General features: G+C 65.5%; 45 protein-coding genes and 2 tRNA genes (1 of these 47 cut by a window edge). 29 read left to right on the plus strand and 18 right to left on the minus strand.

Annotated elements, in window-relative coordinates:
• Window positions 1–62, minus strand: partial view of a hypothetical protein gene (locus ON44_RS47200; protein WP_051182712.1) — the 5' end (the start) only. 469 nt of this gene lie to the left of the window's left edge; the window shows 62 of its 531 coding nt (coding positions 1–62); it begins with the start codon at window positions 60–62; its stop codon lies off the left edge, out of view.
• A 77-nt stretch (window positions 63–139) separates the two neighbouring features.
• Between ON44_RS47200 and ON44_RS33215 the strand changes: the two genes are divergently transcribed.
• The 4 genes from ON44_RS33215 (at window position 140) to ON44_RS33230 (ending at window position 7390) form a co-directional block, all read left to right on the plus strand.
• The gene (locus ON44_RS33215; protein ID WP_040697762.1) at window positions 140–1771 is read left to right on the plus strand and encodes a glycoside hydrolase family 183 protein; all 1632 of its coding nucleotides are present in this window, start codon (window positions 140–142) and stop codon (window positions 1769–1771) included.
• An 85-nt stretch (window positions 1772–1856) separates the two neighbouring features.
• Window positions 1857–5441 (plus strand): hydantoinase B/oxoprolinase family protein, encoded by a 3585-nt coding sequence (locus ON44_RS33220; protein WP_040697847.1) that lies wholly within the window; start codon window positions 1857–1859, stop codon window positions 5439–5441.
• A gap of 87 nt (window positions 5442–5528) precedes the next feature.
• A complete protein-coding gene (locus tag ON44_RS33225) occupies window positions 5529–6449 on the plus strand; it encodes an NAD-dependent epimerase/dehydratase family protein (protein ID WP_040697765.1) in 921 nt (306 codons plus the stop codon).
• Between the two features lie 125 nt (window positions 6450–6574).
• The gene (locus tag ON44_RS33230; RefSeq protein WP_040697767.1) at window positions 6575–7390 is read left to right on the plus strand and encodes a hypothetical protein; all 816 of its coding nucleotides are present in this window, start codon (window positions 6575–6577) and stop codon (window positions 7388–7390) included.
• Between the two features lie 19 nt (window positions 7391–7409).
• Here the strand turns inward: ON44_RS33230 and ON44_RS33235 are convergent, their stop codons facing one another.
• A complete protein-coding gene (locus tag ON44_RS33235) occupies window positions 7410–8996 on the minus strand; it encodes a CCA tRNA nucleotidyltransferase (protein WP_444543897.1) in 1587 nt (528 codons plus the stop codon).
• A 237-nt stretch (window positions 8997–9233) separates the two neighbouring features.
• Here ON44_RS33235 and ON44_RS33240 point away from each other — a divergent pair, with 237 nt between their 5' ends.
• The 8 genes from ON44_RS33240 (at window position 9234) to ON44_RS33275 (ending at window position 21769) form a co-directional block, all read left to right on the plus strand.
• Window positions 9234–9770 (plus strand): NUDIX hydrolase, encoded by a 537-nt coding sequence (locus ON44_RS33240; RefSeq protein ID WP_040697769.1) that lies wholly within the window; start codon window positions 9234–9236, stop codon window positions 9768–9770.
• Complete coding sequence (locus ON44_RS33245; protein ID WP_245567435.1) at window positions 9767–12451, plus strand: DUF6049 family protein; 2685 nt, start codon at window positions 9767–9769, stop codon at window positions 12449–12451. The genes ON44_RS33240 and ON44_RS33245 overlap by 4 nt, the downstream gene beginning before the upstream one ends.
• A gap of 151 nt (window positions 12452–12602) precedes the next feature.
• Window positions 12603–17036, plus strand: coding sequence for a murein biosynthesis integral membrane protein MurJ (locus ON44_RS33250; RefSeq protein WP_245567436.1), 4434 nt, complete (start codon window positions 12603–12605; stop codon window positions 17034–17036).
• Between the two features lie 376 nt (window positions 17037–17412).
• The gene (gene sigM, locus ON44_RS33255; protein ID WP_040697856.1) at window positions 17413–17946 is read left to right on the plus strand and encodes an RNA polymerase sigma factor SigM; all 534 of its coding nucleotides are present in this window, start codon (window positions 17413–17415) and stop codon (window positions 17944–17946) included.
• Between the two features lie 99 nt (window positions 17947–18045).
• Window positions 18046–18861: an RsmA family anti-sigma factor gene (locus tag ON44_RS33260; protein ID WP_040697770.1), complete on the plus strand. Its 816-nt coding sequence runs from the start codon at window positions 18046–18048 to the stop codon at window positions 18859–18861.
• A 190-nt stretch (window positions 18862–19051) separates the two neighbouring features.
• Window positions 19052–20038 (plus strand): thioredoxin-disulfide reductase, encoded by a 987-nt coding sequence (trxB, locus tag ON44_RS33265; protein WP_040697774.1) that lies wholly within the window; start codon window positions 19052–19054, stop codon window positions 20036–20038.
• Window positions 20039–20072: 34 nt separating this feature from the next.
• Window positions 20073–20399, plus strand: coding sequence for a thioredoxin (gene trxA, locus ON44_RS33270; RefSeq protein ID WP_040697776.1), 327 nt, complete (start codon window positions 20073–20075; stop codon window positions 20397–20399).
• 173 nt (window positions 20400–20572) lie between these two features.
• Window positions 20573–21769 carry an N-acetylmuramoyl-L-alanine amidase gene (locus ON44_RS33275; protein ID WP_040697778.1) on the plus strand — a complete coding sequence of 399 codons (1197 nt, stop codon included), beginning with the start codon at window positions 20573–20575 and terminating at the stop codon, window positions 21767–21769.
• A gap of 106 nt (window positions 21770–21875) precedes the next feature.
• Here the strand turns inward: ON44_RS33275 and ON44_RS33280 are convergent, their stop codons facing one another.
• From ON44_RS33280 to rpmH, 9 genes are all read right to left on the minus strand, one after another.
• On the minus strand, window positions 21876–22607 hold the full coding sequence (locus ON44_RS33280) for a hypothetical protein (protein WP_040697780.1): 732 nt from the start codon (window positions 22605–22607) through the stop codon (window positions 21876–21878).
• 215 nt (window positions 22608–22822) lie between these two features.
• On the minus strand, window positions 22823–23851 hold the full coding sequence (locus ON44_RS33285; RefSeq protein ID WP_040697783.1) for a ParB/RepB/Spo0J family partition protein: 1029 nt from the start codon (window positions 23849–23851) through the stop codon (window positions 22823–22825).
• Between the two features lie 25 nt (window positions 23852–23876).
• Entirely contained in the window at window positions 23877–24830 is a 954-nt protein-coding gene (locus ON44_RS33290; protein ID WP_245567439.1) for a ParA family protein, read from the minus strand.
• Between the two features lie 898 nt (window positions 24831–25728).
• Window positions 25729–26457: a 16S rRNA (guanine(527)-N(7))-methyltransferase RsmG gene (rsmG, locus tag ON44_RS33295; protein ID WP_040697789.1), complete on the minus strand. Its 729-nt coding sequence runs from the start codon at window positions 26455–26457 to the stop codon at window positions 25729–25731.
• 110 nt (window positions 26458–26567) lie between these two features.
• Window positions 26568–27086, minus strand: a complete 519-nt coding sequence (locus ON44_RS33300; protein ID WP_040697793.1) for a Jag family protein — start codon at window positions 27084–27086, stop codon at window positions 26568–26570.
• 146 nt (window positions 27087–27232) lie between these two features.
• Window positions 27233–28330: a membrane protein insertase YidC gene (gene yidC / locus ON44_RS33305; RefSeq protein ID WP_040697797.1), complete on the minus strand. Its 1098-nt coding sequence runs from the start codon at window positions 28328–28330 to the stop codon at window positions 27233–27235.
• 4 nt (window positions 28331–28334) lie between these two features.
• Entirely contained in the window at window positions 28335–28688 is a 354-nt protein-coding gene (yidD, locus tag ON44_RS33310) for a membrane protein insertion efficiency factor YidD (RefSeq protein WP_040697799.1), read from the minus strand.
• The gene (gene rnpA / locus ON44_RS48730; RefSeq protein WP_040697802.1) at window positions 28685–29116 is read right to left on the minus strand and encodes a ribonuclease P protein component; all 432 of its coding nucleotides are present in this window, start codon (window positions 29114–29116) and stop codon (window positions 28685–28687) included. Before rnpA ends, yidD begins: the two co-directional genes overlap by 4 nt.
• A 21-nt stretch (window positions 29117–29137) precedes the next feature.
• A complete protein-coding gene (gene rpmH / locus ON44_RS48735) occupies window positions 29138–29281 on the minus strand; it encodes a 50S ribosomal protein L34 (protein WP_083898281.1) in 144 nt (47 codons plus the stop codon).
• A 618-nt stretch (window positions 29282–29899) separates the two neighbouring features.
• Between rpmH and dnaA the strand changes: the two genes are divergently transcribed.
• The 10 genes from dnaA to ON44_RS33360 all read left to right on the plus strand — a co-directional run bounded on the left by dnaA (window position 29900) and on the right by ON44_RS33360 (window position 42574).
• Complete coding sequence (dnaA, locus tag ON44_RS33320; protein ID WP_040697805.1) at window positions 29900–31879, plus strand: chromosomal replication initiator protein DnaA; 1980 nt, start codon at window positions 29900–29902, stop codon at window positions 31877–31879.
• An 828-nt stretch (window positions 31880–32707) separates the two neighbouring features.
• A complete protein-coding gene (gene dnaN, locus ON44_RS33325; protein WP_040697806.1) occupies window positions 32708–33883 on the plus strand; it encodes a DNA polymerase III subunit beta in 1176 nt (391 codons plus the stop codon).
• Between the two features lie 136 nt (window positions 33884–34019).
• Window positions 34020–35207: a DNA replication/repair protein RecF gene (recF, locus tag ON44_RS33330; protein ID WP_040697807.1), complete on the plus strand. Its 1188-nt coding sequence runs from the start codon at window positions 34020–34022 to the stop codon at window positions 35205–35207.
• A gap of 174 nt (window positions 35208–35381) precedes the next feature.
• Window positions 35382–35942 (plus strand): DUF721 family protein, encoded by a 561-nt coding sequence (locus ON44_RS33335; RefSeq protein ID WP_040697809.1) that lies wholly within the window; start codon window positions 35382–35384, stop codon window positions 35940–35942.
• Between the two features lie 442 nt (window positions 35943–36384).
• Window positions 36385–38424 (plus strand): DNA topoisomerase (ATP-hydrolyzing) subunit B, encoded by a 2040-nt coding sequence (gyrB, locus tag ON44_RS33340; protein WP_040697811.1) that lies wholly within the window; start codon window positions 36385–36387, stop codon window positions 38422–38424.
• A gap of 47 nt (window positions 38425–38471) precedes the next feature.
• Window positions 38472–40994 carry a DNA gyrase subunit A gene (gene gyrA, locus ON44_RS33345; protein ID WP_040697812.1) on the plus strand — a complete coding sequence of 841 codons (2523 nt, stop codon included), beginning with the start codon at window positions 38472–38474 and terminating at the stop codon, window positions 40992–40994.
• Between the two features lie 198 nt (window positions 40995–41192).
• A complete protein-coding gene (locus ON44_RS33350) occupies window positions 41193–42131 on the plus strand; it encodes a DUF3566 domain-containing protein (protein ID WP_245567440.1) in 939 nt (312 codons plus the stop codon).
• 135 nt (window positions 42132–42266) lie between these two features.
• Window positions 42267–42340, plus strand: a tRNA-Ile gene (locus ON44_RS33355).
• 29 nt (window positions 42341–42369) lie between these two features.
• Entirely contained in the window at window positions 42370–42477 is a 108-nt protein-coding gene (locus ON44_RS52050) for a DLW-39 family protein (RefSeq protein WP_218007666.1), read from the plus strand.
• A gap of 24 nt (window positions 42478–42501) precedes the next feature.
• A tRNA-Ala gene (locus ON44_RS33360) sits at window positions 42502–42574 on the plus strand.
• Between the two features lie 673 nt (window positions 42575–43247).
• On the opposite strand, the gene ON44_RS33365 is transcribed toward ON44_RS33360, so the two are convergent.
• The 3 genes from ON44_RS33365 to ON44_RS33375 form a co-directional block, all read right to left on the minus strand.
• Window positions 43248–44561 carry a cytochrome P450 family protein gene (locus ON44_RS33365; RefSeq protein ID WP_157187381.1) on the minus strand — a complete coding sequence of 438 codons (1314 nt, stop codon included), beginning with the start codon at window positions 44559–44561 and terminating at the stop codon, window positions 43248–43250.
• Between the two features lie 276 nt (window positions 44562–44837).
• Window positions 44838–45881 (minus strand): DUF1444 domain-containing protein, encoded by a 1044-nt coding sequence (locus ON44_RS47210; protein ID WP_051182713.1) that lies wholly within the window; start codon window positions 45879–45881, stop codon window positions 44838–44840.
• A 40-nt stretch (window positions 45882–45921) separates the two neighbouring features.
• Complete coding sequence (locus ON44_RS33375; RefSeq protein ID WP_245567437.1) at window positions 45922–46632, minus strand: YoaK family protein; 711 nt, start codon at window positions 46630–46632, stop codon at window positions 45922–45924.
• Window positions 46633–46786: 154 nt separating this feature from the next.
• Here ON44_RS33375 and ON44_RS33380 point away from each other — a divergent pair, with 154 nt between their 5' ends.
• From ON44_RS33380 to ON44_RS33395, 3 genes are all read left to right on the plus strand, one after another.
• Window positions 46787–47728 carry an acyl-CoA dehydrogenase family protein gene (locus ON44_RS33380; RefSeq protein WP_040697815.1) on the plus strand — a complete coding sequence of 314 codons (942 nt, stop codon included), beginning with the start codon at window positions 46787–46789 and terminating at the stop codon, window positions 47726–47728.
• Between the two features lie 714 nt (window positions 47729–48442).
• Window positions 48443–49450: a daunorubicin resistance protein DrrA family ABC transporter ATP-binding protein gene (locus tag ON44_RS33390; protein WP_040697818.1), complete on the plus strand. Its 1008-nt coding sequence runs from the start codon at window positions 48443–48445 to the stop codon at window positions 49448–49450.
• 29 nt (window positions 49451–49479) lie between these two features.
• A complete protein-coding gene (locus tag ON44_RS33395; protein ID WP_040697862.1) occupies window positions 49480–50298 on the plus strand; it encodes an ABC transporter permease in 819 nt (272 codons plus the stop codon).
• Between the two features lie 19 nt (window positions 50299–50317).
• Here ON44_RS33395 and ON44_RS33400 read toward each other — a convergent pair whose 3' ends face one another.
• Window positions 50318–50530, minus strand: coding sequence for a hypothetical protein (locus ON44_RS33400; protein ID WP_040697820.1), 213 nt, complete (start codon window positions 50528–50530; stop codon window positions 50318–50320).
• Between the two features lie 105 nt (window positions 50531–50635).
• Between ON44_RS33400 and ON44_RS33405 the strand changes: the two genes are divergently transcribed.
• Together ON44_RS33405 and ON44_RS33410 are read left to right on the plus strand one after the other, a co-directional pair.
• Complete coding sequence (locus ON44_RS33405) at window positions 50636–51163, plus strand: peptidylprolyl isomerase (RefSeq protein ID WP_040697863.1); 528 nt, start codon at window positions 50636–50638, stop codon at window positions 51161–51163.
• A 4-nt stretch (window positions 51164–51167) separates the two neighbouring features.
• The gene (locus ON44_RS33410) at window positions 51168–52037 is read left to right on the plus strand and encodes a rhomboid family intramembrane serine protease (protein WP_040697821.1); all 870 of its coding nucleotides are present in this window, start codon (window positions 51168–51170) and stop codon (window positions 52035–52037) included.
• 218 nt (window positions 52038–52255) lie between these two features.
• On the opposite strand, the gene ON44_RS33415 is transcribed toward ON44_RS33410, so the two are convergent.
• Window positions 52256–52720 carry a PH domain-containing protein gene (locus ON44_RS33415; RefSeq protein WP_373283239.1) on the minus strand — a complete coding sequence of 155 codons (465 nt, stop codon included), beginning with the start codon at window positions 52718–52720 and terminating at the stop codon, window positions 52256–52258.
• 131 nt (window positions 52721–52851) lie between these two features.
• Window positions 52852–53115 (minus strand): cell division protein CrgA, encoded by a 264-nt coding sequence (gene crgA / locus ON44_RS33420; protein WP_040697865.1) that lies wholly within the window; start codon window positions 53113–53115, stop codon window positions 52852–52854.
• A 205-nt stretch (window positions 53116–53320) separates the two neighbouring features.
• On the opposite strand from crgA, the gene ON44_RS33425 reads away from it, so the two are divergent.
• On the plus strand, window positions 53321–53965 hold the full coding sequence (locus ON44_RS33425; RefSeq protein ID WP_040697823.1) for an aminodeoxychorismate/anthranilate synthase component II: 645 nt from the start codon (window positions 53321–53323) through the stop codon (window positions 53963–53965).
• Window positions 53962–55080, plus strand: coding sequence for a dihydrofolate reductase family protein (locus ON44_RS33430; RefSeq protein WP_040697825.1), 1119 nt, complete (start codon window positions 53962–53964; stop codon window positions 55078–55080). The genes ON44_RS33425 and ON44_RS33430 overlap by 4 nt, the downstream gene beginning before the upstream one ends.
• An 84-nt stretch (window positions 55081–55164) precedes the next feature.
• Here the strand turns inward: ON44_RS33430 and pknB are convergent.
• Window positions 55165–56910: Stk1 family PASTA domain-containing Ser/Thr kinase (pknB, locus tag ON44_RS33435; RefSeq protein WP_040697826.1), on the minus strand; the 1746-nt coding region annotated here is incomplete at its 5' end.

A 56910-nucleotide genomic window follows, 5' to 3' on the forward strand; every position in this document is an offset into this window, starting at 1 on the left:
TCACCGGTTCCGAACACGTACTCGATCTCGTTCATATCTGGTTGGACGCGAATGCGCCCCATCCGGTTCCACCCTTCGCGCGATTCGGTCGGGTAAGTTGATCTCCCATCGACCCGAACCGACAGGGAGTCAACAACGGATGGGATTTCGGCCGAGCAGTGCGCGTGTGTTCGCGTCGTCGGCCAATTATCCCTGTGCGCCCGTAATCCTGGGCGTGCTGCTCGCCGGAGCGCTGACCGTACCGACGCCCGTCGCGCAGGCCGCACAGCATCCGTGGGCGCCGCCGCCGGTGAACAGTTGTGGCGAGATCGGATTCGACCCGTTGAACCGGGCGCCGGACCCGAACGCACCGCCGCCTCCGCCGCTGCCTCCCCTGCCCCCGCAGATCGATATCCCGGTACCGGTTCCCGAGATCACGCCGGTTCCGGTCCCTGATCCGCCGCCGGACAACACCCGGATCGATCCGGAACCGCTGCCCGCCGACCCGTGCCGCAATCCGTGCCCAGACATTCGGGATACACCGAAGCCGTCGGACCCCGCCACCGATCCGGAACCCGAAGGCGCACCCGACACCGGGTCCAGCTCCGGTTCCGGATCCGGCTCGAGCTCCGGTTCGACTTCGGGTTCCGGCTCGATCCGCCTGCCGCGCATAGAGTTCCGCCCGGAGATCGAACCCATTCCGATCCCGGTGCCCGGCCCCGACGGAATCGAACCGCAACCCGCACCACCGCCGATCGTGCACCCGGCCGAACCCGGACCACTGACAGCCGCCATCGCCCCGCCGCTGGTCGAGTCGGTTGACCTGGTCGGTCAGGTGACCGGGCACGGGTCAGCCAACCGCACCGATATGCGCTGGCAGGTCGACGGCACCGACCTCGGCATCACGTGGGAGACCAAACCGGGCGAGGTCGCCGTGGCCTTCGGCGACACCTTCGGCGACGGCTGGACCAGTGGCGGCGTGGGCGGACCCGACTGGCGCAGCAATGTACTCGGCTACAGCACCGACCACGATCTCGCCGACGGACTCAGCATCGACACCATGGTGCAGGACAGCCGTTGTCACGCAACCGAACTGCTGTCCAGCCGCAAGATCAAGAACTGGGAGACGACCACCATCCCGACCTCCGGGTTCGCGATCGGGCAGCGCCAGTTCATGAGCTATATGTCGGTGAACCACTGGAGCCGCATCCCCGGCATGTGGTCGACCAATTACGGCGGGCTCGCGTACTCCGACGACAACGGCCGCACCTGGGTCAAGGATCAGCATGCCCGGTGGGACAACTTCTTCGGGCTCGGCCGGTTCCAGGTGGCGGCCATGGTCCCGCAGGGCAATTACGTCTATATGTTCGGCACGCCCAACGGCCGGGTCGGCGTGATCGGCCTGGCCAGGGTGCCGAGGACCGAGGTGCTGAACAAATCGGCCTACCAGTACTGGGTGGGTGGAACCTGGGCACCTGCGGCCGAAAATCAGGCCACGCCTTTGGTTCTCGGTATGGCAAGCGAGCTGTCGGTGCGCTTCGACAAGGACACCGAACAGTGGCAGATGGTCTATCTGGATTCGGCGCGCGGTGCGATCGTGATGCGCACCGCGGCGAGCCCGCAGGGCGTCTGGACCGACGGTGTCCAACTGGTCTCCACCGACGACTACCCGAAGGCCTACGGCGGCTTCATCCATCCGTGGTCGACGAGCGAGGATCTGTACTTCACCATCTCGGCGTGGGATAGCTACAACGTGTATCTCATGCACGCGAAGCTCGATCCGCCGCACTGAGCGCGCTCGGATCCGCGCCGGCGCCGATTCGGTATGGTGCGCATGTGATCGACCAGCGCATACGTACTCCGCACGGGCGGCGCCGGTGACGAGCGAGACACCGGGCTGGCAGTTCTGGATCGATCGGGGCGGCACATTTACCGATGTGGTGGCCCGTCGACCCGACGGCAAGCTCGTCACGCACAAGCTGCTCTCGGAGAACCCTGCGCGCTATGCCGACTCCGCGGTGGCAGGCATTCGCGAAATCCTCGCCGACGCGGGCGGCACCGCCGATATCGATGCCGTCCGGATGGGCACGACGGTCGCGACCAACGCACTGCTCGAGCGCAAAGGCGAACGCACCGTGCTGGTAATTACGCGCGGCTTCCGCGACGCACTGCGCATCGCCTATCAGAATCGGCCGCAGATCTTCGCGCGAGAGATCGTGCTGCCGGAGTTGTTGCACGAGGACGTGATCGAGGTGGACGAGCGCGTCACGGCGGATGGCACGGTGCTGACCTCGCCGAATCTCGACGCACTTGCGGCCGAACTGAAGCCGTTGTACGACAGCGGTATCCGCGCCGTCGCCGTCGTCTGCATGCATTCGCATCTATATCCCGAACACGAAAAGGCGATCGGCCGGGTCGCCCGCGAGATCGGATTTCCGCAGATCTCGCTGTCCAGCGAGGTGAGCCCGCTGATGAAGCTGGTGCCGCGCGGGGACACCACGGTGGTGGACGCCTATCTCTCACCGGTGCTGCGCCGCTACGTCCAGCAGGTCGCCGACCAGCTCACCGGTGTACGGCTGATGTTCATGCAGTCCAATGGCGGACTCACCGAGGCCGGACAGTTCCGCGGTAAGGACGCCGTCCTGTCCGGTCCAGCGGGCGGCATCGTCGGTATGGTGCGGATGTCCGAACTCGCCGGATTCGACCGCGTCATCGGCTTCGATATGGGTGGAACCTCCACGGACGTATCGCATTTCGCGGGCGAGTACGAGCGGGTGTTCATCACGCAGATCGCCGGTGTCCGGTTGCGCGCGCCGATGCTCGATATCCATACCGTCGCGGCGGGTGGCGGTTCGATCCTGCATTTCGACGGCAGCCGCTACCGTGTCGGACCCGATTCCGCGGGCGCGGCACCCGGACCGGCCTGTTATCGCGGCGGCGGACCGCTGACGGTCACCGATGCCAACGTGATGCTCGGCCGCATCCAATCGGCACATTTTCCAAGGGTTTTCGGACCGGACGGCAATGCGCCGCTCGATGATGCGCTGGTACGCAACCGATTCGCGGAACTGGCCGCCGAAATCGCGGCGAGCACCGGTGACGATCGCACACCGGAACAGGTCGCCGAGGGCTATCTCGAAATCGCGGTCGCCAATATCGCCGCCGCCATCAAACGGATCTCGGTGCAGAAGGGCCACGATGTGACCCGGTACGCGCTGACCACCTTCGGCGGCGCGGGCGGCCAGCTCGCCTGCAAGGTGGCCGATTCCCTCGGTATTCGCACCGTTGTGGTGCCGCCCATGGCCGGTGTGCTCTCGGCCCTCGGTATCGGTCTCGCCGATACCACCGCCATGCGCGAGCGTTCGGTGGAGTTGCCGCTGCACGAGGAGTCGATGGACCATGTCGGCGAGATCGCCGATGATCTGGAGGCCATCGCTCGCGCCGAACTACTCGGTGAGGACGTGCCCGTGCACCGAGTGCGTGTCGTGCGGCGCGCCCAGCTGCGCTACGACGGCACCGACACCACACTCACCGTCGAACTCACCGAACCGGCGGAGATGGCAACGGATTTCGTCGAACGACACCGCAGCACCTACTCCTTCGTGCTGGACCGCCCGATCGTGATCGAGGCGCTTTCGGTCGAGGCGACCGGGCTCACCGAACCACCCGATCTCGCCGACCTGGCCGGGCCGCGCGCGCCATCAGGCGAGCCGGAGTCGGTGCGACTGCATACCGGTGGCGTGCTGCGCGAGGTATTCCTTTACCGGCGCGCGGAATTGGTGCCGACGAAAGCGGTGCGCGGGCCCGCGATCATCACCGAGGCCAACTCCACCACGGTCGTCGACGACGGTTGGCAGGCCGTGGTGAACGACATCGGACATCTGATCATGGAACGGGTCGAAGCGGTGGCCGGACCAGAGGCGGGTACCGAAGCGGATCCCGTGCTGCTGGAGGTCTTCAACAATCTGTTCATGTCCATCGCCGAGCAGATGGGCGCGCGGCTGGAGTCGACCGCGCAGTCGGTCAATATCAAAGAGCGCCTGGACTTCTCGTGTGCGCTCTTCGATCCCGACGGCAATCTCGTCGCCAATGCGCCGCATATTCCGGTCCATCTCGGATCGATGGGGACCAGCGTCAAGGAGGTCATCCGGCGCAGGCAGGCCGCGGGCATGCGCCCCGGTGACACCTACGCCGTCAACGATCCTTACCACGGCGGCACCCATCTGCCCGATGTCACGGTGATCACGCCGGTATTCGACACCGCGGGCGCCGAGATCCTCTTCTATGTCGCATCCCGCGGCCATCACGCCGAAATCGGCGGTATCGCGCCCGGTTCGATGCCTGCGAACAGCCGTCGCATCGAGGAAGAGGGCGTCATCTTCGACAACTGGCTGCTCGTCGAGGACGGCCGGTTCCGCGAGGACGAGACGCTGCGCTTGCTCACCGAAGCGCCGTACCCGTCCCGCAATCCGGCCACCAACCTCGCCGATCTGCGCGCCCAGATCGCCGCGAATGCCAAGGGCGTCGAAGAAGTCCGGAAGATGATCGAGCACTTCGGGCTCGATGTCGTCGAGGCGTATATGCGGCATGTGCAGGACAATGCGGAGGAATCGGTGCGGCGCGTCATCGATGCGCTCGACGACGGCGAATACGCCTATGAGACCGACCTGGGTGCGACCATTCGCGTTCGGATCACGGTGGATCGGGAAAACCGCAGCGCCACCATCGATTTCAGTGGCACCTCCGGGCAGCTCGACGGTAACTTCAACGCCCCCTATGCCGTTGCGAACGCGGCGGTCCTGTATGTCTTCCGCACGCTGGTCGCCGACGATATTCCACTCAACGACGGCTGCCTGCGACCACTGCGGATCATCGTGCCGCCCGGTTCGATGCTCGCGCCCGAACCACCCGCCGCGGTCGTCGCGGGCAATGTCGAGACCTCCCAGGCGATTACCGGCGCGCTGTACGCGGCGCTCGGGGTGCAGGCCGAGGGCTCGGGCACGATGAACAACATCACCTTCGGCAATGAGCGCAGCCAGTATTACGAGACGATCGGATCCGGATCGGGTGCAGGCGACGGTTTCGACGGCGCTCCGGTGGTCCAGACCCATATGACCAACTCCCGGCTCACCGATCCGGAGGTGCTGGAGTGGCGGCTGCCGGTGCTGCTCGAGGAGTTCTCGGTACGCGCGGGGAGCGGAGGTACCGGTCGATGGCGTGGTGGTGACGGTGCGGTGCGTCGGCTGCGATTCACCGAGCCGGTGACGGTCTCGACGCTGTCGAGTCATCGCCGGGTGCCGCCGTACGGCATGGCGGGCGGCGCGCCGGGCGCCCTCGGCCGAAACCGGATCGAGCGTGCCGATGGCACGGTGCAGGACCTGAGCGGGGCGGATTCGGCCCACCTCGAACCCGGGGATGTGCTGGTCATCGAGACGCCCGGCGGGGGCGGGTACGGGAACTGATCACGTTCGACGCCGTGCCCGGCATGCTTTCGAGAGTGAGGTAGCTCACATTCGACTGTGTCACGTCGGAAGGAGGTCAGCTGTCTGATGGTCATGAACGACAACAAGAACGTATTGCTGGCCGGGGCGAGCGGAGTGCTGGGCGGCCACATCACCACCGCTCTCCGGCAGTCCGGCTACACCGTGATTTCGCTGTCCCGCGGCGCCGGGGCCGATGTCCAGGCCGATCTGATGAATCGCGACCAGCTGCTGCGCGCGGTCGAGGGCCGCACGATCGACACCGTCGTGCATGCCGCGACGGCTCTGCGCAAGGCGCCGATGCGGCACAAGGATATGTACGCGACCAACGAGCTGCGGATCACCGGCACCGCCAACCTGCTGGAGGCCGCACGCGTCGTCGGCGCCCGGCGGATCATCGCCGAATCCGTTGTCCTCGGTTACGGCTACGGCGATTTCGGCGATCACCAGTTCACCGAGGACGACCCCTTCGCCTCGACCGGCGACAAAGCGGTGGAACCCCACCTCGAAGGCATGCGGGTCAAGGAAGAGCTGACGCTGAATGCCGATGGAATCGAAGGGATCTCATTGCGCTACGGCATGTTCTATGGCGCGGGCGGCACAGAGACCATTATCGAGATGCTGCGCAAGCGACAGCTGCCGACGGTGAACGATCACGGACGGGTGCTGCCGTGGGTCGATCTGGTCGATGCGGGTGCGGCGGTGGCGCTGGCCGTCGAGGGCGGAAAGCCCGGTGCCGCATACAACATCGTGGACGACACCCCGCTCGGCTTCGGTGCATACGTCAAGCTGGTAGCCGAAACCTTCGGCACACCAAAGCCATTGACCGTACCCGCCTGGATGATGCGGCCCATGTCGTACGCCTACCGCATGACGCAGGCAAGTATGCGAGTGTCCAATGCCAAAGCGAAGACGGAGCTCGGTTGGACACCGCGCTATCCGTCCTGCGCCGATGGCATGCGCGCTTTGGCCGCCGCGCAGTACAGCTAGCCGATCAGCGCGTAGAGCCGCGAGCACGCCGAGGCGCGTCATTCCGTGGATACGCACAATTGCCCGCATCGTCACAGCCGCGAACGTGGTCGGGTGCGCCGCCGCCAAGTACGCTCGGAGCAATCATGGCCACGTACTTCGATCCGACGTCATGGTCACCGATGCGGGCCGTCGACATGGGTAAACGCCTCTTCGATCAATCACTGCTCGAACAATGGCTCGCCTACACGACCGCCTGGGTGGATCCATTGGCCGACTTCGGCGCGGGCACTGTGACCGCGCTCATGCCGGACGTGCTGATGACCGTGCTCAGCGAGGGCATTCTCAGCCGGTTCGGCGGCCAGGAGGTCACCGCCACCCTGCTCGGCCACGATCTGCACGCGACCCTGCAGGTGCTCAAGGTGCGCAGACGCGGCGCGCATTTCCAGACCAAGACGGTGCTGTCCCGGCTGCGCTGGGACGATCACCCGATCGAGCAGGTCACCGTGATCGCGCACGGCGTCCGGCTGGTGCCCGGCGTGCCGACGAAGGCGCGGGTGCAGCAGCTGGATCTGAACGGGACCGTCACCGCCGAGGCGCTCGTAGGCTGGCTCGATACCCAGCAGCCCGATTGGAAACTCGAAGTCGACGCGAGCGGATTGATCCGGGCGAAGCATCGCAAACGCCGGATCAGCGCGTTGGTGGAGGCGCAGGTGCGCGACAACCTGCTGACCGTCGATATTCACCGGGCGAACTGGCTGGGCATCCGGATCCCGCGGAAGCTGGTGACCGCGCCGGCGATCCTGCTGGATCGGCTACCGAACGACGCGCGCATCGTGCACGCCACCCGCGAGGGTGATCTGGTCCGGTTCCGGGTGGAGCTGCCGGGGATCACCGGATCGTTCGATCTGGCGCAGATCCGCTCGGCCATCGTGGCGGGCACCACGCTGATCATTTTCTGATCGACCAGCGAGGTCCCGCTCAGACCTGGGCTTTCCACCATTCCAGCAGCGCGGCCTCGGCCTCGTCCCTGGTGAGCGGTCCACGATCCAGGCGCAACTCCTTCAGGAACCGCCAGGCCTTGCCGACCTCCGGACCCGCGGGAATGCCGAGCAGTTCCATGATCGCGTTACCGTCCAGGTCCGGACGCACCCGATCCAGATCCTCCTGCTCCTGCAGTCTGGCGATCCGCGTCTCCAGCTCGTCATAGGTGGCACGCAGCGCGGCGGCACGACGCTTATTGCGAGTGGTGCAGTCGGCGCGGACCAGTTTGTGCAGCCGAGGTAGCAGGTCATCGGCGTCGGTGACGTACCGGCGCACCGCTGAATCGGTCCACTGTCCTTTGCCGTAGCCGTGAAAACGCAAGTGCAGGAACACCAGTCGCGCCACGTCCTCGGTGAACTGCTTGGGGTACTTGAGCGCGCGCATCCGCTTGCGCACCATCTTCGCGCCGACCACCTCATGGTGATGGAAGCTGACACCGCCGCCCGGTTCATTGCGCTTGGTATCGGGCTTGCCGATGTCGTGCAGCAGCGCGGCCCAGCGCAGCACCAGATCCGGGTCGCCCTCTTCCAGGTCGATGGCCTGCTGCAACACGGTCAGCGAATGCCAGTAGACATCCTTGTGCTGGTGGTGCTCGTCGATCTCCAGCTTCATCGCGGGCACCTCGGGCAGCACCAGCTGGGCCAAGCCCGTCTCGCACATGACATTGATGCCGTCGATCGGATGCGCGGAGGCGATGAGCTTATCCAGTTCGGTGCGCACCCGCTCCGCGGTGATCCGCTCGATCTCACCCGCCATCGCGACGATCGCGACCCGCACCCGCGGCTCCAGTTCGAAGCCGAGCTGCGCGACGAAACGCGCCGCCCGCAGCATGCGCAACGGATCGTCGTTGAACGAATCCTCCGGCGCCGCAGGCGTATCCAGCACTCCGGTGAGCAGCGCGTCCATCCCGCCGAGCGGATCGACGAACTCCAGCGACCCGTCGGCCCCGATCTTCACCGCCATCGCGTTGACGGTGAAATCGCGTCGCACCAGGTCGCCCTCGAGCGAATCGCCGAAGGTGACCTCGGGATTGCGCGACACCCGGTCATAGGTATCGCTACGGAAGGTGGTGATCTCCAACTGCTGATCGGCCTTCGACGCACTCACGGTGCCGAACGCCAACCCGCCGGTATCCCACAGATGATCGGCCCACCCGCGCAACAACTCCTGCACCTGCTCGGGTCTGGCATCGGTGGTGAAATCCAGATCCGTCCCCAACCGTCCGAGCACCGCATCGCGCACACTGCCCCCGACCAGGTACAACTCATACCCCCGCGCGGCGAACAACTCGCCCAACGGCGTCAACACATCGGACAACCGTCCCAGCGTGACCGCGGCCGCGGCCAGCAATCGGGTACGTCGATCCAACGCTGCATCCTCGGACTTGGGCGAAACCACGAAGTAGCAGCTTACCGAGCCCGCACAACCGATATTCCAGCGCGACCTCCGCAGCGCGTACAGATATATAAGGCCGAGCACATGCGTGGGGGTGGAGGTGCCGAGATTCAGTCCGAATTCGAACATCCAGCACCGCTCTCGGATACAAACACTCAGGTCGCGACCTCGGCTCCCAACGCAACCCCGACAGAGCGAGTCTTACGAGCGACCGTTGGCGGCCCGTCTCGCGTCCATCGAGCACAGCCGAGTCGTCGAAGCGCATGCGACGTAGTCGCGAGTCTCGACGGCTCGGACGCGAGACAGAAGGGGGCCGCCAACACGCCGCGCCGAAGGCGCGGCAATTCAGCACAGTAGGATTGCGTGGTGTCTCCGGCCGATCGCGCGAACAGTCGACGCCGCCAGCCCCGGCGCCGCGGTTCGGCCGCCAACGCGGCGAAACCGCGCATGCGCACGGTACGGGAAACCTCGGCGGGTGGACTCGTCGTCGACGGGTTGGACGGCCCGAGCGATAAACGCAGTGCGGCGCTCATCGGGCGGACCGATCGACGTGGCAGACTGCTGTGGTCGCTGCCCAAGGGACATATCGAAGAGGGGGAGACACCCGAGCAGACCGCGATCCGGGAGGTCGCCGAGGAGACCGGAATCAATGGGATAGTGGTCGCCGAACTCGGCAGCATCGATTACTGGTTCGTCACCGAGGGTCGCCGGGTACACAAGACCGTGCATCATTATCTGCTGCGCTCCATCGGTGGTGAGCTGTCCGATGCCGACGTCGAGGTCACGCAGGTGGCGTGGGTTCCGTTGGGCGAATTGGATTCTCGGCTCGCCTATGCCGATGAACGGCGCCTCGCCGAAGTGGCGAACCGGATGATCGACCGGATGGAGACCGGCAAGAGATGACCCAGACTTTCCGGCATCGCGCAGCGATTCCGTGGGGGATGGTGGTCGGGCGACGGGTGGACCTGTTCCGGATCATCGCGGCGGTCCTGACCATTCTCGGCTCGGCGACGGCGGTTCCGGTATTGCTCGCCCAGCCCGCCGCCGCCCAGCCGGCGACGCCGAATAGTTCGTCGTCGCCGAAATTCCTGAAGCTGACCCTGGATTCGGTGAATCCGTCCGCGGTGACGACCACCAGCGATCCGACACTGACGGTCGCGGGCACCGTCACCAATATCGGCGATCGGGTGGTGGAGGACATCAGTGTCCGCATCCAACGCGCCGCCGCGGTGTCGGCACCGAGCGCGCTGCGCTCGACCCTGCGCTTGGACCAGGTCAACTACGACGTGACCGGTCCGTTCGAAGATGTCGCCGACCGCTTGAGTCCCGGCCAACGCAAACAGTTCACGATCAGCATCGCGTTGCGCTCCGGTGGCGGTACGGCCGCGCTCGATATCACCAAGCCCGGCGTTTATCCGCTGCTGCTGAATGTCAACGGGGAACCGGCCTACGGCACCCAGGCCCGCCTCGACGACGCACGGTTCCTGCTCCCGGTGCTGGGCGTACCGCCTGCGGTCGATATCAGCTCGCCGGTGCCCGCCGCGCCCGATACGCCGGTGGCGACGACACTGCTGTGGCCGCTGGCCGACCGCCCTCGGCTGGTCGCCGGTGTCACCGGCCCGCTCAATGGGAAGGCCGAGCTCACCGATGACGAACTGGCCGCATCGCTGGGCAAGGGCGGGCGTCTGGACCAATTGCTCGGAGCCTTGGAATCGGTGCTTGGCACCAACCCGACCAGTCGCGATCGCACGCTGAACTCGGCGGTCTGCATCGCGATCGATCCCGATCTGCTGATCACCGCGCAGGTGATGACCAAGGGTTATCGCGTGCTGGCCAGCCCTTCCGATCCGGACGGTGCGACCAGGGCGGGCACCGGCGCCGATCAGGCCCAGACCTGGCTGGACCGGTTGCGCGCGGTCGCCGCATCGACCTGTACGGTCGCGCTGCCGTTCGCGCAGGTCGATATCACGGCACTGGCCGCGGTCGACGATCCCGAACTGTCCACACGAGCATTGAACGACCCCGCCGATATCGTCGATTCGATCCTGGCCACCAAATCGGTGCGCGGTGTCAGCGTGCCGGATTCCGGCAGTATCGATGAGAGCGCGGGAATGTTGTTGCGCGGCCACGGTTTCGGGACCGCCGTACTCGCCGATAACGCCGCCGTCCCGCTCGGCACCGCCGGTACCTCGACGGATTCGCAGCCGATCACCACCGGACGCGGCGGCGCGGGCAATCAGAGCACCACCAACCAGACCACCTCGAGTCAGCCGCTTCCGGAGACGAGCACGCCGGATGTGGTCCGGCTCGCCGAGATCGCCCCGATGCCGGTCACGCCGGAGTCGACACCGGAACCGCAGACCAGCGCGACACCGAGCACATCCGCCTCGAGCACATCCGCCCCGACGACGAGTGCTGCCCCCTCCGGCACCCAGGCCCCGCCCGCCGATCCGGCATTGCACGCGGCGACCTTCGATATCTGGTCCGCGACCGCCCTCGCAGCCGTCGGCTCCAACCCGCCCACCCCGTCGTTCACGCCCGCACGCGTCCGCTACGACGTCACCAACGACTCCCGGATGGCCCGCCTGCAGGATGCGCTCGGCGCCATCACCTGGTCCGCGCTGAACCCGGACCCGAGCCGCCCGCGCTCACTGCTGCTGGTGCCGCCGCAGCAGTGGAGCGCGAACCGGGACGAGGCCACCGCGATCCTGAAGCAGGTCGACCTGCTGCTGCACAACAACCTCGCGACCACGCGCACGCTCGCCGAGCTGGTCGCCGAATCGCCCGACGCGCAGCCCCACGAACCCGACTATCTGCCGCAGGCGGCCCATGATGCGGTTCCGGACCGCTTCATGCTCCCGATCCGCGACCAGGGCCGCCGGATCACCGATCTCATGCGTTCGCTCGTCGAGGTGCCCGAGAACGAGCCGACGCCGAACCAATATCTGACCCCGCTGCGCGACGATCTGCTGCGCGTCCTGACCCTCTCGGACCGGCGCTCCGGCGATTCCGCACAGCCGGACACCTATGCCCAGCGCCGACTCGACCAGACGACACGCACACTGGACCGGCTCTACGGTTCGGTCACCGTGCTGCCGCCCGGCGGGGTGTACACCTTGGCCTCCGAACAGAGCCCATTGCTATTGGTCGCACGAAACGATCTGCCGGTCGCCATCCGGGTCCGGTTCCGGATCGAGGCGCCGACGGAGACGAAGATCACCGATCCCGGCGAGGAGACGCTGCCGCCCACCGGAAGCCGGTCGTTCCAGATCCCGACCGAGGTCACCGATAGCCGTAATCTGGTCATTCCGATCTCCCTTACCACGTCCGACGGCGTCCCACTCGGCAATCCCACCTCGGTCTCGGTGCGTTCGAACGCTTACGGTCAGACCTTGGCAATAATTACGGCGTGTGCCGGAATACTGCTGTTTCTGTTGGCCGGGCGCCGGTTGTGGCGTCGGTTCCGCGGACAGCCGGATCCGGCCGACGAGGGTTTCGATCCGGGCACCCGACGCCGGGTGAACAGGTACCGACGGGCGCGCAGGCGCGTATTACAGCAGCAGGAGCAGCAGGAGGCGGGATGAGGACGAGGACACCTCGCTCGTGCTCGGCTGCCGTCGAAACCTCTGATCGGTACCGACCCCCGCACTACTCATGGCATCGTGGAGGACAATCGCGTAACACCCTGGGCGTCATCGGCCCGTCGGCGGGGGATGGCATGGCGCAGGAGGCACGATGAGCGACGATGATCTATCCGCTCATCGGCAACCACCTGTTGATCGGCCCGACGGACCCCAGGCCCGCCGGGCGCCTTCGGCACCCTGGGAACGGCAACTGGCGCAGCCACCGGCAGAACCGGAGGACGCCGAGATGACTCCCGATGAGCGTTTCGGCGGTTCGCCGCACGTCCCGCAGGTGAGTCGTCCGGGTCAGCCGCAGCGCCCGGTGCCGCCGCCGCGCCCGACACCCCGTGTCTCGCAGCCACCGACCGGACCGATGGCACCGCCCTCCGGCGCATTGCCCAGGCAACCCCGGCCGCAGCAGCGGCCGGTACCCCGTCCTCCGCAATATCCGGAACCGCAGCAATACCCCGAACCCCGGCCGCATCCGGGGCAGCAGTCACATCCGGGGCAGCGGCAATACCCGGCGCCGCCACAGCAGCCCGGTCCGGGTCGGCCGCGTCCGATGCCGCCCGGTCAACAGATGCCGCCCGGTCAACCGGTACCGGGACCGCCGGGCGCACCTCCTCGGGTCCCGCCCCAGCGTTTCGCGCCGCCGCCGAACTACCAGGCGCCGCGACCGAGCTATCAGACACCGCCGCCACAGCCCCCGGCGACGCGGCAGCCGCCGATCGAACAACAGCGACCGATCGATCGCCAGCAGCCTGTCGAACGGCGGCAACCGGTGGAGCAGCCGCAACGTCCCGCTCCCAGGGAAGCGGCCAGGCCACGGACCCAGGAATGGCCCGCCGCACCCGCATCGGGCCCGGTCGCCACCGAAACCAAACAGAACGCGAGCTCGCGTCTGCTGCGTGACTCCGGATCGATCGCGATCGCCACCCTGATCAGCCGCGTCACCGGCTTCGGCAAACAGCTGTTGCTGCTGACCGCGCTCGGCCCGGCCGTCGCGAGTGCCTACACCTCGGCCAACCTGATCCCGAACATGATCACCGAGCTCGTCCTCGGCGCGGTCTTGACCGCGATGGTGGTGCCGACGCTGGTGCGAGCCGAACAGGAGGACGACGACGGGGGCGTCGCATTCGTCCGCAGGCTGGTCACCGCCGCCTTCGCGGTGCTCGCCGCGGCCACGCTCTTCGCCGCGGCGGCGACGCCGTTGCTGGCGACCCGGGTCTTCGTCTCCTCGGACGGCAAGGTCAATACGGAACTGACCACGGCGCTGACCTATCTATTGGTGCCGGCCATCCTGTTCTACGGCATGTCGGCGCTGTTGACGGCAATCCTGAATACCCGCCAGAACTTCAAACCCGGGGCCTGGGCGCCGGTATTGAACAACCTCGTCGTGCTGGTCGTGCTCGGTCTCTACGCCCTGACGCCGGGCGAGATCACCCTGGATCCGGTCCGGATGAGCGATCCGAAACTGCTGGTTCTCGGCGGCGGCATCACCCTCGGTGTGGCCACCCAGGCGCTGAGCCTGCTGCCCGCGATCAAGCGCAATCAGATCGATCTCCGGCCGCTGTGGGGTATCGACGCGCGACTCAGGCAGTTCGGCAAGATGGGTTCGGCCATCATCCTGTACGTGGTGATCAGCCAGATCGGTCTGATCGTCTCGAACCACATCGCCTCGACGGCCGATGAGGCAGGCCCGGCGATCTATACCAATGCCTGGCTGCTGCTCCAGCTGCCCTACGGCGTACTCGGTGTCACACTGCTCACCGCGATCATGCCGCGGCTGAGCCGCAACGCGGCCGCCGATGACACTCCCGCCGTCGTGGACGATCTGTCCGTCGCGACCCGTTTGACGATGATCGCCCTCGTTCCGGTGGTCACCTTCCTGACGCTGGCCGGCCCGCAGGTCGGCGAGGCGCTGTTCGGCTATGCGCGATTCACCGGCGACGCCGCGCGCCTCGGCGAGGCGGTGAGCTGGTCGGCCTTCACGCTGATTCCGTACTCCCTGGTGCTCATCCATCTGCGCGTCTTCTACGCGAGGGAGCAGGCGTGGACGCCGACCTGGATCATCCTCGCCATCACGACGATCAAGATCCTGTTCTCGGCACTCGCGCCCGCGCTGGCGAGCGACAGCGGTCAGGTCGTGAAAATCCTTGGTGTCGCGACCGGACTCGGCTTCCTGGCCGGCGCCGTCATCGGCGGCTATCTGCTGCACCAGAGCCTCGGCGATCTGCGCATGGTCAATGTCGGACGCACGGTTACCCGCGTACTGCTGTCCTCGATCGCGGGTGGCGCGGTCATGCTCATCGTCGACAAGGTGCTCGGACTCGACCGCCTCTCCGGCGGACCCGGCTCGCTGATCCGGGTGATCGTATCGGCCATCGTGATGTTCGCGGTCGCCTTCGGGCTGATGCGCCTGGCCGGTATCCCGGAGATCGTTGCGATCACCGTCGCCGTCTCCCGGCGCCTCGGCTTCACCCCGCCCGCCCCCGATCTCGATCTCGAGGGTCCGGTCGAGGACGAGTACGCGACACAGGTATTCCGGCGGCCCGAGCCGTATGTGGCATACCCTGGTTTCGACCCGTACATGGATGCCCAAACCATGGTGCTACCCGTGATCCGAGCTCATACCGTTGACAGCACCGGTATGGGTGAGTTCCCGTACCCTGTTCGGCAGAGAAGCACAAGTGGCGAGTTCGCCGGAACTTCGACATATCAGGGCGAAGGAGGAACGAGGGTGAGCGACGACGCGGCGCTGGGCGGCGTCCCAGCCGCCGAATCTGCTGCGACCAAGGCAGGCGGGCTCTCCACAGATGTTCCGCCCACCGGGGAGACCTCTGATCCCGCATACGCGAGTCAGGGTGCCGATAACGGTCCGCCGGAGCACGATTCGGCGGCCGGATCCGGTGAGCAACCGCGGGAGGCCCCGCAGCGCGATCCGATGTACGACACCGGGATGATCCCGATCCCGCCGCAGCTACCGCCGATGGAGGACGCGGGTCGAAGAACGCCGCGCGGCCCCAAGCTGATTCCGGGCGCTTCCGTAGCGGGCGGCCGCTACCGGCTGCTCGCGAGTCACGGTGGATCCCGCGGACTCAAGTTCTGGCAGGCGCTCGATATCAAGCTCGACCGCGAGGTCGCGCTCACCTTCGTCGACGCCGATCAGAAGGCGACCGACAACTCCGGTCACGACGGTCCGCAGGCCATCCTGTCGCGCACGCTGCGCCTGGGCCGGATCAACTCGCCGGGCCTGGCTCGCGTGCTCGACGTGGTGCGTGGCAGCTCCGGCGGCATCGTGGTGGCCGAATGGACTCCGGGCCGTTCGCTGCGCGAAATGGCCGAGACGGTGCCGTCGCCGATCGGTGCCGCCCGTGCCATCCGGGCTTTGGCCTCGGCCGCCGAACTGGCTCATCGCGGCGGCGGCTCGCTGTCCATCGACCATCCGGACCGGGTCCGGATCAGTGCCACCGGTGATGCGGTGCTCGCGTTCCCGGGCACGCTGTCCGATTCCGACGCGCAATCCGATGTGCGCGGCCTCGGCGCCATGCTCTACGCCCTGATCACCGCACGCTGGCCGATCCGTGCCGGTGGCATGACCGGCACGGCAGCGACGGTTGGCGGTTTGCGGCTGGCCGATTTCGGTTCCGACGGCACCCCCGTCGAACCGCGGCAGATCCGGCCCGAGGTGCCGTTCGAGATCTCGGCGGTCGCGGTCCGTTCGCTGGAATCGAATAAGGGCGTGCGCACCGCCGCGACCGTGCAGCATGTGCTCGAACAGGCCTCGGTGGTCGATCAGAAGACCGATTTCATCCCGGTACTCCGCCTCGGTCAGCGTCCGCCGACCGGCGCCGAGGAATCGCTGGCCGATCCGGAATTGCTTGCGGCGGAACGGGAACGCTCGCAGCGGATGATGTGGATCATGGTCGGGCTCGGCATTCTGGCCGCACTCGTGGTCGGCATCATCATCTGGTGGATGGTCAGCGTCTTCGCGCCGACCGCCTCGGACGCACCGCTCAACGAGCAGCGCAATATCGGCCTCACCACGAACAGTTCACCCGCGCCCGCGCCCACCTCCGGTGGTACGACGGGGACGGCCGCGGGCGGGGTGCCGGTTCCGGTGACGAGTGTGTCGGTGTTCTCCCCGGAGGGCACACCGGACAATGTCAGCGGAACCGGTGCGGTGCTCGATCACGATCCGGGCACCGTCTGGCGCACCGATCAGTACTTCCAGCAGTTCCCGGCGCTCAAGAAGGGCGTCGGGCTGCTGGCCACCCTGCCGAGTCCGGCCAAGCTGACGAGCGTCTCGATCGAATCACCGAGTGCGGGCACCGCGGTCGAGATCCGCACCTCCCCGACGGCCTCGCCCACGCTGGACCAGACCCAGCTGATCGGCTCGGCGCGACTAGAGAACGGCATCACCGAAATCCCGGTCCGCAGCGATCAGGCGGCCCGCTATGTGCTCGTATGGATCACCGGACTCGGCAACTCCGGTGGCCAGTTCCAGACCTCGATCGCCGACCTGCGCTTCGACGCCGCGCCGTAAGCGCCGCTCAGCTCTGCCCTCGCCGCACGTGTCCGCCCCGTGCCGTCGCTGGACTTCGCTCGCTCCGCCCGCCGGTGTCGATTTCCCCGGGCGCACCGCACAATTCGGCCCCGACTGGTCTGGTTGCTGCCAATTCTTTACTGACGATATGATCTAGCCGCGCTCTCACTCAGGGGGAGCTCCCCGGGTTCTGGTTGTTCGATCCTGGATGCTGCGAAATTTCGATGATGGTCGCTCGTGTCCGTCATCGCCGTGAGAGCTGTCCAAGGGGTTGGTTTTGCCGTCCGAACTGAACGAGGATTCCCACGGGGGAAAGTCGCGGCCCGTTGCGTTCCGCGAGCGTTCGTTCGTCCCCGACGAGCTCACCGATGTCGAACTGCTGCAAGCCCACGTGCGCGGTCAGCGGCATGCCTTCGCCGAACTGCTGCGCCGCCACAACGACCACCTCTGGCAGACCGCCCTGCGCACCTCCTATACCCGCGAGGACGCGGCGGATTCGCTGCAGGACGCTCTGCTCTCGGCACACCGCACCGCTGCCACCTTCCGCGCCGAGGCCGAGGTGCGCAGCTGGCTGCACGCCATCGTGGTGAACGCCTGCCTGGACCGGATCCGGCGCAATAAGACCCGTCGCGCGGTATCGCTGTCGCCGGAGACCATGCCGGAACCCAAGGACACCCGCGACAATATCGCCGAACTGGAAATGTCACTCGTCATCGATCGTGCGCTGTTCACGCTGCCGGAGGAGCAGCGGGCGGCGCTAGTCGCGGTGGAGCTGGAGGGGCGTAGTGTCGCGGAAACCGCGGCACTGCTCGGCGTTCCGGAGGGCACTATCAAGAGCCGATGCGCACGCGGCCGACAGCGGCTCCAAGAACGTTTGGAATTTCTGCGTGATCCGGGGAACCGGAAGTAGTCGAGATGCGTCATTAATAGTGACGGACAACAAGACGATGTACAGGCAGCGCCGCCCGCGACGTGCGGGCGGGCATCTACTCGAGAATCCGGAGGTGCGATGGCGACCCGATCCGATCCGCAGCCTCCGTTCTCACCCGAACTGCTAGCGGATCTACACGCCGACAATGTGGCGCCGGAGCTGAGCGAGCAGCTGTGGCCGGTGGTCCGCAATGATCCGGACGCCCTACGGTTCCTGAACTCGCTCGACGATGTCAGCGCCGAATTGCGCGCACTAGGCCGGGACGAGCGCGTCATCCACGCCATGCCCGCCGATATCGCGGCCCGGCTGGAGGAGTTCGTCGAAGGCCTCGATGTGGCGGAGGAGCCCACCGAGCAGGTCGCAACCGTCCATCGGCTGCCCTCGGCCACCACACGGCCGGAATCTTCGGTTGCGGTGTGGCCCGAATCCGCCGATGACGCAAAGGATTCCGGGCGCGAGGTTGCCATCCCGCTGACGCGACGCGGCACACGCGCACTCCGCTGGCTCGCCGCCGCGGCCGCTGTGATCGCGGTCGTGGCCTGCGTCGCGGTCGCGGCGGACGCATTGCGTGGGCACGAGGTGGCCCCGAGCGCCCAACCGACCACCAGCAACGTCCAACTCGGTGACGAACTCGACGCCACCATCGCACTGAGCGCCCTAGGTCGCAATGACGTCACCGGCGCACTCGGCACCGCGGCGGCCCTGAACCGCTGCGTCCACGCCAACGGCCTGGACCGCACCGTCCTCGGTTCGACCGACACCACCTTCCAGGGCAGGGACGCCGTGCTGATACTGCTCGCCGGCCCACGTCCGCACAAGATCACCGCACTGGTCGTCGGAATCGGTTGCGGCACCGACGATCCGCAACAGTTGGCTCGCACCGACATCGGTTGACGAGTGGGCGACGTCACGTCGTGCGGTTGTCCCACATCACGTCGGGAACAACACCGTTTACCCTGTTGTTGACCGACACGTCTAATGAATCTCCCTCGGAAGGGTCACCCGTGAGCGAGCGCAGCGAGCGAACAATCAACACAGCCAACCTGTTGGTCATGGTGGAGCCGAGCGCCAGCGAGGCGGAGGCATGAGCAACGCAGTTCGCGACTTGATCATCGTCGGCTCCGGACCCGCCGGCTATACCGCCGCCGTCTACGCAGCCCGCGCCGAACTCCAGCCCCTGCTGTTCGAGGGCACCCAGTTCGGCGGCGCACTGATGACCACCACCGAGGTCGAAAACTTCCCCGGCTTCCGCGCCGGCATCATGGGTCCGGATCTGATGGAGGAGATGCGCGAACAGGCCAAGCGGTTCGGCGCCGATATCCGGACCGAGGATGTGGACGCCATCGACCTGACCGGCCCGATCAAGACGGTCACCGTCGGCGATGAGACGTACCAGGCCTATGCCGTAATCCTCGCCATGGGCTCAGCCGCGCGCTATCTGAACGTCCCCGGTGAGCAGAAGCTGCTCGGCCGCGGTGTCAGCGCCTGCGCTACCTGCGACGGCTTCTTCTTCAAGGGCCAAGACATCGTCGTGGTCGGCGGTGGCGACTCGGCGATGGAGGAAGCGACCTTCCTCACCAAGTTCGCCAGCACCGTGACCATCGTGCACCGCCGTGAGGAATTCCGCGCCTCGCGCATCATGCTGGAGCGCGCCAAGGCCAACGAGAAGATCAAGTTCGTGCTCAACGCCGAGGTCACCGCGGTCAACGGCGATACCAGCGTGACCAGCCTGACACTGCGCGATACCCGCACCGGCGAGACCTCCGAACTGGCCGCGACCGGCCTGTTCGTGGCGATCGGTCACGACCCGCGCAGCGAGCTGGTCAAGGATCAGGTGGAGCTGGACGACGAGGGCTACGTGCAGGTGCTGCATCCGTCGACCGCTACCGAGGTGCCCGGTGTCTTCGCCGCGGGCGATCTGGTCGACCACACTTACCGCCAGGCCATCACGGCCGCGGGGACCGGCTGCCGCGCCGCGATCGACGCCGAGCGCTGGCTGGCCGACCAGGGTGACATCACCTCGAACACCCTGGATCACGCCGGCAACTCAGTTGCCGTGCCCGCCAACTGATCTCATCACTTTTTGCACTACAAGGAGATACCCCATGTCCGAGAACACGGTCACCGTGACCGATGCGTCCTTCGCCGACGATGTGCTGCTCAGTGAGAAGCCGGTACTCGTCGATTTCTGGGCCGACTGGTGCGGTCCGTGCAAAATGGTCGCCCCGGTGCTGGAGGAGATCGCGGGCGCGCACGCGGATAAGCTGACCGTGGCCAAGCTGGATGTGGATGCCAATCCGGGCGTCGCCCGCGATTATCAGATCCTCTCGCTGCCAACTATGATGCTGTTCTCCGGTGGCAAGCCGGTCAAGCAGATCGTCGGCGCGAAGGGCAAAGCCGCCCTGCTGCGTGAACTCGACGGCATCATCTGACGTATTCGTCAAAGAACGCCGTCGATCGACGACGCGCCGTAGGATGCCTGGACGCCGGGAATTGTCGTATTCCGGTCCGGGTCTGAGACAATCGACCGACCTCCGGTCGTGCGAGGGTGTGAGCCATCGCATGAGTGGGTACCCGGGTTGACGGAAGGAAAGGGCTCTCACGCATGCACCGACTTCGTCACGGCGATACCGGTCCAGCCGTCGCCGAGGTTCGGAGCACCCTGGCAAGTCTCGGGTTTCTGCATACGCACTCCGCCGCAACAGGACACGCTGATGCGCGAGAGTACTGGATGGACACCGACGCTTCCTTCGATCGCCAGCTCGACTCGGCGGTTCGCGCCTTCCAACAGCATCGCGGACTGCTGGTCGACGGGGTCGTCGGACCGGCTACCTACCGCGCGCTCAAGGAAGCCTCCTATCGCCTGGGTGCCCGCACACTGATCTACCAGCTCTCCGCGCCGCTCTACGGCGACGATGTGGCAACCCTGCAGCGCCGGCTACAGGACCTCGGTTTCTACGTGCACCGTGTCGACGGCTACTTCGGCCCGCACACCCATGAGGCGCTCACCGCATTCCAGCGGGAGATCGGCTTGGCGGCCGACGGTATCTGCGGTCCGGATACGCTGCGCTCGCTCGAGCTGCTCGGCGCACGCGTCACCGGCGGCAATCCGCATCGGATCGCCGAGGAAGAGGTCGTGCACCGGGCCGGGCCGCAGTTGACCGGGAAGCGGATCGTCATCGATCCGGGCCTCGGGGGCCCGGACAAGGGCTTCGCGGTGCCGACCGAATACGGCGATGTCTACGAGTCGGAGATCCTCTGGGATCTGGCCAGCAGGCTGGAGGGCCGAATGGCCGCCACCGGCATGGAAACCTTCCTGTCGCGGCCGTGGGGCGCCAATCCGACCGACGCCGAGCGCGCGGATACCTCCAATGCCTTCGACGCCGATCTCATGATCTCGCTACGCTGCGCGACCAATCCGAGCCCGTCCGCCAACGGTGTCGCGGGCTTCCACTTCGGCAATTCGCACGGCTCGGTATCGATGATCGGCCAGGTACTCGCCGGCTTCATCCAGCGTGAGGTGGTCGCTCGAACCTCATTGCAGGACTGCCGAACTCACGCGCGCACCTGGGATCTATTGCGGCTCACCAAGATGCCGACCGTCCAGGTCGATATCGGTTATCTCACAAACGAATACGATGCGACGGTACTCACCAACCCGCGGATGCGCGATGTGATCGCCGAGGCCATCCTCATTTCGGTGAAGCGGCTTTATCTGCTCGGCCAGGACGATCAGCCAACAGGCACATACACTTTCGCCGAATTGCTGGCGGAGGAATTGGCCGCAGCCGACCGGATGTAGTGAATTACCTTCTGGCTCACTAGATTACGAACAACAAAAATACTTCCGATACAAGTGCGCCCCTGCCGACCGGCGGCAGGGGCGCACTGTTGCCGAATGCGGAGTCTCAGGGGGCTCCGACGCGGAAGGGGACCGTCAGGGAGGCGGCGGCGAGCAGCTGATCGAGCGCGCGCTCCACATCTTCCTTCCAACCGTGATCGGAGTCGAGTTCCAAGCGCAGCCGGGGGAAGCGGTGGTGCGGCGCCACCACTTCGAAACCGACGTCCTCCAGGAAGTCCGCCTCGATCATGCAGGTCTCCGGCGAACATCCGGTCGCCTTACCGGCCGAGGCCGCATCCCGGACCGGTGAACCGATCCGCTCCATCAACCGCATCGATCCGAGCGAACGATCCGACATCGCGGTGGCCGGGGGCTCGGTGCGAATCCCGAATGCCTCCAACGCGCGTACACCACGACGCACCAGATCGGCCACCACGGCCGTCATGAGGCGGTGGGCTATGTCGGCGTCCTGATACGGGAATTCGGCCCGCAGCGTGGTCAGCAGGACCGCATCCGGGCTAACCGGCGATGTGGGGAACAGGCCGGCACGCGGTACGGCGCTCGGCGGCGAGTACAGCGCACACCCCGCTATGTTGCCGTCCACGTTCGCGACCTGACCGCACGAACCCCACTCCAGCATGACCGTGGACAGCCAGGCCTCCTTCTCGAAGACCGGATCACTGAACTCACGGGAGGTCGCGGCCACCGCCGGATCGATCTCCCAGAACACGCAACGCCGCGCATGGGCGGGTAGCCTGTCGAGTCCACCCAGGGTTAGTGCTGTGACGCTGGTCGACACCGCTCTGCTCAGCCTCCAGCTATCCGATTCATCCACACTCACGCTGCATTCACTCGCCAGCAAGAATATGCGATCAAAGCGAACCCGCCTCATTCCACGTCGCTGTGCTGTTGGTAAGGAGCCCCTCCGTAGGCCGATTTTCTGCGCCGTCACAGTGACGTTTCGACGCCGAATACGTGCCTACCGGAAACACACGGCTATTTTTGCCACTTCTGTCACTTGCCGAGCTGCTGCTGCTCCATCATGCCTACGATGCGTTCGAGGTCTTCGACCGAACCGAATTCGACGACGATCTTGCCCTTCCGCTTGCCGAGGCTCACGGTGACGCGAGTGTCGAAGGATTCCGACAGTCGCTCGGCCACATCCTGCAGACCCGGCATATGAATCGGCTTGCGCCGGGGGGCAGGGGGAGCGGCCATATCCGGATCCCGGTTCGCCAGGGTGACGGCTTCCTCGGTGGCCCGGACCGACAATCCCTCGGCAACGATGCGGGCGGCGAGTACCTCTTGGGAGTCGGCGCCTGCCTCGAGACCGAGCAGCGCCCGAGCGTGTCCGGCGGACAGTACGCCGGCCGCGACCCGGCGCTGCACCGGAATCGGCAGTTTCAACAGGCGAATCATATTCGTCACCACCGGTCGGGATCGACCGATTCGGGTGGCCAATTCCTCATGGGTGACATCGAATTCCTCGAGCAGCTGCTGATAGGCCGCCGCCTCTTCGAGCGGGTTCAGCTGTACCCGATGGATGTTCTCCAGGAGCGCGTCCCGCAGCATCGCGTCGTCCGCGGTCTCGCGGACAATGGCTGGAATCGCCGCGAGCCCGGCCTCTTGGCAAGCGCGCCAACGACGCTCACCCATGACGATCTGATACTTGTCCACCCCCGGCTCCAGCCGACGCACCACGATGGGCTGCATCAGGCCGAATTCCTTGATGGAGTGCACCAGCTCGGCGAGCGCCTCTTCCTCGAAGACGTGGCGCGGCTGCTTGGGATTCGGTTCGATCTGCTCCGGCGGAATCTCGCGATAGGACGCACCGCCATCCGACAGCTGCTCATCGCTGGGGTCGGGGACCCGGTGCAGGAAGGCGGAAGCCGGTTGCGGTCCGATCGGATCGATGCCGATGACGACATTGGCTGCGGCGCTGCCGAGTCCAGGTGCGGCACCGAGTCCCGGTGTGGCCGTCGGCCCCGTCGGAATCAACGCGGCAAGTCCGCGGCCTAGCCCGCCCTTCTTCGCCTGAGTCATCGGTTACCGACCCTTTCCTCGTTCGTCATTGCGCGCGCTCTGCCGCACCCGGCCGGATCACCGACCGGGAGGCCATCTCGCGACCGGCGTCCAGATAACTCATCGCACCCCGGGAGCCTGGATCATAATCGAGCACCGTCATGCCGTAGCCCGGTGCCTCGGAGACCTTCACACTGCGGGGGATAACCGACTTCAGCACCACATCGCCGAAGTGCCCGCGCACCTCCTCGGCGACCTGGTCGGCCAGCTTGGTCCGACCGTCGTACATCGTGAGAAGCACCGTCGACACGTGTAGTTCGGGATTCAGGTGCGCCTGCACCAGACCGATATTCCGGAGCAATTGCCCCACACCCTCCAGCGCGTAGTACTCGCACTGGATCGGGATCAGCACTTCCTTGGCAGCAACCATCGCGTTGACGGTGAGCAGACCGAGCGACGGCGGGCAGTCGATCATGACGTAATCGATGTCGTACCCGGCGATATTGGCCTCCTGGATGGCGGCCTTGAGTCGCCCTTCCCGCGCCACCATGGAAACCAGTTCGATCTCGGCGCCGGCCAGATCGATGGTCGCCGGAATGCACAGCAGGCGCTCGCTGTGCGGGCTCTGCTGAATCGCATCCTTCACCGACACCTCGCCGATGAGAAGTTCATAGCTCGACGGGACACCCGAGTGATGTTCGATGCCCAGGGCGGTGCTGGCATTGCCCTGGGGATCGAGGTCGATCACGAGAACCGTCATCCCGGTGTGCGCCAGGGCGGCCGCGAGATTCACGGCGGTTGTCGTCTTACCGACGCCCCCCTTCTGATTGGCGATGGTGATGATCCGTTGCTCGTGCGGTTTCGGCACTGTCACCTTTCCTGGATGCAATATTTGGCTTGCACGTTGGGCTTCGGCTGCTATCGGGGTCTCACTGGGGGAGATGTGCCCGAACGGTGTGCTTCCGAATGCCTCCGCATCCAAGGTGCTGGAGTCCAGCATCCCCGGCACGCGCGACGTTGTTTCCCGTGAAACATTCGCCGGACCGCTCGACATAGACAGCTCCTAACGCGAGAACCTCAGATCACATGCGCCCGACCGAATTCGGCGCCGTGTCATCACTAGCTGTGTCGGATCGAACTTGATGCTCAATCGGGACCGCGGCGCCCGATCGACGAGCGGAGCTCTCGCCGCTGCGACAAACCCACATCCCTCCGTGGCACCAACTCTCACGCCCGACGCTCACTAGCTTGCCAGCACTCAGCGCGATTAGAAAGCTGAATCGCGGCTTCGCGCAAAGGACATGCAAATCTGCACCGAATCACATCGCCGCGAACAAGATTCACGAGCTGGATTCGCTGTTTCACATGAAACATGAAGTCCCGGACCGACACCGAAATCCTGTTTCACATGAAACATCGGTGGCGGCGACGAGTCCGGCGCGCCATTCCAGACCTTCCGGGCGCGCAATAGTCAATGGGGTTCCGGGTGACCCAGCGCAGCCACGGACACGCTTCAACATCGGCGCCACCAAAACAATCGAGACGACGAGTACAGGCAGGGGCGACCTTTGGTCGGCTACACCGCGGTCTCATGTCGCCGACGGTGAACACACCAGTCCGACACCAACGTCCGCACCGTCGCCACAGATCGCTCCAGCCACTCACGGCGCGAAAGGCGCCGCGTAGTTCGATAGGGGTCAACGTGTCCGGGAGCGGGAGTAGACGGCCACGCCGGGCGCTCACGCGTCCAATGAGCCTCACGCAATAGGGATCATCGATCTCCCCATCCGAGGGCACCAGGTTCGAAACGTCACGTGAAGTTTCGTGTTGGAGTCTGTTGCGATGCGGATGGCTCGGCGCACGGTTTCACATGAAACATTGCCGCGAATCGAATACTGCTACTTCGACTTCCGCGCCGACCTACCCGCTCGGCGCGAGGGACGCTCGCCGCGCGGCAGCCGCTCGGCGCTGATCACCAGAGTGGGGGTGGAGACGAGTCCGGCGCCGCATTCCAGAACGGTCGCATTCCCAGCGCCAGCCTTCGCCAAAGCCTCGCTGTCACGCTCGAGTTCCTCGGCCGCGCTGACTCCCTTCAGCGCAAGCATCCGTCCGTGATCGCGCAACAGGGGGAGGGACCACTGCGCCAACTTCGCCAACGGGGCGACCGCGCGAGAGGTCACCACATCCGCGCCGCCCGCTTCCTTCATCACGCCCGACTGCTCGGCCCGACCGCGCACCACGGTCACATCGAGTCCGGCCGCCTCGATGAATTCGCTCAGAAAGATGGTGCGACGCAACAGCGGCTCGACCAAGGTGATCCGGAGATCTGGACGCGCGATCGCCAATGGAATTCCGGGCAGTCCGGCGCCGCTGCCGATATCGACCACGATGGTGCCCTCCGCCATCAACTCACCGACCACCGCACAGTTGAGAATGTGCCGATCCCATAGCCTCGGCACCTCGCGGGGACCGATCAGTCCGCGCTCGACACCGGCGGCAGCGAGGGCGGCGCAGTACCGACGCGCGAGATCCAACCGGTCTCCGAAAACCACCGCGGCCGCGGCCGGGGGCTCCAGCTCATTCGGCAACGCGGTGATGCCACCGAGATCTCGTTCCACGTGAAACATCCTTCCGAACTCGAGTCGATAAGTGCGGCGATGGGGCCGGGGGCAGGGGAGACATAAAGAGGGCCTCCGGTCCGAAGACCGAAGGCCCTAATCCAATCACAGCGCGCGATTCAGGCAGGCACCACAACAACGTGCCGATTGGGCTCCACGCCCTCGCTCTCGCTGCTGGCACCGTCGACGGCGGCGACGGCGTCGTGCACGATCTTCCGCTCGAACGGAGTCATTGGCGCCAGCGGCTCCGGCTTACCGGATTCCACCACCCGCTGCGCGGCGGCGGTGCCGAGTGCACTCAACTCCGAGCGACGCTTGGCGCGCCAGCCGGCTACATCGAGCATGAGGCGACTGCGCACCCCGGTGGCCTGCTGCACGGCCAGACGGGTCAGCTCCTGCAGCGCGTCGAGCACCTCGCCGTTGCGGCCGACCAACTTCGAGAGATCGCGTCCACCGTCGATGCTCACGATGGCGCGGTCGCCCTCGACATCGAGATCGATATCGCCGTCGAAGTCGAGTACATCGAGCAACTGCTCGAGGTAGTCGCCCGCGATTTCGCCCTCTTCGATGAGAGCTTCCTCGGCATCGTTCGTGGCCTCGGTGGATTCGGCCCCCGCATCGGCTTCGCCGTTCACCATCGTCGTCGTCGCCACAGTGGCGTCCCCTCCGTCGGTTTCAACAGTCATTTGATTTCCTTCATCTGCTCATCGCGCGCGACCGGCGACCGGCGCCGATCGGTGAACGCGAACAGGGTTGCTCAGAGATCTCGCAGGCGCGCGATGTGTCAGCGCCGTCGCTTCTGGTTGGGTCGCCCACGGTTGCCCGGTCGCTTCTGCCCGCCCGAGCGCCGCTGTCCCGCCTTGGTCGGAGACTTCGCGGTGCCGTTCGTCGACGGCGCCGCGTCAACCGCATCCACGGCGGCATCGGCATCCGCGTCGACGGACGTCGCATCGGAGGGCGACTGCTTCTTCTTCACATTGACCGGTTTCGCACCAGGCTTCGGCGCGTTCTGTGCGCGCTGCTCCAGCTTCTGCTGCTTCTTGACTTCCTCTTCCTTCGCCATGCGGCCGAAGACGAGGTGCTGCTGTCCGTAGGTCCAGATGTTATTGGACACCCAGTAGAGCAGGATGGCGATCGGCAGGAACGGGCCACCGACCAGCACGCCGAGCGGGAACACCCACAGCGCGAGCTTGTTCATCATGGCCGACTGCGGGTTGGCCGCGGCCTCCGGACTCTGCCGGGCAACCGAGGCGCGCGCGTTGAAATGCGTCGCCAGACCGGCGATCACCATCAGCGGGATGGAGACCAGCGCGATGCTCAGCTTGGTCGGCACGCCGCCGTAATCGGCGAAGGCCTGCAGCTGGCTCGGCGGGCTGGTGATGAAGGCGGAGATGGGGGCACCGAAAATGCGGGCGCTCAGGAAGGACTGGACGTCGGCGGCGCTGAAGACGTAGTTCGGCGTGTGCGCATTGTCGTAAGCCGACATGCCGAGCTGGCCGATGCCGGTGCCGGTGCGGTTGAACGAGCGCAGCACATGGAACAGACCGAGGAAGACCGGAACCTGCGCCAGGATCGGCAGGCAGCCCATCAACGGATTGAAGCCGTGGTCCTTCTGCAGCTTCTGCATCTCGGTCGCCATCTTCTGGCGATCGTTCTTGTACTTCTTCTGCAGCTCCTTGATCTGGGGCTGCAGCTCCTGCATCTGCTTGGTGGTGCGAACCTGTTTGACGAACGGCTTGTAGAGCAGCACGCGCAGTGTGAACACCAGGAACACCACGGCCAGCGCCCAGGTAAGTCCGTTGTCCGCGCCGAACGCGAACCCGAAGACCCGATGCCAGAACCAGAGGATCCAGGACACCGGATAATAAATGAAGTCGAGCACGGCTCTATGCACTCCCGTCGTTCGTATCGCCGATCACCGCGCGCGGTGATCCTTTACAAGCGTGTGGCGCCGACGCCTGTTGGTCGGCGGCTGACTCGTTCCGTTCGCGCGTTTTTCGCTCCGGAACGGGATCCCACCCACCAGGGTGCCAGGGTGCGCATTTCGCCAATCGCACGACCGTCAATCCGAGGCCGATGAACAGGCCGCGGGTGCGTAACGCGGTCACCGCGTACTCGCTACACGTCGGGGTGAAACGGCACACGGGCAGGCGCATGGGGGAGACATACGTCCGGTAGAGCTCGATCAGGAAGATCACCGTGTTCGCGGGTAGCCGAGCAACGGTGGAGCGCGCACTCATCCCGCACCGGCCACGGTAGCCGATGGGCGGGCGATATCGAGCTTGCGCAGCGCGCCACGCAGCTGGCGAAGCAACTCCGTCGCGTCGGCGGTCGCAGCGCCGGGCAATGCGCGGATCACGATGTCGGCATCGGCGGGCAACTCGGCGATCACCTGACCGCACATATGACGCAGGCGGCGGGCGACGCGGTGTCGAATCACCGCGTTGCCCACCGCCTTGCTGACAATCAATCCGAACCGTGGACCGCCCACGCGGACCAACGATCCGGCCTCAGCCGCATCGCTTCGTCGTCCACTCGCGCCCACAGTTCCGTCATACCCGTGCACGAGCGCGTGTACGACCAGATCTCGCCTCCCGGTTCGCTGGCCGCGGCGCACCGTCCGGGAGAAGTCGGCACGATGATGCAACCGATACGGCTCAGGCAACACCCGAGCGTCCGAGAGCGAGGATCAAGCAGTGAGGGATTTGCGGCCCTTGCCGCGACGCGCGGAAACAATCGCGCGACCAGCGCGGGTGCGCATCCGGAGACGGAAGCCGTGGACCCGCGCCCGACGACGGTTGTTCGGCTGGAACGTCCGCTTGCCCTTGGCCACGGTCAACACTCCTCGAGTAGGTGGGCGCCGTGCGGCGCCCAAAGCTTGTCAGTGATACGTCTTTGCGCGATGAATCGCGGGGTGGTCATCATCGATGCGCGTCGGTCCTGGCGCACGAGGTCGATACGACCTGACACGGTCAGCACAGGACCGCCACCGCACCAAGGGGTGACTGTACGAGGGTACTGATCGGCAAAGTGCGGGTCAAACTCGGCCCACCCATCCCGTGACCTGCTCGGGACCGCTCCCGGGAGTCACGCATCCTGGGTATAACCGTGAGTTCGTCCACACCCCTAGCCGTCGGCCGACACACCGACTAACGTACGTAGCCAGAAGATTGCTGCAGAACCGCAGGTCCAGGCCGTATAGCGGCGGAGCGCAACCTCGTTTCACATTTCCCCAGGGTTCTCCACATCTGTGGATAATTGTGTGGAAAGACCCCTGGAGTGGCATATTCGTAGGGCCGACGGTGCCACGCCGCCGCCCGGATGGGGGACCCGGGCAGCGTCCGAACCGGTTACGGACGTACGCGGAATCACAACATCGACTCAGCCACGGCCGATACTCCGCAGGCTCCGACCGTCTGCTCCTATCGCCTACTTCCGGGGAGGAAACTGCATGGACGACGAGCAGAACGTGTTGGCCACGGTGTGGCCGGAGGTGGTCGCCGAACTCACCACGGGCTCGGCCGATGGTGCCATCCCGCCGGTGTCCCGGGCACAGCAGGCCTGGCTCAAATTGGTCAAGCCGCTGACCGTGGCGCAGGGGTTCGCCTTGCTCTCGGTGCCATCGTCGTTGGCCCAGGAGGCCATCGAACGCGATCTGCGCGAACCCATTCTGCGCTCACTCGGCCGTCGTCTCGGTCCGCAGGTCGAGGGCCTCGGCGTCCGGATCGCGGCGCCGGCGACGCAGCCGACCGAACGCCCCGGCAATAATCCGCGTCACGCGCGCATGACCAGTCGGCCCGAGCGTGGTCGCGACAACGGTCGCGGTCCGGCGGGCTATCCCGCCCCCGACTATCCCGGACGCAGCGACTACGCCCCGCCGCGTTATGCACAGCCCAACGACTATCCGGCGGCGCCCGAATACTCGTCCGGACCGGAGTACTCGGCGGCACCCGACTATGAGCCCGCACCCGAATACGCGGGCGCACCCGAGTACCTGCCGGTGCCCGGATACGAAGTGGCCGGGGAGTACCCGACCGACGAATACCCGAGCCGCGGCGACTATCCGGGCCAGAGCAATGGCGAACGGCAGGAGCCGCCCGGGCCCCGCCGCGAATCCGGACTCCCACCGCGACGCGATTCGGTGCCGCCCGGACAGGAATCACTGTTCAATCCGGAGCCGACACCGGAGCCGGCGCGGGCGCAGGGTCGCGCGCCGATGCGGGAGCCGGCATCCGCGCGGGAATCCCGGCCGGGCACCGATCCGGCCATCGCGGCCGCGCACGAATCGGTCCGCGAGCCGATCTCGGACAACTCGCACGACGACGAACCCGTCGTCAATGTCCGCAATTCGTGGCCGACCTACTTCACCAAGTCACAGGAGAATCCGGCGCCGTCGAATTCCTCGGCGAGCCTGAATGCCAAGTACACCTTCGAGACCTTCGTCATCGGCGCATCCAATCGCTTCGCGCACGCCGCGGCGGTCGCGATCGCGGAGGCGCCCGCGCGCGCCTACAACCCGCTGTTCGTCTGGGGCGCCTCCGGTCTCGGCAAGACCCATCTGCTGCACGCGGCCGGACACTATGCCCAGCGGCTGTTTCCCGGCATGCGGGTGAAGTACGTATCGACCGAGGAATTCACCAACGACTTCATCAACAGTCTGCGAGACGACCGCAAGGTGGCGTTCAAACGCCGCTACCGCGAGACCGACATTCTGCTGGTCGACGACATCCAGTTCATCGAGGGCAAGGAAGGCATCCAGGAGGAGTTCTTCCACACCTTCAACACGCTGCACAACGCCAATAAGCAGATTGTGGTGTCCTCCGACCGGCCGCCCAAGCAGCTGGCCACACTGGAGGAGCGGCTGCGGACCCGGTTCGAATGGGGTCTGATCACCGATGTGCAGCCGCCCGAGTTGGAGACGCGCATCGCGATTCTGCGCAAGAAGGCACGGATGGACCGGCTCGACGTGCCGCACGACGTGCTGGAACTGATCGCCAGTCGGGTCGAGCGCAATATCCGCGAGCTCGAGGGTGCGCTGATCCGGGTGACGGCCTTCGCCTCGCTGAACGGCCAACCGCTGGATCTGCCGTTGGCCGAGGTCGTACTGCGCGATCTCATGCCGGATACCGCCACGCTGGAGATCAACGCGGCGACGATCATGGCCGTCACCGCCGAATACTTCAACACCACACTCGAGGAGCTGACCGGGCCGGGTAAGGCCCGGCCGCTGGCCCAGGCCCGGCAGATCGCGATGTATCTATGCCGGGAACTAACGGATCTATCGCTACCCAAGATCGGCCAGGCCTTCGGTCGCGACCACACCACGGTCATGTACGCGGAGAAAAAAGTGCGCAAGGAGATGACCGAGCGGCGCCGCGTGTACGACCAAGTGCAAGAACTAACAGCCCGGATTAAACAGCGTTCGCGCTGACCGGCACTAACACCTCGGCACCGCCCCTGACCTGGGGCGGTGCTTTTTTATGCCCTGTGGACTCCTCGAGGAATTCTTGTGGAGTCCTCGAGGAAACTCCGAGTTGTGCACCGGTTCGTCCACAGGCTGTGCGGATGATCGTGCTTCGGTTGCTAACAGGGGTGGAATCAACAGAGTCCACAGCCTTATCCACACACAGGCCCTGACCAGCAACGGGCTCGGTCAGCGGCTTGGGGAATCCTCGAGGAGTCCATGTGGAGTCCTCGAGGATTCCTCGAGCTGTCCACGATTCGGTGCACATGTGTGAACAACCTCCTGAATCTGGTGGAACAACTCGAGGAGCGCTCGAGGATGAATGGGGGACAAACCCACAACGTCCACAACCCCCATCCGTTCATCCTCGAGTCACCCAGCGGTCATCCCCACCGCACCACGCCCTCGGACCTGCGGATTCGGCCGCAGTCCACAGATTCCACAGTGCCTACTACTACTTCAGTTCTTCTTCTTGAAGAACTCTCTTCAAAACAGGATGTGTGGAAAGTCGAGCAGTGAGCATCGGCACCCGAGCCACTCGCCGAGACAGGCAAGGAGAAGAGCGGGCGACACATCCGCGCGATTCACCCGCACCTGTTCTCCTTGCTCGATATTTCGCTGCGCGGATCGGGTTCGCTACACAGAACAACCGGAGGGTCGGGCTAGGTTCAGCTGGTCCGGACGAGTACGGTTCAATGTCGGTCGCCTATGCCAGACTGCAAGGCGGCAGGTACAGCACCCCCTTTCGAGAATCAACGACAGAGATCACGGAACCGGGAGAGGACAGATCGGGCGATGGAGCTGGCGAGTATGAAATTTCGGGTCGCCCGAGAGGATTTCGCCGAGTCCGTTGCATGGGTGGCACGCAGCCTCCCGTCGCGGCCTCCGGTTCCGGTACTCGGCGGCGTACTACTGGTGGCGGGCGAGGACGGACTGACCGTCTCCGGCTTCGACTACGAGGTCTCCGCGCAGATGCGCGTCGCGGCCGAGGTCGCCGGACCCGGCGAGGTGCTCGTCTCCGGCCGACTGCTCGCCGATATCACCAAGGCGCTGTCCAATAAGCCCGTCGATGTCGCCATCGACGGCACCCGCGTGCTGATCACCTGTGGCAGTGCGAAGTTCTCGCTGCCTACGATGCCGGTCGAGGACTATCCCCAGCTGCCCGAGGTGCCGCAGCAGACCGGTGAGCTGAGCGTCGAGGTCTTCGCCGAGGCGGTCGGCCAGGTCGCGGTCGCCGCAGGACGTGACGACACGCTCCCGATGCTCACCGGTATCCGGGTCGAGATCGAGGGACCGCAGGTCGTGCTCGCGGCCACCGACCGATTCCGGTTGGCGGTCCGGCACATCGAATGGCAGCCCGCACGCACCGATATCGAGACCTCGGTGCTGATTCCGGCCCGGACACTGTCGGAGGCCGCGAAGACGCTGGGTCCCTCCGATGCTCCGGTACAGCTTTCGCTCGGCACCGGTAGTGGCGCGGACGGTCTGCTCGGCATCGTGAATGCGGGCCGTCGGACCACCACCCGACTGCTCGATGCGGAATTCCCCAAGTTCCGCCAATTGCTCCCCAAGGAGCACACCTCGATCGCCACCCTCCCGGTCGCCACACTGACCGACGCCATCAAGCGCGTCGCGCTGGTTGCCGAGCGCGGTGCACAGGTGCGGCTGGAATTCGCCGACGAGGGGCTGCTGCTCTCGGCGGGCGGCGATGACGCGGGCCGCGCCGAGGAGTGGCTGGAGGCCGAATTCCGCGGTGAGCCACTGACAATCGCGTTCAATCCGGGCTACCTCATCGACGGACTCTCCGCGCTGCACACCGATCGGGTCACCTTCGGCTTCACCACGCCGAGTCGTCCCGCGGTGCTGCTGCCCGCGAGCGACGAGGAACCCAAGGTGACGGAATCGGGTGCGTTCGCCGCACTGGAGAGCGCGTACATCTACCTGTTGATGCCGGTTCGGTTGCCGGGCTGAGCATCGGCGGAGATGCGATTTATCCACAGTTCGTCCACAGACAGTGGATGGACCACAAGATGTTGTGGTCTGGGCCCGATTCGGCGCCATCAGCGGCGAAAAACGGCGATAACGACGGCCGGAGCGGAGTAGACAGGTGTTCATCCGGACGCTGTCACTGCGCGACTTCCGCTCCTGGGAGCACGCCGAGCTCGAATTATCCCCAGGCCGAACGGTTTTCCTCGGGGCGAATGGCAACGGCAAAACGAACCTGCTCGAGGCGGTCGGCTACCTCGCCACCTTGGGCTCGCATCGGGTCGCCGCCGACGCACCGCTGATCCGTATCGGCACCGATCGCGCCAGGATCGGCGCGACCGTCGTGAACGCGGGCCGCGAACTGCGCATCGATCTCGAATTGAACCAGGGCGCCGCGAATCGCGCGCAGATCAACCGATCTCCGGTGCGCAGGCCGCGAGAAATCCTCGGCATTCTGCAGACAGTCCTTTTCGCACCGGAGGACCTCGCCCTGGTCCGCGGCGATCCGGGTGAACGGCGGCGCTTCCTCGACGAGTTGTGCACAGCCAGGTTGCCGCGGCTGGCCGCCGTGCGCGCCGACTACGACCGGGTGCTGCGACAGCGCTCGGCCCTGTTGAAATCCGCCGGGCGCCAAGCCCGCTCGAAGGCGGAACTCAGCACCCTGGATGTATGGGACGGGCATTTGGCGACCCACGCCTCGGTGCTGCTCGCACAGCGACTGCGCCTGGTGCACGATCTGTATCCCTATCTCGCACAGGCGTACTCATCGATCGCGCCCGAATCACGCCTCGCCGCAATCGGCTACCGCAGCGCGAGCCTGCCACCGGAGTTCCTGGATCCGGCGCGCGCACCGCAGCCCGATGACGTCGAGGCGCTGGAGGCGAATATGCTGCGCGAACTGGCGGCGGCGCGGCCGAAGGAATTGGAACGCGGGGTCTGCCTGGTCGGACCGCACCGCGACGATCTGGATCTGATGCTCGGCACTGCGCCCGCGAAAGGCTTTGCCAGCCACGGTGAGTCGTGGTCGTTCGCACTGGCGCTGCGGCTCGCGGCCTTCGAACTGCTGCGCGCCACCGGCGCCGAACCGGTACTGCTGCTCGATGACGTATTCGCCGAACTCGATCGCCGCCGACGCACGGCACTCGCCGAGGTTGCGGCCGGTGCCGAACAGGTGCTGATCACCGCGGCGGTCTCCGAGGATGTGCCCGTGGAACTTTCCGCGGTTCCGCTCCGGGTTGAAACGAACGGCGGTGCGGACGGCCGCATCTCCCGAATCGCCGACCGGGAATCCGACGCCGCCACCGGTTGATCGGGCACCGTCGGATCTCTGTCGCGTCGGTAAGATCAGCGCCGATTGCAATGCGACGCGGTCGGCAACCAGCGCGCGAACGGCGGCGGGGAGAGAGGCGGACCTTGTGAGCGAGCGAACCATGTCACAGCGCGCATCGCGCACGACGAAGCCGAGCGCCAGCGAGGCGCAGGCGTGAGCGATCCGACAGCGTCGAATGCTTCCGCATCCGAGCCGGAACCGGAGTTGCGCGGTATCGATCTGGCGCGGCGTGCGCTGGAGGAGGCGCGGGCTGCTGCCAAGGCGAGTGGTAAATCGGTGGGGCAGGGCCGGGCATCGCCGCGCCGGCTGCGCACTGGAGCCCGCCGCCGCACCGGCTGGTCCGGCGCGCGGCCCGATGACCGTGACCCGCAACTGCTTTCGAGCCTGACCGGCGCCATCGCGAAGAATCGGGGCTGGTCGGCCAAGGTCGCCGAGGGCATGGTCTTCGGCCGCTGGGCCGGTGTGGTCGGCGAGGACATCGCCTCCCATGCGACCCCGATGACATTGAAGGACGGCGTGCTGAGCATCGCCGCCGAATCCACGGCGTGGGCCACCCAGCTGCGCATGCTGCAGGGCCAGATCTTGGCGAAGATCAATGCGGCGGTGGGACAGGGCGTGGTCACATCGTTGAAGATCACCGGTCCGGCGGCGCCGAGCTGGCGCAAGGGTGAGCGGCACATCAAAGGCCGAGGTCCACGGGACACCTACGGATAATCTTGTTGTTCGAGGTCGTTCCACGTGAAACCCATCTGACCGGACAACTGATTTCGGGAGAACATGGGTAACTCGTCGGGTACGACCAAGACTTGGCCACCTACTCGTCCGCCGGCCCGCGACGAAACCCTCGATTCACTTAACGGCCGGCAAAAGGCTCGGGGAGGCGGAATGGCGGACTCAAAGGGGTTGAAGGCGGAACCGACCCGTGCTCGACCGATTTCTCGCATCCACGGAGCTGTCAGGGGTGTCGTAGGTGCATTGTGGCTTGGGTCTACCAGTAGGATGGTGGGGTAACTAGCGGCGAACCTTCGGCGCGTTCCGTACAGCCCGCGCGTGGACCCGTATTTCACGACCAGAATCAGACCGGGGCCCCACGCGTGCTGTCCGACCGCTGCGCAAAGGATCAGCAAGTAAGGAGAGCTACCGACCAGTGGCTGCCATGGACTCCAACGCATCGGGCTCGACGAACGCAACATCGGGCAAGCAGGACTACGGTGCCTCCTCCATCACGGTTCTGGAAGGCCTGGAGGCGGTCCGCAAACGCCCGGGCATGTACATCGGCTCCACCGGCGAGCGCGGCCTGCACCACCTGATCTGGGAAGTCGTCGACAACTCCGTCGACGAGGCGATGGCGGGCTACGCCACGAAGGTCGAGGTCACGCTGCTCGCCGACGGTGGCGTCGAGGTCATCGACGACGGCCGTGGCATCCCGACCGGCATGCACGCCCAGGGCATCCCCACCGTCGAGGTGGTCATGACCCAGCTGCACGCGGGTGGCAAGTTCGACTCCGACTCCTACGCGGTGTCCGGTGGTCTGCACGGCGTCGGCATTTCCGTGGTCAACGCGCTGTCGCACCGGCTCGAAGCCGAGATCGACCACGACGGTTACCACTGGAGCCAGACCTACAAGGACGCCAAGCCCGGCAAGCTCGTGCAGGGTGAGCCGACCAAGCGGACCGGCACGACCATCCGCTTCTGGGCGGATCCGGAAATCTTCGAGACCACGACCTACAACTTCGAAACGGTGGCCCGTCGGCTGCAGGAGATGGCGTTCCTGAACAAGGGCCTCACCATCGTCCTCACCGATGAGCGGGTGAGCGATACCGATGTCACCGACGAAGTGGTCAGCGAGACCGCCGAGGCGCCGAAGCACGCCGACGAGGAAGCGCCCGCGCCCGCGCACAAGGTGAAGACCCGCACCTACCACTACCCCGGTGGGCTCGAGGACTTCGTCAAGCACATCAACCGGACCAAGCAGCCCATCCACAACTCGGTGGTGAGCTTCACCGGCAAGGGCACCGGCCACGAGCTCGAGGTCGCCATGCAGTGGAACTCGGGTTACTCCGAGTCGGTGCACACCTTCGCGAATACCATCAACACGCACGAGGGCGGCACCCACGAGGAGGGCTTCCGCGCGGCGCTCACCACGGTGGTCAACAAGTACGCCAAAGACAAGAAACTGCTGAAGGACAAGGACGGCAACCTCACCGGTGACGATATCCGCGAGGGCTTGGCCGCGATCGTCAGCGTGAAGGTCGGCGAGCCGCAGTTCGAGGGCCAGACCAAGACCAAGCTCGGTAACACCGAGGTGAAGTCGTTCGTGCAGCGCACCTGTAACGAGCACCTCTCGCACTGGTTCGAGGCCAATCCGGCCGATGCGAAGACCATTGTGAACAAGGCGGTTTCCTCGGCACAGGCGCGCGTCGCCGCACGTAAGGCGCGCGAGTTGGTGCGTCGCAAGAGCGCCACCGACCTCGGCGGCCTGCCGGGCAAGCTGGCCGACTGCCGGTCCAAGGATCCGAGCAAGTCCGAGATCTACATCGTGGAGGGCGACTCCGCCGGTGGCTCGGCCAAATCCGGCCGCGACTCGATGTACCAGGCGATCCTGCCGCTGCGCGGCAAGATCATCAATGTCGAGAAGGCCCGCATCGACCGCGTCCTGAAGAACAACGAGGTGCAGTCGATCATCACCGCCTTCGGCACCGGCATCCACGACGAATTCGATATCGCCAAGCTGCGGTATCACAAGATCGTGCTGATGGCCGACGCCGATGTCGACGGCCAGCACATCTCGACCCTGCTGCTGACGCTGCTGTTCCGCTTCATGCGGCCGCTGGTCGAGCACGGGCACGTCTACCTCGCGCAGCCGCCGCTGTACAAGCTCAAGTGGCAGCGGTCCGATCCGGAGTTCGCCTACTCCGATCGCGAGCGCGACGGCCTGCTCGAGGCGGGTCTGGCCGCGGGCAAGAAGATCAATAAGGACGACGGTGTCCAGCGCTACAAGGGTCTCGGCGAGATGAACGCCAAGGAACTCTGGGAGACCACCATGGATCCCGCGGTGCGGGTGCTGCGCCAGGTCACCCTGGACGATGCCGCCGCGGCCGACGAGCTGTTCTCCATCCTGATGGGTGAGGACGTCGAGGCACGTCGCAGCTTCATCACCCGCAATGCCAAGGACGTTCGCTTCCTCGACGTGTAACCGACGTGACGCCATCTTCCACGTCCGGTTCCAAAGGAGACTTTTAGATGACTGAAACCACCCTGCCACCCAACGGCGGAGCGGGTGACCGGATCGAGCCGGTCGATATCCAGAACGAAATGCAGAGCAGCTACATCGATTACGCGATGAGCGTGATCGTGGGCCGTGCGCTGCCCGACGTCCGCGACGGCCTCAAGCCGGTGCATCGCCGCGTGCTCTACGCGATGTACGACAACGGCTACCGGCCCGACCGCGGCTATGTGAAGTCCGCCCGTCCGGTCGCCGAGACCATGGGTAACTACCACCCGCACGGTGACGCGTCGATCTACGACACCCTGGTCCGGATGGCCCAGCCGTGGTCGCTGCGCTATCCGCTGGTCGACGGTCAGGGCAACTTCGGCTCTCGCGGCAATGACGGCGCGGCCGCCATGCGGTACACCGAATGCCGCCTGACCCCGCTGGCCATGGAGCTGCTGCGCGAAATCGACCACGAGACGGTCGATTTCACGCCGAACTACGACGGTCGCTCACAAGAGCCGACGGTTCTCCCGAGCCGTGTGCCCAACCTGTTGATGAACGGCAGCAACGGCATCGCGGTCGGTATGGCGACCAATATTCCGCCGCACAACCTCAACGAGTTGGCCGAGGCGATCTACTGGGCGCTGGAGAACTACGACGCCGATGAAGAGGCGACGCTTGCCGCCTGTATGGAGCGGGTCAAGGGTCCGGACTTCCCGACCTACGGCCTCATCGTCGGTGGTCAGGGCATCCAGGATGCCTACACCACCGGTCGCGGTTCGATCCGGATGCGCGGTGTTGTCGAGATCGAAGAGGACAACCGCGGCCGCACCACGATCGTCATCACCGAACTGCCATACCAGGTCAACACCGACAACTTCATCAACTCCATCGCGGAGCAGGTGAAGGACGGCAAGATCGCGGGCATCGCCGATATCCACGACGAGTCCTCGGACCGCGCGGGTATGCGGATCGTGGTCACCATCAAGCGCGACGCCGTTGCCAAGGTGGTGCTGAACAACCTCTACAAGCACACCCAGCTGCAGACCAGCTTCGGCGCCAACATGCTCTCGATCGTCGACGGCGTGCCGCGCACGCTGCGCCTGGATCAGATGATCCGGCTCTACGTCGAGCATCAGTTGGAAGTCATCATCCGGCGGACCAGGTACTTGTTGCGCAAGGCCGAGGAACGCGCCCACATCCTGCGCGGTCTGGTCAAGGCGCTGGACGCGCTGGACGAGGTCATCGCGCTGATCCGGCGTTCGGCCAACACCGACACCGCGCGCACCGGCCTGATGCAGTTGCTGGATATCGACGAGATCCAGGCCACCGCCATCCTCGATATGCAGTTGCGCAGGCTGTCCGCCCTGGAGCGGCAGAAGATCGTCGACGAGTTGGCCAAGATCGAGGCCGAAATCGCCGACCTCAAGGACATTCTCGAAAAGCCGGAGCGCCAGCGCGCGATCGTGCGCGACGAGCTGGCCGAGATCGTCGAGAAGTACGGCGACGAGCGGCGCACCAAGATCGTCGCCAATGACGGCGATATGGCCGATGAGGATCTCATCGCCCGCGAGGACGTGGTCGTCACCGTCACCGAGACCGGTTACGCCAAGCGCACCAAGACCGACCTGTACCGCAGCCAGAAGCGCGGCGGCAAGGGCGTGCAGGGCGCGGGCCTCAAGCAGGACGACATCGTCAAGCACTTCTTCATCAGCTCCACGCACGACTGGCTGCTGTTCTTCACCAATAAGGGCCGGGTGTACCGGGCCAAGGCCTACGAACTGCCCGAGGCCAGCCGGACCGCGCGTGGTCAGCATGTCGCGAATCTGCTGGCCTTCCAGCCGGATGAGAAGATCGCCCAGATCATCCAGATCAAGGGCTACGAGGATGCGCCCTATCTGGTGCTCGCCACCAAGAACGGCCTGGTCAAGAAGTCGAAGCTGTCCGACTTCGACTCCAACCGCAGCGGCGGCATCGTCGCGGTGAACCTGCGCGACGACGACGAATTGGTCGGCGCCGTCCTGTGCTCGGCCGATGACGATCTGCTGCTGGTTTCGGCGCGCGGCCAGTCGATCCGCTTCTCCGCCACCGACGAGGCACTGCGTCCGATGGGCCGCGCCACCTCCGGTGTGCAGGGCATGCGGTTCAATGCCGACGATGAACTGTTGTCGCTCAATGTGGTTCGCGCCGACACCTATCTGCTCGTCGCGACCTCGGGCGGTTATGCCAAGCGGACCGCGATCGAGGAGTACACCCCGCAGGGTCGTGGCGGTAAAGGTGTATTGACTATCCAATACGACACCAAGCGTGGCACCCTGGTCGGTGCGCTCATCGTCGACGACGAGGATGAGTTGTATGCGATCACATCCGGCGGTGGTGTTATCCGGACGGCGGCGAAGCAGGTTCGTAAGGCTGGACGACAGACCAAGGGCGTGCGATTGATGAACCTCGCCGATGGCGATACGTTGCTTGCTATCGCGCGCAATGCCGACGAACCCGATCCGGATTCGCTCGTCGGCGGAGACGGCGACACCGGTTCCTCTGAGCAGTAACCCCACAGCGGCGGCAACGAACGGATCTAAGGATTCCCATTGACCACGAATCAGCCGAACGACGAGCGGCACCAGACGAACGGTGTAACCGAACGGATCGCACCGTCACCGATTCCGCCGCGGCCGATCCCACGGCCCGTCGCATCGGCCGAGAACGGCCAGCCGAGTGGCCCGCAGGGAGGGGCCAAACCGCACGAAATGCACAGCAAGCAAGGCGAAGTCGCGTTCAAAGCGCCGGAGTCGAGCTCAGGTGCGGACGGGCACGAGGCATTCGACCAGCGGGCGGCTCGGCCGGGTAATTCCGGCGAGTCGGCCGCGCCGGAAGCAGGCGACCGCTCGGCATCGAACGGCGGCGGCCAGTCGCCCTTCCAGGAGGGTTGGTCGCAGCTGCCGCAGCGGGAGCCGCAGTCGAACCTGTATCGCCCCGGACAGTCGCCGGTGACCGGTCGCCCGAATTCCACCGGCGGTGGGCTCGGTGGCGGTGGGCTCAGCGGCGGCGGCGGTGGCGGTGGCCTCGGTGGCGGCGGCGGTCTCGGTGGCGGCAATGCCCGCACCACCGCGGATCTCGCGGCCAAGGCGGCGCGCAAGGAAGCGGCGATGGTGAAGTCCGTCGGCATCGATGGACCGACCCGCAGCATCGCCCGCCCGGAATTGATCAAGGACATGCCGGACCTGTCCGACATCCGGCACCCGCTACCCGTCGAAACCCCGGGCCCGCAGTCCGTACCGGTGTCGCCCGCGGTGCCGGTCGCGGTCGCGGCGGCCGTCGCCTCCGGTGAGCCATTGCGGGCCACGGTGCAGATCCGCCGGATCGACCCGTGGTCGACCCTGAAGATCTCGCTGGTGATCAGCGTGGCCATGTTCTTCGTGTGGATGCTCGCGGTCGGTCTGCTCTACATCGTGCTCGAGGGCATGGGTGTGTGGGAGCGGCTCAACAGCACCTTCACCGATATGGTCTCCTCCGACAGCGGCTCGGTCGGGTTGGTCGATGCCGGTTCGGTATTCGGCTACGCGGGTGTCATCGGGCTGATCAATGTGGTGCTTTTCACCGCATTGGCGACCGTCGGCGTCTTCATCTACAACCAGTGCTGTGACCTCGTCGGCGGCATCCAGGTGACCCTGGCCGACCCCGACTAGAAACGGTGTCCACGCGGCCGGTTGCTGTCCTCGCGCAGGGCGGTGACCGGCCGTTTTGGTCATCGGCAGGGGGGTAAGGTAATCTCGTGCCTCGGTTCGGTTAGCAGCTCCGGCGGGTAATCCGAACGAGAACAGGGGCCTATAGCTCAGGCGGTTAGAGCGCTTCGCTGATAACGAAGAGGTCGGAGGTTCAAGTCCTCCTAGGCCCACTCCCGAACATCACAGTAGGGTGGGAATCATGAAAATTCTTCTCACGGTCGGTGTCGTGGTCGCGGTTCTCATCGGAATCACCAAGCTGCGCAAGCGTGACGATGCGGACCTGTGGCACGAAGTCACCACCCGCTGAACTGTCTTCGGACAGTAGGGATTCGGGGCCTTAGCTCAATTGGCAGAGCACTGCCTTTGCAAGGCAGGGGTTAGGGGTTCGATTCCCCTAGGCTCCACAAACTGGGAGGCGAGTGCTCGCGGAGAGCGCTCGCCTTTGTTTGTTCCGCGTATTTTGTGGGGGCGAAGCCCCCACACCCCACCCGGAGGGGCTTCGCCCCCCCGGAACCCCCCGCTTCTGGTTCGCCTGTCCAGGTGGCTTGCCCGGCCCCGGGTTGGCTCGCTTGCCCGGCCCCGGGCTCTCTCACTTGGCTCGCTTGTCCAGTACCCCCAGCCCCTGCGCCTCGCACGCCTAGATGCCGTAACTGGTGGACACCCGGGGTGTGTCACTGACGACCGTAGACGAGATCGTTATGGGTGACTGGAGCGGCTTTCGAGCAGTTCGCGCTGGAAACAGACGGGGCAAATGGGATCAAAAGGAGCTCGTCACCTCGGTTCGGATGGTCGGTGTGGATTCCGGCGCATGCGCGTCCGGGGACGCTGCGGCCGGCGCCGACGGCAGACCGATCGTCAGCGAAATCGCCCCGGCGGCAAATGCACTCAGCATGGCGCGGCTCGAGAAGTCTCTCATTTCGATGAAATCGAGTCTCCGCAATGTTCTCACTGCCCGCAGTGCTCGAGGCGGCATCGTTTATCGAGGGTCGAATTCGGCTCTCCCGCCCGGATACTGCGCCGGCCCCAGCCCGTCGTGGTTGCGTGGGGCGGCCACTCCAGGGGCACGATGGGGGCTGGCTAGACCGTTGAAAACTGCGGCTCGTCGAGGTTGTCGGGTTCCGTCCAGGGAGCGGTTGGGTCCGCCGTGTCGGGAATCTTTGCGGCTTCGGTAGCGATCTCGGCGGTGGTGGAGAGGTCGACGGGGAGGGTGGTCAGGCCTCGGATGAGGAGGCTCTTGCGCCACATCAGGTCGGTGGCCGGTACGTCAAGTGACATTGCTGGGATGCGGGCCAGTAGGCGGGTGAGGGCGATGGTTGCTTCCATGCGGGCCAGGGCGGCGCCGAGGCAGTAGTGGATGCCGTGGCCGAACGCGATGTTCCGGATGTCGCTGCGGTTGGGGTCGAATCGGCTCGGATCGGTGAATCGTTGCGGGTCGCGGTTGGCTGCTGCGATGGAGATGATGATGAATTCGTCCGCGTCGATGTATTGGTTTCCCAAGGTGATCGGGGCGGTGGTGTAGCGGGCCGTGCCGAAGTGGACCGGGCCCTGGTAGCGGAGCGTTTCCTCGATGAAGCCGGGGATCTTGCTCGGGTCGGCGCGCAGGAGGTCGGCCGCTCGGGGGTCGATCAGCAGCTCGAGTAGTGCATTGCCGATCAGGTTGACCGAGGTCTCATGGCCGGCGGTCAGCAGCAGGAACAGCATGGAGATGAGTTCTTGCTGGTCGAGTCGGTCATCGTCGTCTTTCGCGATGATGAGTTCCGATAGCAGATCGTCGAGGGGGTGTTCGCTGCGCTCGGCGATCAGGTCCGTCAGGTAGGTGAAGAAGCTCAGGCCGGCGCTGGTGCGCTTCTCGATGTCGGCCGAGTCGTCGACGAGGACGGCCGTCCAGGCTCGGAATTCGTCCTTGTCCGCGTCCGGCACACCGAGTAATTCGCAGATCACCGAGATCGGTACCGGGAAGGCATAGCTGTCGATCAGGTCGGCGGATTCGCGGGTGGTCACGTCATCCAGCAGAGTGTCGGCGATCTGCTCGATTCGCGGTCCGAGATCCCGGATGGCGCGGCTCGCGAACGCCTTCGCGACGAGGCTGCGCAGGCGGGTGTGCTGCGGCGGGTCGGCGAAAAGCATGTTGTCGTTGATGGCGCCGTTGTACTGGCCGTCGGCGCCGTGTTCGGCCATGACGGCCCGGCCCCGCGGCGATCCGATCTTCTTGCTGATGGTCGGCTCGACGAAGGCTTGTTTGGCCACATCGTGATCGACGATCATCCAGCCGAGCACCCCGTCCAAGCGGACGCGATGGACCGGGCCGCGCTTACGCAGAGCCTCGTAGACCTCGTGCGGATGTTGGTAGAACTCATCGGTCAGCTCGAGGATCTCATCCGCAGGTGTCACGTATTCATACATCCTCTCCGGGTTCGAACGGTTTCGGCCTTCCCGTGGACATAACGAAATCTCTTGCTCATCAACAGCTTTGAGTGACGCGAAATGCGGTGATCGCTGCGTCCATAAGGCCGGGCGTCGCGCCGAGTGGGCGGACGGCCGACGCGTGAAGCTCTGCGCGTAATCGACTAGGCCTGCATCGTGCAAGGTCGTGCGGTTCGAGCGATGTGCCATCTTTGCACAGGTTCGCCATGGGAGTTCGGATATGCGGACCGAGTCCCGGCCTGATTACAGGGCGACCGCGGCCTGCTTCAACTGGGTGAGCATCGTGCCATCGGGCCAGAAGCGGGCCTCGAAGCGAATGGGGGACATGCCGGGAATCGGTGTGAGGCCGGTTATTTCGAGTGCCGCGGTCAGCGGGACGGTGCAGACGGGAACGGCGTTGTTGTCGGCGAACATGATGTAGTCGGCGGCGGGGAGCAGGTAGTCGACCCCTTGGCCCCAGACGGTGTAGGTGTAGGGGTGGGTGTCGGTGCCTGCCGGCTTTATATCGCCGACGATGGCCATCTTCAGGTCGTAGCGGGTGAATTCGAGGTCGCGTTCGAGCGCTTGATTGAGCCAGTGGGCCTGGACGGCGTACTCCCACATGGCAAGCCGGTATCCGGCGCGGACGGCAGCCTGGTGTTGTTCGTGTCGGCCCGCGCGATCGAAGGGGACGACGGTGTCGTCCTCGTCGAGGGTGTAGCCCTGGGGCGAGAGGCGTTGGCGTGCATCCACATACTGTTGCTCGACCTGGCGGTAGATGCGGGCGAGCAGGTGTGGGATATCGGGGACCACGATCAGGGTGTCGATATCGGGCATGAAGACGACGGGGCGGCGACCGGCGTAGCGCTGGCTGAAGCTTGCCAACCAACCCGGGGCGAGCGGCCAGGAGGTGAGGTATGCGCTGCCGTCGCGATCGGTGCGGGTGAGGATGGCATTGCCGCGCGGATCATGGGGCTGCGCAATGACTTCCAGATTTTCGCGGGCCGCCGCGAAGACCTCGTCGGCCGAAACCGGCCAGAGCGCCATGGTCGAGTAGGTGATGACTGTTCGCGTGTCGGGCAGGTCGATCGCGACCAATTCGTCGACGAACGGGAAGGCCGGGCGGCTGACGAATCGGATGTCGATCTCGGCGGCCTCGGGCCAGCGGTGCAGCAGGTTGTCGAGTGCGGCCTGCTTGTAGGTCGTCGGACGCAGAATCGGCCGCAATAGCGGTCGGACTTCGGCCCAGGTGCTCTGTTGTGCAAGTGCCGCAAGGTGATCCGGCGTCGGATCCTCGAAACTCCCCACCGGACAACCGTATCCGCCGCCTCGATGGCGCGCACGTGGGTCAGCTCGTCGTTGGCGGGCCGTGGCGGTCCAGGTGCAGGTAGGTGTAGCAGGTAGTGATCAGACACACTACGGTTGCGGTGATCAGCATGGCCCAGCCCGCGACGATCAGGCTCAGCAATCCGCCGAGCAGCGCTCCCGCGCAGAACGCGGTATAGAGCAGGAAGTAGTTGAGCCAGTCGGCGTAATCGCCACCGCTGATATGGCGTTCGATGCCCTGGCCCATTTTGACGAGGGTGCCGGTGACGTAGCTGAGGGGAATCGAGACCTCGCCGTCCTTGACGAATGAGGTGTTGAGCGCGCCGACGCCGAAGGCGACGAACAGGATCGGGATGAGGTCGATATTGGTGGCGCTCGTCGCCCAGTAGATGATGCCGTCCAGCAGGGACGCGACGGCGAGGCTGAGCGTGGTGAGCAGGGTCGGGCCGTGCGGATGACCGGACCAGTAGTGCGTGCGACACCAGGACGCCACCACGACGCCGGCGAGGAACGAGAGCATGAGCAGGGCCGCGGCGACGGCGATATCGGGTTCGTCGTGGAAGTAGCCGAGAACGGCGCGCTCGGTATTGCCGGTCATGAACGTGACGAAGTAGCCCTCGGTATGCATGAAGGCCGCGGCTCCGATGAGGCCGGCCAGTGCGGCGAGCACCCACGACAGTCTCGCCTCGGCGTTGTACAGCGCCCTTCGACGCGCGAGATCTGGTTTCGTCACTGGTCAGACTCCTCACGAGGGGGATGACGAGTCAGTGATACCTGGTGATCCTGAGATTCTGCTGTCGCATCGCCGCGTTCCGGATAAGGATTGCGGTGTAGTCGCCGGCTTCCTGGGTGCGAGCCGGGCGACGATTCTCGGCTAGCGTGCACGAGTGGACTCCGTGTTCGACTATCTGCTGACCGAGGCGCTCGATCCGACACCGCTCGAGTCGATCACCGATGCGTGGACGCGGCATCGGGCGGCCGCCGAGCGGTTCGGCACCACGATCGACATAGCGATCGCCGGTGGATTCGGTGCGGATCGACTGGGTTTCGCATTCCTGTCCGGATATCAGCAGGCGCTGCGTGCGTTGCTGCCCGAACTCCCGGCCGATGAGCTGGTCGCGGTTTCCGCGACCGAGGCGGGTGGCGCGCATCCGTCCGCGATCGCGACCGAGGTGACCGAGACCGACGGCGGTTGGCGGGTGAACGGTACCAAGACCTTCACCACATTGGGGATACTCGCGCGGCGGATGTTGGTGATCGCCAGCGCGGGTAAGGCGGCCGACGGCCGCAACCGGCTGCGCGCGGTGCTCGTCGATGCGGCACAGCCCGGTGTCGATGTGACGAATCTGCCCGCGGTACCTTTCGCACCCGAAATCCCACACGCCTCGGTGACATTCACCGATGCCGCGGCCGAGCCGCTGGCCGGCGACGGGTACTCGGATTACCTCAAACCGTTCCGCACCATCGAGGACGTCCATGTGCTCGCGGCTACCCTCGGCTGGCTGGTGCGGGTCGGGCGCGAGTCCGGTTGGCCACAGGCGACGCTGCAGCGGTTACTCGCCGCGGTGGCCTTCGTGCGTGGTCTCGATATGGATCGGCCGACCTCGCCAGGTGGGCATATCGCACTGGGTGGCGCGTACGCGTATTTCGAACAGGTACTCATGGAATTGGAGCCGCTGTGGGCACAGGCCGATCCGGTCGTTCGCGAGCTGTGGGAGCGGGATCGTCGGTTGCTGGGGACCGCCGGAAAGGTACGGGCGCAACGGTTGACGGCGGCCTGGCTATCGGTGGCCACGGCGGAGAATCCGGCGGTGCCGACAGATAGCTGAGCGGGGCTGACCTGCCCCGGAAATGGGGAGCGGGCCTCGGCGAAGGGGGGGAGTTAGCCGAGGCCCGCGTAAGGTCGGCCCGGGGGGAGGGGCCGACGTGAATGATCCTACGCGATGTTCCGGAATTGTGTGTGCGTGGGGATCACCACTTTCCAAGATTTTTCGGGACGGCTCACCTGCGGCGGGCGCGGACGCCGCCCAGGTAGCCGGACCGGTCGGTTGTCGGCCTGCTTGCCGATTCGGTGACTGTTGTCAAAAATGTTGTCTCGCAGGGATTTACGGCCTGGCCGTTAGCTCACTGAGTGGTCGATGTGAATGTGAAAACCATGCCGACCGGTTGCTGTGCGTCCGGAATCACTCCTGGGGTTCCTCGACCGGGCGGCAGATTCGGTCGGATTTGTCGCGTGTCGTTCGGGCACGGGCATGTCGGGCCCACCGAACCCGAGTACCGGCCGGGCTCGAATCGGGTAGTGCGCTACGCGCGATCGGACGGGGACCGGGCGGCAGGATCGAAACCGGTCGCATCCCGATCCGGCACCCCCGAGCACCGCCCGGAACGGGATGCGACCGCTTTGTGTTCGATGGCAACTCCACCCAACGATCGCTGGTAAAGCCCCAGGTCGACGAAAAATCACCGGAAATTGTCGGTGCACAGGGCAATACTGACTCGGGTACTGGTCACCTCGCCCGGAGCGAGCGAATCTCAGGAGAAGCATGCCCGACGCAATCGTCGCCGAGGGTCTGGTCAAACGATACGGCCAGTTGGTCGCCCTTGATGGACTCGACCTGGCGGTGCCCGAGGGCACCGTCACCGCATTGCTCGGACCCAACGGTGCGGGCAAGACCACCACGGTCCGGGTGCTCACCACCCTGCTCATTCCGGATGCCGGCCGCGCGACCGTCGCGGGTATCGATGTGCTCCGCAATCCACAGGCCCTGCGCTCGCGTATCGGCGCGTCCGGGCAATATGCCGCTGTCGACGAATACCTCACCGGATTCGAAAATCTGGAGATGGTCGGCCGGCTCTATCACATGGGCGTGCAGCGCAGTAAGGAGCGCGCGCGGGAATTGTTGGAGCGCTTCCGACTGAGCGATGCCGCCGATCGACCGGTCAAGGGCTATTCGGGGGGGATGCGCCGACGGCTCGACCTGGCCGGCGCGCTGGTGGCCAATCCACCGGTGCTCTTCCTCGACGAGCCGACGACCGGACTCGATCCGCGTGCGCGCCTCGACCTCTGGGATGTCATCGAGGAACTGGTCGCCGGTGGCACCACCCTCTTGCTCACCACGCAGTACATGGAGGAGGCCGACCGACTGGCCGATGCCATCGCGGTGATCGACCACGGCAAGGTGATCGCCCGCGGCACCGCGGATGAACTCAAGACCCTGGTCGGTGGCGACCGCATCGAACTCACCGTCGACCACGCCGACAATCTCGCGACCGCCCAGGAGGCGCTGAAGGGCTTGGCGGACGGGGAGATCCATCTCGAACCCGGACTGCGCCGGATCACCGTTCCGGTCAGTGACGGATCGCAGGCGCTCGTCGATGCCATCGGCAGGCTGAGCACCCACAATGTGCAGATCCACGATGTCGGTCTGCGTCGCCCGTCGCTGGACGATGTCTTCCTCACGCTCACCGGTCACGAGGCCGAGGAATTGATCAACGGCAATGGCGACAAGCCCGCGGATCGGCTAGAAGCAACGGAAGGACACAAGCGATGACCGCGGCGACCGTGGACACCAGAACCCGCATGCCGCTCGGCGAACGTCTCACCATCGTCTGCACCGACAGCGTGACCATCGCGAAGCGCAATGTCATCAAGATCAAGCGCGTACCCGACGTGCTGATCTTCTCGACGCTGTCGCCGATCATGTTCGTGCTGCTGTTCGCCTATATCTTCGGCTCGGCGATCGAGGTGCCCGGCATGTCGGGCGGGTACCGGGAGTTCCTGATCGCGGGCATCTTCGCGCAGTCGGTGGTGTTCGGCGCGACGTTCACCGGATTGGGCCTGGCCGAGGATATGCAGAAGGGCATTATCGACCGGTTCCGCTCGCTGCCTATGGCGCCGTCGGCCGTGCTGGTCGGGCGCACCATCAGCGATGTGGTGATCAATGTGGTCAGCCTGGTGGTGATGTCGCTGACCGGTTATGTCGTCGGCTGGCGGATTCGCGGATCACTGCTCGACGCGGTGCTGGCCTATGTGCTGTTGCTACTGTTCGCGTACGCGATCTCCTGGATCATGGCCGTGGTCGGCCTGCTGGTCCGCGCGCCCGAGGTGTTCAACAACGCCAGCTTCATGGTGATCTTCCCGCTGACATTCCTGGCCAATACCTTTGTCCCGCTCGAGAATCTGCCGACGGCGCTGCGGGTATTCGCCGAATGGAATCCGGTCTCGGCGGTCACCCAGGCGACCCGCGATCTGTTCGGCAATACCAGTCCGATGGCGCCGAAATCGGACGCCTGGTCCATGCAGCATCCGGTGGCGACCACGCTGGCGTGGGTGGTGATCATCCTGCTGGTGTTCATCCCGCTCGCGCTGCGGCAGTACAAGCGCACAGTCAGCCGCTGACCGGGATCGGAGCGGGGAGTCAGCGACCGTTGTCCGCGCCGGCGCCCGCCAACGGAGTCGGCGCGGAACCGTTGCGGGAGTAGCCGATTCGCGGCGGCGCGGACGCCGGTTCCGGCGGTTGTGGACGCTTGCTGCGGACCAACCAGGCCACGCCACCGGCCAGCGCGACGACGACCGCGGCAATCAGACGGTTACGAGAACGTGCGGAGGTGAGTAGGCGCCCCAAGGTCATTGGACAACTGTGGCACATACCTGCGCATCGCGCAGTAGTCCCAGATCACAGCCGCACCCGGCCCGGTGCGGCGAAGATTGCGAGGATCGTGGCACGATGGGCGGCGTGACCTCACCGAACCAGACCGCCGTGGCCACGTTGCATACCAACCACGGCGATATCAAGATCTCGCTCTTCGGTAACCACGCCCCGAAGACGGTGCGGAACTTCATCGGCCTGGCCGACGGATCGGCGCCGTACAAGACGGAGAACGCCAGCGGCGGCACCTCCGGCCCGTTCTACGACGGCGTGAGCTTCCACCGGGTGATCGACGGGTTCATGATTCAAGGTGGTGACCCGACCGGCACCGGACGCGGTGGGCCCGGCTACGAATTCGGCGACGAATTCCACCCGGAGCTGCGCTTCGATCGCGGCTACCTGCTGGCGATGGCGAATGCGGGACCGGGCACCAATGGTTCGCAGTTCTTCATCACCGTCGGTTCGCAGCCGCATCTGAACCGCAAGCACACCATCTTCGGGGAGGTCGTCGACCCCGATTCGCGCAAGGTCGTCGATGCCATCGCGACCGCGCCGACCGATCGCAACGACCGTCCCAAGGAAGCCGTCACCATCTCCAAGATCACTATCGAATAATCCGATGAACGCTCAACCGCCCGCACCGACGTGCGTCCGCCACCCCAACCGTCCTACGGGCCTGGCCTGCACTCGGTGCGGGCGGCCGGCCTGTCCGGAATGTCTGCGACCCGCGGCGGTCGGACAGCACTGTGTCGACTGTGTCCGTCAGGGACAGCGTGCGGTCCGGCCGGTGCGAACCGTCGCCGGTGCGCAGACCGTGCGGACGCCGACTCCCTATGTCACCTATGCGCTCATTGCGCTGAACACGATCGTCTTCGCGATCACCGCGGGCCAATCGAAGAGTCTGGTGGAGAACACCGGGCATTCCGCGCTGTACGTCGACTGGGTGCTCTATCCGCCCGCGGTCGCGGACGGTCAGTACGTGCGGCTGATCGGCTCCGGCTTCCTGCACTACGGTCCGATCCACCTGCTGCTCAATATGTTCGCGCTGTATGTGGTCGGCCGCAGTATCGAGCCGGTGCTCGGGCGGGTGCGCTATCTGGTGGTCTACCTGGTGTCACTGCTCGGCGGTTCGGCCGCTGTGATGGTTTTCGCCAGGGACAGCCTCACCGCGGGCGCATCGTGTGCGGTGTACGGACTGTTCGGTGCGATCACCGTGATCCTGATCCGGGTGCGACAGAATCCGAATCAGATGTTGATCCTCATCGGCATCAATGTCTTCATCAGCTTCTCGCTGCCCGGTATCTCATTGGCCGGACACCTCGGCGGACTCGCCGCGGGCACCCTTGCCGCACTCGGCATTCTGTTCCTGCCGGAGTGGCTGCGCGCGAAAACCCAAGAGAACGCACGGCTGATCGGCTGGGCGGCAGTTGCCGCGGTCACCGTGGCGGCACTCGCCGTCATCGTCGCCGCGGCGCTATCACTTCGGTAGAAGCTTCACTTGAATCCTCGCCCGCCCGAAGGCGGGAGATTCCTGGCTCATGCCGCCCACTCGCTCGGCGAGCTTTCGGGTCTTCCGCAATCAACACAAGCAGGGCTGAAACCACCCCTGTAGAACCGCGCAAGCCCTGGCCGGTAGGTGTCGCGCGCACAACAATGGACGGGGATGCTTCACGTGAAACGTTGCCGCCGCGCGCATTCGGCGCGCGGCTACTGCGCGAGTCCGTGTGCGACCAGGGTTTCGAAGACCTCGTCCGGACTGGTGCCGAGGTCCCAGCGGCCGAAAATCAGCAGGCGTTCGTCGCCGTGGTGCTCGACATCGATTTCGAGCATGGGATTCTTGCGGCCGAGGCGTCGATAGCCGACGACTCGGGCCCGCATTATCTGATCGCGGGAGTATTCGGTCGGCCCGGTGAGACTGCGGACCACCAGTCGCGGCTGTGGATCGGCGGTGATGCTCAGGCGCGGGCGCTGCCGGAATCCGAGTCCGGCCAAGGCCAGCAGGCCGAGCGCCGCGAATCCGATCAGCAGCCGACTCGGTCCATCCTTGGCGAGGATGGCGGCACCGGCCAGCACCAAGCCGCCGATGGTGACCGCAATGAGTGCGGCCATCGGCGTGGTCCAGGTGGTGCGTGGTTCGGGATGCGGATCAGGCGAATCGGATTCGGGATCCACGTGTCACTTTCCCCAATCGTTCCTCGAGTTGTCCACATGGTTATCCACAGGTGTGCATGAATGACACGTCTGTAATCCTTGCCGTAGCGACTGCTTGCAGGTCGCTCGAAAAGGCCGGCTATTGCGCCAGGTCACCGCCACCGCATGGTCATGATCAGGCCGACGACCATCAGGCCGAAGCCGATCAGGAAGTTCCACGCCCCGAGATCCGCCATCCAGGTGATGCGGTCGTTGGCCAGGTAGTAGACGAGCAGCCAGACCAGCCCGGCCAGCATGAAGCCGAGCATGATCACGACGTACCAGACCGGGGACGGCCCTGCCTTCACCTTGACCGGCGTGCGGCTGGCGGGATTGATCGTGTAGTCGGTCTTCTTTCGGACCTTCGACTTGGGCATGTCGTCCTCGTGTTCGGCGTTCAGGTCGGGTACCGGCGGGCAGGATTCGGTTGAATTATGGCCGAGCTCGCGCACCACAGAACCCGATCCGGCGGGGGCCGAGACGGTCCGGGTGAGGGCTCAGGTCCCCTCCGGTCTGCCTCTAGGCTATCCCAACTGGTAATGCGGGCGACGGTCCGCCGGGTCGCCACGTAATCTCGTCAGCATGCGTGTACTGGTCGTCGACAACTACGACAGCTTCGTGTTCAACCTGGTGCAGTACCTCGGCCAGTTGGGTGCCGAGGCCGTGGTCTGGCGCAATGACGACCCGAACTTGGCCGATCTGGACGCGGTCGTCACCGAATACGACGGCATTCTGATCAGCCCCGGACCTGGCACTCCGGATCGAGCGGGCGCGAGCATCGATCTGGTACACGCCTGCACCCGCCACAGCATTCCGCTGCTCGGGGTGTGCCTGGGCCATCAGGCCATCGGAGAGGCGTTCGGCGGCACCGTGACTCGCGCGCCGGAGTTGCTGCACGGCAAGACCAGCTCGGTCTTCCATCTCGGCACGGGCGTGCTGGCCGGTCTGCCCGACCCGTTCACCGCGACCCGATACCACTCACTCACCGTCCTCGAGGACACCCTGCCCGCGGATATCGAGGTGATCGGGCGCACCGAGTCCGGGATCGTGATGGCGATGCGGCATCGGACACTGCCGATTCACGGCGTGCAGTTCCATCCCGAATCGGTGCTGACCCAGGGCGGGCACCGGATGTTGGCGAACTGGCTGGAGGTATGCGGCGAGCGTCCGTCCGAGGGGCTGGTGGAGATGCTGGAGGCGGAGGTCGCGGCACTGGTGACCCAGTGACGCGTCGGCCCTATGTCCTGCTGTCTGTCGCGGTCAGTGTCGACGGATATATCGACGATGCGAGTCCGGAGCGGCTCAAGCTGTCCAATGCCGCGGATTTCGATCGGGTGGATCAGGTGCGCGCTGAGTCCGACGCGATCCTGATCGGCGCGCAGACACTGCGACGCGACAATCCGCGGTTGCTGGTCAACAGTGCCGACCGGCGGGCCGCGCGTATCGCGGCAGGAAAACCGGAGTACCCCCTGAAGATCGCCGTGAGCGCACGCGGCGATCTGGATCCCGAGCTGCGGTTCTGGCACCACGGCGGTGACAAACTCGTCTACACCACACATACCGGTGCGGCGAAGCTCGGCGATCGGTTGGCGGGTCTGGCCGAAGTGGTCCCGCTCGGTGCCGATATCGACCTCGGAGCATTGCTCGACGATCTCGGCCGCCGCGGCATCGCCCGGCTCATGGTCGAGGGCGGCACCCGCATCCACACGCAGTTCCTGGCGGCGGACCTGGCCGACGAATTGCAGATGGCAGTCGCGCCGATCGTCGTCGGACATGCCGCGGCGCCGCGCTTTCTCGGCCCCGCGAGCTACCCGGCCCGCCGAATGCACCTGGCCGATGTCACTCGGATCGGCGATATCGCATTACTGCGCTACCTGCCGCGCGAGTCCGAGGAACAGACCGATATCCGATTCATGCGCCGGGCAATCGAACTGGCGCGGTTGTGCCCGCCCAGCCCGACCGCATTCTCCGTCGGCGCGATCATCGTGGCCGACGGCGTCGAGATCTCGACCGGCTACTCGCGCGAGACCGACGAGAAGGTCCATGCCGAGGAGTCCGCGCTCGACAAGCTCGACGTGGACGATCCTCGGCTGGCGCGGGCGACGATCTACAGCACCCTGGAACCGTGCTCCCAGCGCGCCACCGCGACCCGGCTGCCGTGTACCGACCGGATCCTGCGGGCCGGGATTCCGCGGGTCGTCATCGCCTGGCGGGAACCGACGACCTTCGTGACCAACTGCGTCGGGGTGGAGCAGTTGCGGCAGCACGGCGTCGAGGTGGTCGAGTTGGCGGAACTGGCCGAGGAGGCGATGTCGATGAATCGCCACCTGGATCTTTCCTGATCGGCGTGACGGCCTGCCGCGGACCGCGGTGACGAATTCGCTGAGCTGATCGTCGTCGAGGTGGCGTGCCGGGGTCGGCTGCTGTTACGGCGGACCGAGGACGTAGGTGGTGATCGATACCGTTCCGTTCTTCGCGATCGCCGATCCGGCCGTGGGCTGCTGGCTGACGACCCGGCCGACGCTGTTGGTATCGAAGGTGCCCTGGGTGGTCTGGCTGATCTGTGCCGATGTACCGGTCCAACCTGCCTGCCGCAGCTTGTCCACCGCCTGCGCCGTGGTCAGGCCGACCAGGCTCGGCATGACGATGTCACCGCTGGAGACCTGCACGGTGACCGTCGACCCTTTGTCCGCGCTTGCGCCGCCCGCCGGGTTGGTCGAGAGCACCTCGCCCTTGGGCTTCGAGGACGGCACCTCCTGGATATTGATCTTGAAACCGGCGCTGTCCACCAGATTCGGCTGTGCGACGCTGATGTCCTGACCGACCACATTCGGCACCCGGATCTGCTCCGGTCCGGAACCGAGAATCACCACGATGGCCCGGTCGACATCGACGCGCGAGCCCGCCGAGGGATCGGTGCCGATCACCTTGTCCGTCTCCTGCGCACTCGACGGCTTGCGCTGCACGTTCGGATCCATCCGCAAGCCACTGGCGTTCAACTGCTGCTCCGCCTGCTCCTGGGTCATGCCGTCGAGCCGAGGAATCTGCACCTGTGCCGGTCCGGAGGACACCTGCACGGTGATCGTGCTGCCCTTGTCGACCCGGGAGCCGCCGAGCGGCTGGGTGGAGATGACATTGCCGGTGGCGACCTTGTTATCCGGCTTCTGCTGGATGGCCACCGTGAAGCCGAGCTTCTGCAGCGAGTCCTGGGCCTGTTGCGCGGATCTGTTCGAAAGATCCGGTATGGCGACCTGATCCGGGCGCGCGCCCGGCCCGATCAATACCCAGAACAGGGCGAACGCGACGATGACCGCCGCGGCGGCGCCGAGGGCGATATAGAGATTGCGACGCGGACTCGCCGGTTCGGCGGGTTCCTGCTCGGCGGTGTCGTCATTGCGTTCGACGGTGCGGAAGCTGCGCGGCGCCGGTTCGTTCGAGCCGAGGATGGTGGTGCGGTCCTCGTCGGTCATCACCATCGGCGCGCTCGGCTTCTGGCCGCCGAGCACCCGGATCAAATCGGCACGCATCTCGGCGGCGGACTGGTACCGGTTGGCCGGATTCTTGCTCATCGCCTTGAGCACGACGGAATCCAGCTCGCGCGGCACTCCGTTGTGGACATGCGATGGCAGCCGCGGATCCTCCCGGACGTGCTGGTAGGCAACGGCGATCGGCGAGTCACCGGTGAAAGGTGGCTCGCCGGTAAGGATTTCGAACAGCACACAGCCGACGGAATAGACATCCGAGCGGGCGTCGACGGTCTCACCGCGTGCCTGCTCGGGCGAAAGATATTGCGCAGTACCGATAACGGCCGCGGTCTGGGTCATCGGGTTGGAGCTGTCGGCAATCGCCCGCGCGATGCCGAAGTCCATCACCTTCACCGCACCGGCCCGATTGATCATGATGTTCGCCGGCTTCATATCGCGGTGCACGATTCCGGCCTTATGGCTGAAATCCAGTGCGGCGCAGACGTCGGCGACGACCTCCATGGCCCGGCGCGGCGGTATCGGACCCTTACCGCGCACGATGTCACGCAGCGTGTCACCGTCGACGTACTCCATCACGATGTACGGCAGTGGGCCGCCGTCCACCTCCGCCTCACCGGTGTCGTAGACCGCGACGATGGCCGGGTGGTTCAGTGCGGCGGCGTTCTGCGCCTCGCGCTTGAAGCGCAG

Origin of the sequence: Nocardia vinacea NBRC 16497 (assembly GCF_000308835.1) — a bacterium.
GTDB lineage: Bacteria > Actinomycetota > Actinomycetes > Mycobacteriales > Mycobacteriaceae > Nocardia > Nocardia vinacea.

Coding starts and splice junctions, on each gene's coding strand:
- ON44_RS33215 (WP_040697762.1), top strand. CDS start 140: ATGGGATTTCGGCCGAGCAGTGCGCGTGTGTTCGCGTCGTCGGCCAAT.
- ON44_RS33225 (WP_040697765.1), top strand. CDS start 5,529: ATGGTCATGAACGACAACAAGAACGTATTGCTGGCCGGGGCGAGCGGA.
- ON44_RS33230 (WP_040697767.1), top strand. CDS start 6,575: ATGGCCACGTACTTCGATCCGACGTCATGGTCACCGATGCGGGCCGTC.
- ON44_RS33235 (WP_444543897.1), bottom strand. CDS start 8,996: ATGTTCGAATTCGGACTGAATCTCGGCACCTCCACCCCCACGCATGTG.
- ON44_RS33245 (WP_245567435.1), top strand. CDS start 9,767: ATGACCCAGACTTTCCGGCATCGCGCAGCGATTCCGTGGGGGATGGTG.
- ON44_RS33250 (WP_245567436.1), top strand. CDS start 12,603: ATGAGCGACGATGATCTATCCGCTCATCGGCAACCACCTGTTGATCGG.
- ON44_RS33260 (WP_040697770.1), top strand. CDS start 18,046: ATGGCGACCCGATCCGATCCGCAGCCTCCGTTCTCACCCGAACTGCTA.
- trxB (WP_040697774.1), top strand. CDS start 19,052: ATGAGCAACGCAGTTCGCGACTTGATCATCGTCGGCTCCGGACCCGCC.
- trxA (WP_040697776.1), top strand. CDS start 20,073: ATGTCCGAGAACACGGTCACCGTGACCGATGCGTCCTTCGCCGACGAT.
- ON44_RS33275 (WP_040697778.1), top strand. CDS start 20,573: ATGCACCGACTTCGTCACGGCGATACCGGTCCAGCCGTCGCCGAGGTT.
- ON44_RS33285 (WP_040697783.1), bottom strand. CDS start 23,851: ATGACTCAGGCGAAGAAGGGCGGGCTAGGCCGCGGACTTGCCGCGTTG.
- ON44_RS33290 (WP_245567439.1), bottom strand. CDS start 24,830: ATGCTGGACTCCAGCACCTTGGATGCGGAGGCATTCGGAAGCACACCG.
- rsmG (WP_040697789.1), bottom strand. CDS start 26,457: ATGTTTCACGTGGAACGAGATCTCGGTGGCATCACCGCGTTGCCGAAT.
- ON44_RS33300 (WP_040697793.1), bottom strand. CDS start 27,086: ATGGTGAACGGCGAAGCCGATGCGGGGGCCGAATCCACCGAGGCCACG.
- yidD (WP_040697799.1), bottom strand. CDS start 28,688: ATGAGTGCGCGCTCCACCGTTGCTCGGCTACCCGCGAACACGGTGATC.
- dnaA (WP_040697805.1), top strand. CDS start 29,900: ATGGACGACGAGCAGAACGTGTTGGCCACGGTGTGGCCGGAGGTGGTC.
- dnaN (WP_040697806.1), top strand. CDS start 32,708: ATGGAGCTGGCGAGTATGAAATTTCGGGTCGCCCGAGAGGATTTCGCC.
- gyrB (WP_040697811.1), top strand. CDS start 36,385: ATGGACTCCAACGCATCGGGCTCGACGAACGCAACATCGGGCAAGCAG.
- gyrA (WP_040697812.1), top strand. CDS start 38,472: ATGACTGAAACCACCCTGCCACCCAACGGCGGAGCGGGTGACCGGATC.
- ON44_RS33350 (WP_245567440.1), top strand. CDS start 41,193: ATGCACAGCAAGCAAGGCGAAGTCGCGTTCAAAGCGCCGGAGTCGAGC.
- ON44_RS52050 (WP_218007666.1), top strand. CDS start 42,370: ATGAAAATTCTTCTCACGGTCGGTGTCGTGGTCGCGGTTCTCATCGGA.
- ON44_RS33390 (WP_040697818.1), top strand. CDS start 48,443: ATGCCCGACGCAATCGTCGCCGAGGGTCTGGTCAAACGATACGGCCAG.
- ON44_RS33395 (WP_040697862.1), top strand. CDS start 49,480: ATGCCGCTCGGCGAACGTCTCACCATCGTCTGCACCGACAGCGTGACC.
- ON44_RS33400 (WP_040697820.1), bottom strand. CDS start 50,530: ATGACCTTGGGGCGCCTACTCACCTCCGCACGTTCTCGTAACCGTCTG.
- ON44_RS33410 (WP_040697821.1), top strand. CDS start 51,168: ATGAACGCTCAACCGCCCGCACCGACGTGCGTCCGCCACCCCAACCGT.
- crgA (WP_040697865.1), bottom strand. CDS start 53,115: ATGCCCAAGTCGAAGGTCCGAAAGAAGACCGACTACACGATCAATCCC.
- ON44_RS33425 (WP_040697823.1), top strand. CDS start 53,321: ATGCGTGTACTGGTCGTCGACAACTACGACAGCTTCGTGTTCAACCTG.